The sequence below is a fragment of the Streptomyces sp. NPDC043427 genome (assembly GCF_056436655.1).
The window spans coordinates 363,399-419,349 of record NZ_JBWKCC010000002.1 but is presented as its reverse complement, the minus strand read 5'-3'; the positions used below and the strand labels follow the sequence as shown (position 1 = coordinate 419,349).

58 protein-coding genes (2 of these 58 only partly in view) are annotated in these 55,951 nt (G+C 69.1%); 46 read left to right on the top strand and 12 right to left on the bottom strand.

Features of this window, described 5'->3' with window-relative positions:
- The 4 genes from AC067M_RS05805 to AC067M_RS05790 form a co-directional block, all read left to right on the top strand.
- Positions 1–218, top strand: partial view of an IclR family transcriptional regulator gene (locus AC067M_RS05805; protein WP_478695708.1) — the 3' portion only. The gene continues 544 nt to the left of window position 1, outside the view; 218 of the gene's 762 nt are visible here — the last part of the coding sequence; its start codon lies off the left edge, out of view; it ends in the stop codon at positions 216–218.
- Between the two features lie 10 nt (positions 219–228).
- Positions 229–639, top strand: coding sequence for a RidA family protein (locus tag AC067M_RS05800; RefSeq protein ID WP_478695707.1), 411 nt, complete (start codon positions 229–231; stop codon positions 637–639).
- Positions 640–756: 117 nt separating this feature from the next.
- On the top strand, positions 757–2,235 hold the full coding sequence (locus AC067M_RS05795) for a GntP family permease (protein WP_478695706.1): 1,479 nt from the start codon (positions 757–759) through the stop codon (positions 2,233–2,235).
- A 65-nt stretch (positions 2,236–2,300) separates the two neighbouring features.
- The gene (locus AC067M_RS05790) at positions 2,301–2,783 is read left to right on the top strand and encodes a hypothetical protein (protein WP_478695705.1); all 483 of its coding nucleotides are present in this window, start codon (positions 2,301–2,303) and stop codon (positions 2,781–2,783) included.
- 24 nt (positions 2,784–2,807) lie between these two features.
- Here the strand turns inward: AC067M_RS05790 and AC067M_RS05785 are convergent, their stop codons facing one another.
- Positions 2,808–4,163 (bottom strand): M14 family metallopeptidase, encoded by a 1,356-nt coding sequence (locus tag AC067M_RS05785; RefSeq protein WP_478695704.1) that lies wholly within the window; start codon positions 4,161–4,163, stop codon positions 2,808–2,810.
- 405 nt (positions 4,164–4,568) lie between these two features.
- Here AC067M_RS05785 and AC067M_RS05780 point away from each other — a divergent pair, with 405 nt between their 5' ends.
- The 3 genes from AC067M_RS05780 (at position 4,569) to AC067M_RS05770 (ending at position 9,510) form a co-directional block, all read left to right on the top strand.
- A complete protein-coding gene (locus tag AC067M_RS05780) occupies positions 4,569–7,304 on the top strand; it encodes an ATP-binding protein (protein WP_478695703.1) in 2,736 nt (911 codons plus the stop codon).
- Positions 7,305–7,536: 232 nt separating this feature from the next.
- Positions 7,537–8,019, top strand: a complete 483-nt coding sequence (locus tag AC067M_RS05775; RefSeq protein WP_478695702.1) for an ATP-binding protein — start codon at positions 7,537–7,539, stop codon at positions 8,017–8,019.
- Between the two features lie 156 nt (positions 8,020–8,175).
- Positions 8,176–9,510: an Nramp family divalent metal transporter gene (locus tag AC067M_RS05770; protein ID WP_478695701.1), complete on the top strand. Its 1,335-nt coding sequence runs from the start codon at positions 8,176–8,178 to the stop codon at positions 9,508–9,510.
- Between the two features lie 6 nt (positions 9,511–9,516).
- On the opposite strand, the gene AC067M_RS05765 is transcribed toward AC067M_RS05770, so the two are convergent.
- A complete protein-coding gene (locus AC067M_RS05765; protein ID WP_478695700.1) occupies positions 9,517–10,794 on the bottom strand; it encodes a hypothetical protein in 1,278 nt (425 codons plus the stop codon).
- Between the two features lie 63 nt (positions 10,795–10,857).
- Positions 10,858–11,364, bottom strand: a complete 507-nt coding sequence (locus tag AC067M_RS05760) for a SigE family RNA polymerase sigma factor (protein WP_478695699.1) — start codon at positions 11,362–11,364, stop codon at positions 10,858–10,860.
- 194 nt (positions 11,365–11,558) lie between these two features.
- Here AC067M_RS05760 and AC067M_RS05755 point away from each other — a divergent pair, with 194 nt between their 5' ends.
- Complete coding sequence (locus AC067M_RS05755) at positions 11,559–11,939, top strand: hypothetical protein (RefSeq protein WP_478695698.1); 381 nt, start codon at positions 11,559–11,561, stop codon at positions 11,937–11,939.
- Positions 11,940–11,956: 17 nt separating this feature from the next.
- Here AC067M_RS05755 and AC067M_RS05750 read toward each other — a convergent pair whose 3' ends face one another.
- Entirely contained in the window at positions 11,957–12,310 is a 354-nt protein-coding gene (locus AC067M_RS05750; protein ID WP_478695697.1) for a hypothetical protein, read from the bottom strand.
- Between the two features lie 127 nt (positions 12,311–12,437).
- On the opposite strand from AC067M_RS05750, the gene AC067M_RS05745 reads away from it, so the two are divergent.
- From AC067M_RS05745 to AC067M_RS05705, 9 genes are all read left to right on the top strand, one after another.
- Positions 12,438–13,016: a hypothetical protein gene (locus AC067M_RS05745; RefSeq protein WP_478695696.1), complete on the top strand. Its 579-nt coding sequence runs from the start codon at positions 12,438–12,440 to the stop codon at positions 13,014–13,016.
- Positions 13,013–13,708 carry a hypothetical protein gene (locus tag AC067M_RS05740; protein WP_478695695.1) on the top strand — a complete coding sequence of 232 codons (696 nt, stop codon included), beginning with the start codon at positions 13,013–13,015 and terminating at the stop codon, positions 13,706–13,708. The genes AC067M_RS05745 and AC067M_RS05740 overlap by 4 nt, the downstream gene beginning before the upstream one ends.
- The gene (locus AC067M_RS05735) at positions 13,708–18,402 is read left to right on the top strand and encodes a putative T7SS-secreted protein (protein WP_478695694.1); all 4,695 of its coding nucleotides are present in this window, start codon (positions 13,708–13,710) and stop codon (positions 18,400–18,402) included. The genes AC067M_RS05740 and AC067M_RS05735 overlap by 1 nt, the downstream gene beginning before the upstream one ends.
- Positions 18,402–18,686 carry a hypothetical protein gene (locus tag AC067M_RS05730; protein ID WP_478695693.1) on the top strand — a complete coding sequence of 95 codons (285 nt, stop codon included), beginning with the start codon at positions 18,402–18,404 and terminating at the stop codon, positions 18,684–18,686. Before AC067M_RS05735 ends, AC067M_RS05730 begins: the two co-directional genes overlap by 1 nt.
- 88 nt (positions 18,687–18,774) lie before the next feature.
- Positions 18,775–19,062 (top strand): hypothetical protein, encoded by a 288-nt coding sequence (locus tag AC067M_RS05725; protein WP_478695692.1) that lies wholly within the window; start codon positions 18,775–18,777, stop codon positions 19,060–19,062.
- 108 nt (positions 19,063–19,170) lie between these two features.
- Positions 19,171–23,889 carry a putative T7SS-secreted protein gene (locus AC067M_RS05720; protein ID WP_478695691.1) on the top strand — a complete coding sequence of 1,573 codons (4,719 nt, stop codon included), beginning with the start codon at positions 19,171–19,173 and terminating at the stop codon, positions 23,887–23,889.
- A 20-nt stretch (positions 23,890–23,909) separates the two neighbouring features.
- Positions 23,910–24,416 (top strand): hypothetical protein, encoded by a 507-nt coding sequence (locus AC067M_RS05715; RefSeq protein ID WP_478695690.1) that lies wholly within the window; start codon positions 23,910–23,912, stop codon positions 24,414–24,416.
- Between the two features lie 134 nt (positions 24,417–24,550).
- Positions 24,551–25,099, top strand: a complete 549-nt coding sequence (locus AC067M_RS05710) for a hypothetical protein (RefSeq protein ID WP_478695689.1) — start codon at positions 24,551–24,553, stop codon at positions 25,097–25,099.
- Complete coding sequence (locus AC067M_RS05705) at positions 25,096–25,293, top strand: hypothetical protein (RefSeq protein ID WP_478695688.1); 198 nt, start codon at positions 25,096–25,098, stop codon at positions 25,291–25,293. The genes AC067M_RS05710 and AC067M_RS05705 overlap by 4 nt, the downstream gene beginning before the upstream one ends.
- A 227-nt stretch (positions 25,294–25,520) precedes the next feature.
- Here AC067M_RS05705 and AC067M_RS05700 read toward each other — a convergent pair whose 3' ends face one another.
- Positions 25,521–27,200 carry a chitinase gene (locus AC067M_RS05700; RefSeq protein WP_478695687.1) on the bottom strand — a complete coding sequence of 560 codons (1,680 nt, stop codon included), beginning with the start codon at positions 27,198–27,200 and terminating at the stop codon, positions 25,521–25,523.
- A gap of 314 nt (positions 27,201–27,514) precedes the next feature.
- On the opposite strand from AC067M_RS05700, the gene AC067M_RS05695 reads away from it, so the two are divergent.
- The 16 genes from AC067M_RS05695 to AC067M_RS05620 all read left to right on the top strand — a co-directional run bounded on the left by AC067M_RS05695 (position 27,515) and on the right by AC067M_RS05620 (position 39,679).
- A complete protein-coding gene (locus AC067M_RS05695) occupies positions 27,515–28,360 on the top strand; it encodes a hypothetical protein (RefSeq protein ID WP_478695996.1) in 846 nt (281 codons plus the stop codon).
- Positions 28,361–28,436: 76 nt separating this feature from the next.
- A complete protein-coding gene (gene cpaB / locus AC067M_RS05690; RefSeq protein ID WP_478695686.1) occupies positions 28,437–29,144 on the top strand; it encodes a Flp pilus assembly protein CpaB in 708 nt (235 codons plus the stop codon).
- Between the two features lie 9 nt (positions 29,145–29,153).
- Positions 29,154–30,395: a CpaE/TadZ family protein gene (locus AC067M_RS05685; RefSeq protein WP_478695685.1), complete on the top strand. Its 1,242-nt coding sequence runs from the start codon at positions 29,154–29,156 to the stop codon at positions 30,393–30,395.
- Between the two features lie 2 nt (positions 30,396–30,397).
- Positions 30,398–30,781, top strand: a complete 384-nt coding sequence (locus AC067M_RS05680; RefSeq protein ID WP_478695684.1) for a TadE family protein — start codon at positions 30,398–30,400, stop codon at positions 30,779–30,781.
- 1 nt (position 30,782) lies between these two features.
- A complete protein-coding gene (locus AC067M_RS05675; protein ID WP_478695683.1) occupies positions 30,783–31,157 on the top strand; it encodes a TadE/TadG family type IV pilus assembly protein in 375 nt (124 codons plus the stop codon).
- Between the two features lie 14 nt (positions 31,158–31,171).
- Positions 31,172–32,509 (top strand): CpaF family protein, encoded by a 1,338-nt coding sequence (locus tag AC067M_RS05670; protein WP_478695682.1) that lies wholly within the window; start codon positions 31,172–31,174, stop codon positions 32,507–32,509.
- Between the two features lie 12 nt (positions 32,510–32,521).
- Positions 32,522–33,466, top strand: a complete 945-nt coding sequence (locus tag AC067M_RS05665) for a type II secretion system F family protein (RefSeq protein WP_478695681.1) — start codon at positions 32,522–32,524, stop codon at positions 33,464–33,466.
- Positions 33,467–33,479: 13 nt separating this feature from the next.
- Positions 33,480–34,367, top strand: coding sequence for a DUF5936 domain-containing protein (locus tag AC067M_RS05660; protein ID WP_478695680.1), 888 nt, complete (start codon positions 33,480–33,482; stop codon positions 34,365–34,367).
- Between the two features lie 301 nt (positions 34,368–34,668).
- Positions 34,669–35,901: a sensor histidine kinase gene (locus tag AC067M_RS05655; protein WP_478695995.1), complete on the top strand. Its 1,233-nt coding sequence runs from the start codon at positions 34,669–34,671 to the stop codon at positions 35,899–35,901.
- Positions 35,902–35,951: 50 nt separating this feature from the next.
- A complete protein-coding gene (locus AC067M_RS05650) occupies positions 35,952–36,713 on the top strand; it encodes a response regulator (protein WP_478695679.1) in 762 nt (253 codons plus the stop codon).
- 99 nt (positions 36,714–36,812) lie between these two features.
- Positions 36,813–37,043 carry a hypothetical protein gene (locus AC067M_RS05645; protein ID WP_478695678.1) on the top strand — a complete coding sequence of 77 codons (231 nt, stop codon included), beginning with the start codon at positions 36,813–36,815 and terminating at the stop codon, positions 37,041–37,043.
- Entirely contained in the window at positions 37,043–37,642 is a 600-nt protein-coding gene (locus AC067M_RS05640; RefSeq protein WP_478695677.1) for a pilus assembly protein TadG-related protein, read from the top strand. Before AC067M_RS05645 ends, AC067M_RS05640 begins: the two co-directional genes overlap by 1 nt.
- A gap of 34 nt (positions 37,643–37,676) precedes the next feature.
- Positions 37,677–38,258 (top strand): hypothetical protein, encoded by a 582-nt coding sequence (locus AC067M_RS05635; protein WP_478695676.1) that lies wholly within the window; start codon positions 37,677–37,679, stop codon positions 38,256–38,258.
- Between the two features lie 8 nt (positions 38,259–38,266).
- Positions 38,267–38,890 carry an OmpA family protein gene (locus AC067M_RS05630; protein WP_478695675.1) on the top strand — a complete coding sequence of 208 codons (624 nt, stop codon included), beginning with the start codon at positions 38,267–38,269 and terminating at the stop codon, positions 38,888–38,890.
- A 118-nt stretch (positions 38,891–39,008) separates the two neighbouring features.
- Positions 39,009–39,290, top strand: coding sequence for an Arc family DNA-binding protein (locus tag AC067M_RS05625; protein ID WP_478695674.1), 282 nt, complete (start codon positions 39,009–39,011; stop codon positions 39,288–39,290).
- Positions 39,287–39,679 (top strand): PIN domain-containing protein, encoded by a 393-nt coding sequence (locus tag AC067M_RS05620; protein WP_478695673.1) that lies wholly within the window; start codon positions 39,287–39,289, stop codon positions 39,677–39,679. The genes AC067M_RS05625 and AC067M_RS05620 overlap by 4 nt, the downstream gene beginning before the upstream one ends.
- 106 nt (positions 39,680–39,785) lie before the next feature.
- Here AC067M_RS05620 and AC067M_RS05615 read toward each other — a convergent pair whose 3' ends face one another.
- Both AC067M_RS05615 and AC067M_RS05610 read right to left on the bottom strand, forming a co-directional pair.
- Positions 39,786–40,247 (bottom strand): Uma2 family endonuclease, encoded by a 462-nt coding sequence (locus tag AC067M_RS05615; protein ID WP_478695672.1) that lies wholly within the window; start codon positions 40,245–40,247, stop codon positions 39,786–39,788.
- A gap of 228 nt (positions 40,248–40,475) precedes the next feature.
- Positions 40,476–40,754 (bottom strand): GntR family transcriptional regulator, encoded by a 279-nt coding sequence (locus AC067M_RS05610; RefSeq protein WP_478695671.1) that lies wholly within the window; start codon positions 40,752–40,754, stop codon positions 40,476–40,478.
- Positions 40,755–40,916: 162 nt separating this feature from the next.
- Between AC067M_RS05610 and AC067M_RS05605 the strand changes: the two genes are divergently transcribed.
- From AC067M_RS05605 to AC067M_RS05595, 3 genes are read left to right on the top strand one after another with little or no spacing between them, the layout of a single operon-like run.
- Positions 40,917–41,099 (top strand): hypothetical protein, encoded by a 183-nt coding sequence (locus AC067M_RS05605; RefSeq protein ID WP_478695670.1) that lies wholly within the window; start codon positions 40,917–40,919, stop codon positions 41,097–41,099.
- Positions 41,099–41,314 carry a hypothetical protein gene (locus tag AC067M_RS05600; protein ID WP_478695669.1) on the top strand — a complete coding sequence of 72 codons (216 nt, stop codon included), beginning with the start codon at positions 41,099–41,101 and terminating at the stop codon, positions 41,312–41,314. The genes AC067M_RS05605 and AC067M_RS05600 overlap by 1 nt, the downstream gene beginning before the upstream one ends.
- Positions 41,311–41,514: a hypothetical protein gene (locus tag AC067M_RS05595; protein ID WP_478695668.1), complete on the top strand. Its 204-nt coding sequence runs from the start codon at positions 41,311–41,313 to the stop codon at positions 41,512–41,514. Before AC067M_RS05600 ends, AC067M_RS05595 begins: the two co-directional genes overlap by 4 nt.
- Before the next feature lie 322 nt (positions 41,515–41,836).
- Here the strand turns inward: AC067M_RS05595 and AC067M_RS05590 are convergent, their stop codons facing one another.
- Positions 41,837–42,271 carry a DUF192 domain-containing protein gene (locus tag AC067M_RS05590; protein WP_478695994.1) on the bottom strand — a complete coding sequence of 145 codons (435 nt, stop codon included), beginning with the start codon at positions 42,269–42,271 and terminating at the stop codon, positions 41,837–41,839.
- A gap of 130 nt (positions 42,272–42,401) precedes the next feature.
- On the opposite strand from AC067M_RS05590, the gene AC067M_RS05585 reads away from it, so the two are divergent.
- Both AC067M_RS05585 and AC067M_RS05580 read left to right on the top strand, forming a co-directional pair.
- A complete protein-coding gene (locus AC067M_RS05585; RefSeq protein ID WP_478695667.1) occupies positions 42,402–42,995 on the top strand; it encodes a dihydrofolate reductase family protein in 594 nt (197 codons plus the stop codon).
- 73 nt (positions 42,996–43,068) lie between these two features.
- Positions 43,069–43,941 carry an LLM class flavin-dependent oxidoreductase gene (locus AC067M_RS05580; protein WP_478695666.1) on the top strand — a complete coding sequence of 291 codons (873 nt, stop codon included), beginning with the start codon at positions 43,069–43,071 and terminating at the stop codon, positions 43,939–43,941.
- Positions 43,942–44,041: 100 nt separating this feature from the next.
- Here the strand turns inward: AC067M_RS05580 and AC067M_RS05575 are convergent, their stop codons facing one another.
- Positions 44,042–44,554 carry a DinB family protein gene (locus AC067M_RS05575; RefSeq protein ID WP_478695665.1) on the bottom strand — a complete coding sequence of 171 codons (513 nt, stop codon included), beginning with the start codon at positions 44,552–44,554 and terminating at the stop codon, positions 44,042–44,044.
- Between the two features lie 52 nt (positions 44,555–44,606).
- On the opposite strand from AC067M_RS05575, the gene AC067M_RS05570 reads away from it, so the two are divergent.
- The gene (locus tag AC067M_RS05570; protein WP_478695664.1) at positions 44,607–45,395 is read left to right on the top strand and encodes a class I SAM-dependent methyltransferase; all 789 of its coding nucleotides are present in this window, start codon (positions 44,607–44,609) and stop codon (positions 45,393–45,395) included.
- Between the two features lie 102 nt (positions 45,396–45,497).
- Here AC067M_RS05570 and AC067M_RS05565 read toward each other — a convergent pair whose 3' ends face one another.
- The gene (locus tag AC067M_RS05565) at positions 45,498–46,655 is read right to left on the bottom strand and encodes a winged helix DNA-binding domain-containing protein (protein WP_478695663.1); all 1,158 of its coding nucleotides are present in this window, start codon (positions 46,653–46,655) and stop codon (positions 45,498–45,500) included.
- 656 nt (positions 46,656–47,311) lie between these two features.
- Between AC067M_RS05565 and AC067M_RS05560 the strand changes: the two genes are divergently transcribed.
- From AC067M_RS05560 to AC067M_RS05540, 5 genes are all read left to right on the top strand, one after another.
- Complete coding sequence (locus AC067M_RS05560) at positions 47,312–48,085, top strand: isoprenyl transferase (protein ID WP_478695662.1); 774 nt, start codon at positions 47,312–47,314, stop codon at positions 48,083–48,085.
- A 312-nt stretch (positions 48,086–48,397) separates the two neighbouring features.
- Positions 48,398–49,723, top strand: coding sequence for a PhoH family protein (locus AC067M_RS05555; RefSeq protein ID WP_478695661.1), 1,326 nt, complete (start codon positions 48,398–48,400; stop codon positions 49,721–49,723).
- Between the two features lie 420 nt (positions 49,724–50,143).
- The gene (locus tag AC067M_RS05550) at positions 50,144–50,842 is read left to right on the top strand and encodes an aggregation-promoting factor C-terminal-like domain-containing protein (protein ID WP_478695660.1); all 699 of its coding nucleotides are present in this window, start codon (positions 50,144–50,146) and stop codon (positions 50,840–50,842) included.
- Between the two features lie 60 nt (positions 50,843–50,902).
- Positions 50,903–51,652 carry an aggregation-promoting factor C-terminal-like domain-containing protein gene (locus AC067M_RS05545; RefSeq protein ID WP_478695659.1) on the top strand — a complete coding sequence of 250 codons (750 nt, stop codon included), beginning with the start codon at positions 50,903–50,905 and terminating at the stop codon, positions 51,650–51,652.
- Positions 51,653–51,807: 155 nt separating this feature from the next.
- Positions 51,808–53,190, top strand: a complete 1,383-nt coding sequence (locus AC067M_RS05540) for an AI-2E family transporter (protein WP_478695658.1) — start codon at positions 51,808–51,810, stop codon at positions 53,188–53,190.
- A gap of 24 nt (positions 53,191–53,214) precedes the next feature.
- On the opposite strand, the gene AC067M_RS05535 is transcribed toward AC067M_RS05540, so the two are convergent.
- Entirely contained in the window at positions 53,215–53,748 is a 534-nt protein-coding gene (locus tag AC067M_RS05535) for an alkyl hydroperoxide reductase (RefSeq protein ID WP_478695657.1), read from the bottom strand.
- Positions 53,749–53,754: 6 nt separating this feature from the next.
- Positions 53,755–54,309, bottom strand: a complete 555-nt coding sequence (locus tag AC067M_RS05530) for a peroxiredoxin (RefSeq protein ID WP_133927327.1) — start codon at positions 54,307–54,309, stop codon at positions 53,755–53,757.
- Between the two features lie 135 nt (positions 54,310–54,444).
- On the opposite strand from AC067M_RS05530, the gene AC067M_RS05525 reads away from it, so the two are divergent.
- Complete coding sequence (locus AC067M_RS05525; protein ID WP_478695656.1) at positions 54,445–55,416, top strand: LysR substrate-binding domain-containing protein; 972 nt, start codon at positions 54,445–54,447, stop codon at positions 55,414–55,416.
- A gap of 207 nt (positions 55,417–55,623) precedes the next feature.
- A protein-coding gene (locus AC067M_RS05520) for a MarR family transcriptional regulator (protein ID WP_478695655.1) crosses the window boundary here: on the top strand, positions 55,624–55,951 show its beginning. The gene runs 575 nt beyond the window's last position; the window shows 328 of its 903 coding nt (coding positions 1–328); it begins with the start codon at positions 55,624–55,626; its stop codon lies beyond the right edge, outside the window.

Genomic DNA, 55,951 nt, shown 5'->3' with positions numbered 1-55,951 from the left:
GGGCCACCGACCTCGGCGGTCACGAGGAATCCATCAACTGCGTCGCGGCCCCCGTCCGCGGCGCCGACGGCCGAGTGGTCGCCGCGATGTCGGTCTCCGCTCCGAACGTCGTCGTCACCGCCGACGAACTCCTCACCCTGCTCCCGCTGGTCCGCCGTACCGCGGATGCCATCAGCGGGGAGTACTCCGGCAGGACACCAGCAAAGGACACCGTGTGAAGGACACCGAATGACGGACAAGACCGCACTGACCCCGAAGACCCACACCACTCCGCCGGCGAAGTTCTCGCACGGCGTGAAGAAGGGCAACATCCTCCAGGTCGCCGGCCAGGTCGGCTTCCTGCCCGCCGAGGAGGGCAAGCCCCCCACACCCGCCGGGCCCACGCTGCGCGAGCAGACCCTCCAGACCCTCGCCAACGTCAAGGCGATCCTCGAAGAGGGCGGCGCGAGCTGGGACGACGCGATGATGATCCGCGTCTACCTCACGGACGTGGACCACTTCGCCGAGATGAACGAGATCTACAACGCGTACTTCGAGGAGCAGGGCCTCACCCAGCCCCCCGCCGCCCGCACGACGGTCTACGTCGGCCTCCCCGCGGGCCTCCTCATCGAGATCGACGCGCTGGCCGTCCTCGGCTGACGAGCCGACGGCCCTTCCGCTCCCGCATGCCGTGGTCGGCACGGCGCCCTGCTGTTCCGGGGCGCCGAGCCGCGGTCCCCCCTGCCCGAAAGTATGCACTTACGTAGAGGACCCCCTATGTCCTTTCCGCTCGCCGCCCCCGCCCCCGCCGAGGCCCCGCCCCACACCGGAGGCCTGCTCCTCCTCGTCGACGGCACCGCCGGACTGCTCACCGTCGCCGCGATCGGCATCGCGCTCCTGCTCTTCCTGATCATCAAGGTGCGGCTCCAGCCCTTCGTCGCGCTGCTCGCCGTGTCCATAGCCGTCGGCCTGCTCGCCGGTCTGTCCGTCACCGAACTCTTCGGCACCGTGCAGCGGTCTGACGCCGTGTCGACCATCGAGTCCGGCATGGGCGGCATCCTCGGCCATGTCGCGATCATCATCGGCCTGGGCACCATGCTGGGCGCCGTCCTCGAAGTCAGCGGAGGCGCCGAGGTGTTGGCGTCCCGGCTGCTCGGGATGTTCGGCGAGAAACGGGCCCCGCTGGCGATGGGCCTCACCGGCCTGATCTTCGGCATCCCGGTCTTCTTCGACGTCGGCATCTTCGTCCTGGCCCCGATCGTCTACGCGGCCGCCAAAAGCTCCGGCAAGTCGATCCTGCTGTACTGCCTGCCCCTGCTCGCGGGCCTGTCCATGACCCACGCGTTCCTGCCCCCGCACCCCGGCCCCGTCGCGGCCGCCGGCCTCCTGCACGTGGACCTCGGCTGGGTCATCCTCATGGGCGTCGTCTGCGGCATTCCCGCGGTGCTGGCCGCCTGGGCGTACTCCGCGTGGATCGGCCGGCGCATCTTCGTCCCCGTACCGCAGGACATGGTCGAGGCGGCCGCGGAGGCGAAGCTCGCGGTCATCAACGAGCAGCGGGAGCAGGGTGTCGAGCCCCGCGAGGATCCGGTGCCGCTCGGGACGGTCCTCGGCATCATCGGTACGCCCCTGCTGCTGATCCTCGCCGCCACGTTCTCCTCGATCGCCCTGGACCCCTCCACCGGCCGCTCGGTGATCGAGTTCTTCGGTCACCCCTTCGTCGCCCTGACGATCGCGCTGCTCCTCGCGTACTACCTGCTCGGCATCCGCCGCGGCTGGTCCCGCAAGTCACTGGAGACCGTCTCGACGGCCTCCCTCAAGCCGATCGGCAACATCCTGCTGGTCGTGGGCGCGGGCGGGGTCTTCGGCGCGATCCTCAAGGCCAGCGGTGTCGCCCAGGCACTCTCCGACACCTTCAACGACGTCGGCCTGCCCGTGATCGCCCTGTCCTACCTGATCTCGGTGGTCCTGCGCGTGGCCCAGGGCTCGGCGACGGTCGCCATCGTGACGACCGCGGGCATCGTCGCCCCCTTGCTGACGGAGGGCCACCACTCCCAGGCCTTCGTCGCCCTCGTCATTATGGCGATCTCCGCCGGCTCCATCTTCGCCTCCCACGTCAACGACGGAGGCTTCTGGATGGTGGCCAAGTACTTCGGCATCACCGAGCGGGACACGCTGAAGACGTGGACCGTGCTGGAGTCGGTCCTGTCGGTCGCGGGGTTCCTGGTGGCCGCTGTGCTGAGCCTGTTCGTGTAGGCGTCTGATAACGATGCAGGGGGCTGGCTGTGTCCCGCACAGGATCTTCGACCATACTTCCCGCTGTGGAGCAGCGCATAGGTTCGAGCAGCCAGCCCCTGGAGGGCGCCGGATTCGACCCGGCTTTCATCCCCGGGCTCACGTCGCCGGCGACCGCGAAGCCGGAGGACGCCGTCGAGCACGACGACGCCGTGGAGCCGGAGGAGGTGTCCCCCGCCGAGGAAGCGGCGGACGAACCCTCCGAGGAGGTGGAGGCTCCCGAAGGTCCGGTCTTCGAGGCCTCCGACCGTCGGGCGAAGATCGTCGCCGACCACAAGGGCGTCCACCTCACCCTCGACGACCAGCAGTGCGAGTTCCGCTGGGACGAGGTCGGCGCCGTCGAGACCGAAACCGCCCGCTTCGGCAAGCGGTTCACCATCACCGTCCACACCCCTGACCGCCGCTGGTACCCGATCGAGATCGAGGCGACGGCCAGGAGCAGGTTCAAGGAGTGGGAGGAACAGCTGGACGCGGTTCTGGACGCGTACTTCGAAGAAGACGCCGACTGAACAGGCGCGCGACGAACCGCGCGCCTAACTGCAGTACTGAGCGGCCTTCCCGATGGACCTGTACATGCAGTCCGAGTTCTCCAGCAGCTGCAACACCGCATCCCGGTTCCGGGCAGTCTCCCGCTCGATCACCTCGTCGGGCGGGTAGAACCCGCCCTCGAAGCTGGACGACGGATACATCTCGAAGGTGTACGAGAAGATCTTCTGCGTGCCCCAGAGGTAGTCGTCGATCGACCCGTCCGTGATGTACAGGTCGCTGGACTGCTCCGGCGTGTACCCGTTGCTCGCCGCCATCTTCTGCCCGACGGCCTTGAACGCGGCAGCGTCGTCCGCCGTCATCCCGGTCGCCGTGTCGGAGTACGTGTACCCGAACGGCCACAACACCAGCTCGCTGTACGTGTGGAAGTCGATCCCCGCGGTGATCTGCTGCTTCCCGCCGACCACCCGGCTGCGTACGAAGTCGGCGACGACCTTCACCTCGGGCGCGGACTCGGCCAAGGCGCCCCGGTAGGTCTCGGAGGACGTGGATCCGGAAGAGCCGCCGCAGCAGCCCCACTTGTAGTTCCAGTTGCGGTTGAGGTCCGTACCGACGTACGAAGAACCGGAGTTGGGTTGCCGGTTCTTGCGCCAAGAGCGGTAGGAGCCGGAGGCGATGTCGTACTCGCCGCCGTCCGGGTTGAGGTCGGGCACGATCCAGATCTCGCGGCCGTTCACCATGTTGGTGATCCGGGAGTCGGAGCCGTAACCCGCGCCGAGTTCGCGGATGAGGTACAGCGCCATCTCGACCGTCAGGTGCTCACGGGCGTGCTGGTGGTGGGTGAACAGCACCTCCGGCTCGGCCTCGTCCGTCGCCACGTTGTCGCTGATCTTGACGGCGACGATGTCCCGGCCCTGGTAGGACTTGCCGATCACGCGCTTGCTCATGATGTTCGGGTAGGCGGCGAGCCGCTGGTTGATCTCCGCGTTCATCTCGGCGTAGTTGTGGTACTTGGAGTCCGCCGAGGGGAAGTCGAAGAGCCGCATCTCGTCCCCGGCGACCCGGTCCGGCGCGGCCACCAACGGGGCGACCTCGTAGCCCTGTTGACGCAGCTTGCGGATCTGGTCGGCGCGGCCGGAGACGACCACGGTCTCCTCGTCGGCCTCGTCGACGGACACGCCGGTGGCGGCGATGGCGGTGCGGGTGACCGGGGTGTTCTGGTGGACGTGGATCTCGTACTGCCGGATGTCGTCGGCGGACGCGGTCGGCTTCTTGGCGCCGTCGGCGGAGGCGTCGGTGGAGGTCGCCGTGATGGGGGCGGCGAGGGCCAGGGCCAGCAGGGTGGCGAGCGCGGCGGTGCGTCTGCCGCTTCGGGTGCCCGAGCCGCGGATGCGAAGTCGCATGAAATCTCCTCGTTTCTCCAGGGAGTCCGGGGTCTGCCGGACGGGGGGAGCGGAGCGTGGAGCGTGGGGTGGTTCAGCGACGTGCTGGTGCGGGTGTGCCGCTCATCGTCGACTTATGGCATGAGCAGGTCAAGAGTGCGCCAAGGGCCGGTGGCGCGAACCACGCCGAATCCGGCCGCGGGGCGATGAGTTGAGGCACCGCGCGGGTTGTTGCGGCACGCGGACTGTTGTTGAGGCACACGGACTGTTGCGGAAACGGTCGCGCAGTCTACGCGTGGCCGCAGCTCGTGGCACGGTCCCCGGCAAAGTGCACCCGCGGGTGTGACGGTGGGGTGCATATATGTAGGGCCGCGGGAAGAGTGGCAGTCCGCGCAGAGACCCACACTCCCAGAGGACTGGCTGATCATGGGCGGATCAGCGCCACGACGGGACTGCCACCTGCCGGTGGAGACGACCAGTTTCGTCGACCGGCGCAGCGAACTGGCCGCAGGCCGCGAGCTGTTGAGCAGGGCCCGACTGGTCACGCTCACCGGGCCCGGCGGCGTCGGCAAGACCCGTCTCGCGCTGCGCATGGCGGCCCGCCTGGAGCGGGCCTTCCCGGACGGCGTGCGCTTCGTACCGCTCGCCGGGCTGCACGACCCGGCGCTCGTCCCGCTCGCCGCCGCCGACGCGCTCGGCCTGCGCGACCACTCCGAGCAGCCTCCACTGAACGCGCTGGTGGAGCAGGTGCGGGACCGCCGGCTGCTGCTGGTCGTCGACAACTGTGAACATCTGCTGCCGGCCTGCGCCCAGCTCGCCGCGGCCCTGCTGCACGGCACCCCGGGCGTCCGCATCCTCGCCACCAGCCGGCACCGCCTCGGGCTCACCGAGGAACACCTCATGGAGGTACGGCCCCTGCAGGTCCCCGACCCGGACGGCGACCTCGCCGCCGCCGACGGCTACCCCGCGCTCGCCCTCTTCGCCGACCGCGCCGCCGCCGTCGACCCCGGCTTCCGCCTGACCTCCGCCAACCGGGCGGCCGTCGCCCGACTCTGCAGCCGCCTCGACGGTCTGCCGCTCGCCATCGAACTCGCCGCGGTCCGCATGCGCGTCCTCGACGTCGACCAGCTCCTCGAACGCCTCGACGACCGCTACCGCCTCCTCACCACCGGCAGCCCCGCCGCCCTCCCCCGTCACCAGACCCTCCGCGCGGCCGTCACCTGGAGCCACGAACTCTGCACCCCCGAGGAGCAGTTGGTCTGGGCCCGCCTGTCCGTCCTCGCAGGCACGTTCGACCTGGAGACGGCGGAGGCGGTGGCGGTGAGGCCGGAGGCGGTGACTGCGGAGGCGGTGAGAGCGGACCCGGACGAGGCCGCCCGGGACCGCAGGGGCGGGAGCTCGGGGGACGCCCGCGGCGCGGGGCAGCCCGGTCACCGAGGCGAGGGCGGATGCGGCGAGGGCAGCCACGCGGAGCGGGGGTGCGGTGAGGAAGGGTTCGGGGAGCGGGAGGGGTTCGGAGGGGAGCGGAGGTACGGCGAGGACGGTCACGGGAAGCGTGCGTGCGGCGGACCTGCCGCCGATGTCGGCGCGGGGCACGCCATGGAGGCCCCGCAGGGAACCCCCGCTGCCGGTGCCCTCATCCGTGCGCACGACGTGCTCGAAGCCGTCGCCGGGCTCGTCGACAAGTCCGTGTTGTGCCGGGAGGCGGGGCCGGACGGTGTGCGGTACCGGCTGTTGGACACCTTGCGGCACTACGGGCTGGAGCGGTTGCGGGAGCGCCCGGGGGAGGAGCAGGCCGCGCGGCGGCGACTGCGGGACTGGATGCAGGAGCGGGCCGCCGCCTGCGAACGCGCCTGGTTCGGCCCCGGCCAGCCGGCGATCGTCGCCCGGCTGCGGGCCGACCGCGACAACCTGCGTGCCGCCCTCGACTTCAGCCTCACCGCCCCGGGCGAGGCCCTCGCCGGACTGCGCCTGGCGGGCACCCTCTGGTTCCACTGGCACGCCTGCGGCGTCCCGCGCGAGGGCCGCTACTGGCTCGACCGCGCCCTCGACGCCAGCCCCGCCCCCACCCGCGAACGCGCCCGCGCCCTCTGGGTCTCCGGACTCCTCGCCGGTTGCCCGAAAGACCTCACCCGCGGCCTGCGCCGCGCCGAGCAGGCCCGCGACCTGGCCCGACGGCTCGGTGACGCCGCCGAGGCCGCCCACGCCGAGTACGTCGTCGGCGTCATCCGCCTGTTCAGCGACGACCTGCCGGCCGCCCTGGAGCACTTCCGCGCCAGCGTCGCCCGCGGCCGCGCCCCCGGCCAGCACCTCAGCATCGTCGGCCTCGACCACGTCGAACTCGCCTGCGCCCTCGCCTTCCTCGGCGAGGCCGACGAGGCGATCGAGGTCTGCGAGGAGACGCGCCGCCTGTGTACGGAGCACGGCGAGGAATGGGTGCTGTCGTACGTGCTGTGGATCCTCGCCCTCGCCCACACCGTGAAGGGCGACTGGTGGGAGGCCGAGCAGCACGCCCTGGAGGCGCTGCGCCTCAAACTCGCCGTGCACGACGTCCTCGGCATCGGCCTCACCCTCGATCTGCTCGCCACGATCGCGGCCCAGCGCGGCGACCACGACCGCGCCGCCGTCCTGCTCGGCGGAGCCGACCGGGCCTGGGCCGACGTCGACCGCAACCGTTTCGGCTCGGCCGCCCTCAACTCCACCCGCACGAGCAGCGAGGCACGCGTGCGCGAGGCGGTGGGCGGCGCGGCCTTCCACCGCGCCCACGAACGCGGCGCGGCCCTCGGCCTCCGCGACATCGTCGGCTACGCCCTGAGTGAGCACGGGAAGGGCCACGGGCACGAGCAGGACCAAGAACACGAGCACCGGCCGGGCCACGAGTACGTCCGGGCACAGCCCCCCTCTCAGCCGACCCGGGCCACTCACGCCCTGCCCGACCCCACCACCGGCGCCCCGACCCCCCGCCCGGCCGACGGCGTCCGCCTCACCCCGCGCGAGACAGAGGTCGCCGAACTCGTCGCCCAGGGCCTCGCCAACCAGCAGATCGCCGACCGCCTGGTCATCGCCCGCCGCACCGCCGAAGGCCACGTGGAACGCATCCTCAGCAAGCTCGGCTTCAGCAACCGCAGCCAGATCGCCGCCTGGGTGACCGCCCAGCGCTGACCCCCCGCCCCGCCCTGCACCCCCGCTCCCCAGGGACTGTGGTTCGCCCGGCAGGTGCGCGTACGTCGACGTCCGCGACGACGGCGCGGGAGCGACCGTACGGCTGCAGTACGCCCAGCCCGTAGCCGGACGCCCTACGTGCAGCCGTGGCCCCCGGACGGGCTACGGCGCAGGTATGGAATCGGGTAGTCCTCCCCGTGTGCCGTACGCCCCCGCCGGACACCCTGGAAGCATGCTGCGACTCTCCGGGGGGCGCCTCCCGGACCCCGACACCCAGTACGGCGCGTACCCCCAGCCGCCCATGGGGGCAGGGCACCTGAGCGTCGAGTACGACCCCCGTCCCGCCGCCGTCCGCGAGGCCCGCGCCGAGGTCCGCAAACAGTTGGAGGGATGGGGCCTCGCGGAACACGAGGACCTGGTGGACACGGCGGAACTCCTCGTGAGCGAGCTCGCCACCAACGCCCTGCTGCACTCCGCGAGCCGCTTCCGGCTCACGCTGTCCGCCGCGCACGGCGTCCTGCGCTGCGAGGTGGCAGACACCGGCCGCCGCACCCCGCAGGTGCTCCAGGCGGGCGGCGCGGAGAGCGGCCGGGGGATGTTCCTGGTGGACGCGCTCGCCCGGCGCTGGGGCTGCCACCAGGACGGGCCGGGCAAGACCGTCTGGTTCGAGCTCGGCACATGCGGAGGCGACGGCTGCGGTCGGCGACAGCCGTAACGCTCCGCTGGGTGGGCCCCGACGGTACGCCCAGCCGCCGGGGCCTGTACTCGGTCCCCGGACCGTGGGGGCTGATCGCGCAGTTCCCCGCGCTCCTGGGGCGCTCCACACAGAGCCCTCTTGCCAGTTCAGGTACTTTGCGGTTTCTTGACCACCATGGCGGACACCACGGGAAACCCCACGGACACCGAGGCACCATCCGGCATCGACTCTCCCCCACGTAAAGCGAGTTGGCGGCACATCGGCCCCGGGATCGTCGTCGCGGCGACCGGCGTCGGCGCCGGTGACCTCGTCGCCACCCTCATCGCGGGCAGCAACTTCGGCTACACCCTCCTGTGGGCGGCGGTCGTCGGCTGCCTGGTCAAGATCTCCCTCGCCGAGGCGGCCGGCCGCTGGCACCTGTCCACCGGCCGCACCCTCTTCGACGGCTGGGCGAGCCTGGGCCGCTGGACGACGTACTTCTTCGCCGTCTACGTCGTGGTCTGGGGCTTCGTCTACGGCGCGGCGGCGATGTCGTCCAGCGCGCTGCCGCTCCAGGCCCTGTTTCCCGACGTGATGGACCTCAAGTGGTGGGCCGTCGCCTGCGGCGTGGTGGGTCTGGTCTTCGTCTGGTTCAACAAGTACGCCGTCTTCGAGAAGGTCATGACGGTCCTGGTCGGCGTCATGTTCGTGGTGACGGTGTACCTGGCGATCCGGGTCACCCCCCACCTCCCCGACGCCTTCGCCGGCCTGCTCCCCGTCCTGCCCGACGAGAAGGACTCCGTCCTCAACACGCTGGGCCTGATCGGCGGCGTCGGCGGCACCATCACGCTCGCCGCGTACGGCTACTGGGTCAACGCCAAGGGCTGGACGAACACCGGCTGGATGAAGGTGATGCGCCTCGACAACCGCGTCGCCTACATCACCACCGGCATCTTCGTCATCGCGATGCTCTTCGTCGGCGCCGAGCTGCTGCACTCGGCGAACGTCGCCATCGCGAGCGGCGACAAGGGCCTGATCCAACTCAGCGACATCCTGGAGGCGGAGTACGGCACGGCCACCGCCAAGTTCTTCCTGATCGGCTTCTTCGCCACCTCCTACACCTCCCTGATCGGCGTCTGGCACGGCGTGAGCCTGATGTTCGCGGACTTCGTGGCGCGCTACCAGAAGCGCACCGGGACCACGAGCGAGGCGGGGGGCGAGGAGGTCGCGTCGGGCGAGCGCGAGCGGTCGTGGCCGTTCCGCGCGTACCTGCTGTGGCTGACCTTCCCGCCCATCGTCCTCCTCTTCCAGGGCCAGCCCTTCCGCCTGATCATCCTCTACGGCGTCCTGGGCGCCGCCTTCCTCCCCTTCCTCGCCGGCACCCTGATCTGGCTCCTCAACTCTTCCCGCACGCCCACCCAGTGGCGCAACGGCCTGCTGAGCAACATGATGCTGGCACTGGCCGGGCTGCTGTTCCTGGTGCTGTGCGTGAAGCAGATCTGGGACCAGCCGTGGTCGGAGTTCTTCTGATGTCCCCTACAGGGTCAGCCACTTCGGGCTGAGGGCGATCTCCCGGAGCTGCTTCATGGAGAGGGCCGGGGTCGGGCGGGTCGCGTCCGTGTTCTGCGTACGGGCGTTGAAGGCGCTGATCACCACACGCCGACCGTCCGGCCGCATGGTGTCGACGGTCCACATCACGACACCCGACCCGCCCTTCTCACCCGGCCCCTGCCGCTCCATGACCTTGTTGCCATCGGGCAGCGTCTCGGACCCCTCCCCGTAGAGCTGGTCGGCGACGTCCCGCATGTCGGCCTGCACGTTGATCTGGACGAAGCTCTGCCCCTTGCCGTCCTCGACGACGACATAGGCGTACTCGCCATCGTCACCGCTGTGCTCGACCAGCGTGAGCCCCTTGGGGAGCAGCCCGAGGAGCGTCTTCGACACCGCCTTGCCGCTCGGCTCTCCGGCGGGAGGGCTCGGCTCCGCGCTCGGCTTGCGAGGGTCCTCCGGAAGGGCGTCCACGACCTCGCGCCATACCTTGGCACTCGCGATGCCCTTCAACTGGGCTGCCGAAAGCGGCGGTTCCGCCCGAGTGATCGCGGCGTCCTTCTCGGCCGAGGCGTTCCACTCACTGACGTACACCAACTGCCCGGTCTTCGTCAGCAGTTGTGCCGTCCACAGCTTCGTGTCGACGCGCCGGTCCGGATACTCGTACCGCTTGACGATCTTGAGTACGGACCCGTCGGAGAGCCGCGACACATCACAACTGTCGTATCCCGACAGGAGCTTGTCCTGGCAGCGGGCCACCTCCCGGGCCTGGGTGCCGCCCGGCTCCACCTGGTTGAAGCTCACGGAGACGGCCGCGGCGCCCTTGCCGTCGTCGTAGACGACCTGCGCGTACGGCGGCAGCGGGGCCTCCTCGTGCGTGCCGCGCGCCTGCGGACTGCTGAACTTCCCCTTCGGCAGCAGCTTCTCGAGCATCTGGACGAGCTCGTCGCCGGAGACGGGCCCTCGGGCGGACGTGGCCGCGTGCTTGCCCGTGGGCGGGGCGGCGACGCTGCCGGTCTGGAGGCCGGGCGTACCGTCCCACGGCACGAGCAGCGCCCCGCCGACGACGACGAGCGTGAAGCCGGCCGCCCCACCCGCGACGGCGGCGGCCCGCCGCCGCATCCGCAGCCGCCGCCCACGGGCCTGACCGGCGTCGGCGAGCGAGATCCGGTCGGCGTCGAAGGTGCCGCCGGTGTCGTGCAGGGCGGCGGAGAGCTGGTCCTCGAAGGGGCTGTTGTCGGGGTCGCTGTGCTGGTTTACGGACATGGCGGAACCACCGTTTCCGGAAGATGGGTGTGAGAAAAGTGGATGCGACAGAAGACGGGGTGGTCAGGGTCTGGCGTACTCGCCGATGTCCTCGCCGAGCAGCTCCCGCAGCCGGCCGAGGGCCCGCACGCACCGCGTCCGCACGGCCGCAGAGCTGGCGTTCATCGCGTCGGCCGTCTCCTCTATGGAACGGTCCTCCCAGTACCGCAGCACGACCACGGCCCGGTCCTTGGCGGGCAGCCGCGCGAGGGCCTGGAGCAGCGTCAGCCGCAGCGAGGCGTCACGGTCGACCCCGGCCCGCTCCGGCAGCACGTCGGTGGCCCGCTCTTTGCTGCTACGGCGCCGCTGGTGGGCGAGGAAGGTCCGGGTGAGGACGGTCTGCGCGTACCCCGCCGGATTCCCGACGCGACTCACCCGCCCCCACCGCACGTACAGCCGCCCCAGCGTCTCCTGCACCAGGTCCTCGGCGAGGTACGTGTCGCCGGCCGTCAACAGGCAAGCGGACCGGTACAGATGCCCGGCCCGCGCCGCCGCGAACTCCGCGTACTCGTCCGCGCGGGCCTGCCTCATACGTGTTCCCCCTGTCGAAGTGGTCGTCCGGACCGTCGTCCTCACCTCATTGATGCGGTGGGGGAGGAGAAATGTTTCACAGGGGGTGCAAGGTTTTTTGAGAGGGGGAGGGGGAGGGGCAGGTCGGGTCCGGCTGACGCCCGGCGGGTAAGTTCCCGTACACACGCACGCGAGCGACCGGGGGCCGATCACCAATGACTCATCCGCCATACGGCCACCAGCCCCCACCCCCTCCGGGCTTCGGCCCCCCGCCCCCGCAGTACGCCTACCCGGCACCCCAGCCGACGGCCCCCTCCGGCCCGGAGTTCCTGGCAGTCGACCGCCACAACTCCATCGTCGTCGACCCTTCCGGCGTCGCCTTCGAAGACCACGACATCACCGCCGAGTTCCCCTGGCACGAGATCCGCAGCGTCCACTTCAAGGCCGGCCCCAACGGCAAGGCCCTTATGATGGCCGTCGTCCACGTGGACGGCAGGTTCTACGAATGCGTGGTCACCGCGAAGCCCAGGGAGCAACTCGGGCAGTGGTTCGCTCAGCTGGCGGCGGTGCTGGGGTATTACCGGCCGATGGGGTAGGCGCGGGTACGGAAGGCCTACCGAAAGGGGATGTTGAGCCAGGGACTGCCGGGGTCGGTCATTCTCAGGGTCCTGCAGTCGAAGACCCGGTCCGGTTCCGGAGCCGGCAGCATTCCCGCGGTGAACACCGCCCATACCGCACTGCCGGTCCGCAGATCGCGCTCGAAGACGGGGAATGTCTTGTCCGGCTCGTTGTCGGTCCTGTCCCGCCGGATCTGGAAGTACAGCCTGTTCTGCGCGAGCGTCTGGAAGTAAGCCCCCCAGTCGTCCCGGGATCTGGCCTCGAACAGCGCCTGCTCGATCTCCGTGGGAGGCGTCCAGACAGGCGGGTTGGCCGGCCCGGGACTGGCCGGTGGCGGACCGAATGACATGCGGATTTCTATCCTTCACATAGGCACGTGTCTGCAGTTGTGGCTCCCCCGACAACGTTACGCGTCGACCTTCGGGGATCACCTTCCGCGTTGCGTTCCGCAACGCGCCGATGTGATGATTCCGGACATGGCTGATCAGGGGGGCGGCGGCCCGGAGGAGCGCGGGCGCAGGTCGCGGCTGGACGACTACGCGGAGATGACCGAGCCGGTTGTCGCGGACGGCAACTCCGCACCCGCCGGCAGCACATCGCCCGCGCCCGCCCCCGCACCGGAGCCCCCCGAGCAGCCCTCGGTCACCACCGCCCAATCCCCGGCCGCCGCGGAAGACATCGCCCGCGCCCGCCGCGAGTTCGCCGCACTCCTCGGCGAGTTCCGCCGTACGCCCGTACTCGTACCGGTCGACGAGGACGAGGCCCCTCTGGTCGGGGACTACGGAGGCATCCGCTGGATCTACGCCTTCTCCGACGAGTCGGCGCTGGCCCGGTTCGCGATCGCGAGGGGCGAAGGCGAGAGGGAGTGGGAGTACCGGCGGGTGCTGGGGGCGCGGCTGCTGGACGCCGGTGTCCCCGCGACAGGGGTTCCGACCGGCGTGGCGTTGGATGTGGGCAGCGACGGGGACGGCGTGCTGTTCCCACCCGTTACGGGGATCGTGCCGGACGCGGCGGCAGTGGACGCGGAGGCGGCTGATGGGGAGGAGTCACGGTGAGCGGTGAAAAGGGCAGCGGCGGCAAGGACCTCCAGGCGGTCGGCCTGGAATCCATCGCCCAGGGCATCACGATGACCCTCTCCGAGCTGAAGGAGCTGGGCATCGACAGCATGGCCGGTTCCGGCCGTGGCTTCGAGCAGTTGGCCCTCTCCGGCCTGGAGTTGGGGCACGAAGGCCTGACCTCCACGTTCAAGTCCTTCTGCGAGCGCTGGGAGTGGGGTGTGCGCGACCTCGTGATCGAGGGCAACCTCTTCGCGCAGAACGTCGGGCTGTCGGCGGGCACGATGTACGAGACGGACCAGTACGTCGAGGGCGCCCTGAAGATCGGCGCCAACTCCCTGGTGGGCAACCCGTATGCCACCGAGGACGAGGTCACGCAGATGGGCTGGCGCCAGATCGCCGGCACCGGCATGGACTCCATGAGGAACCCGGACTACAGCGAGGAGTCCTTCGAGCAGGCGTGGGAGAACAGCAAGCAGGGCTGGAAGGACGCGGGCCGCGATGTGATGACCTCGCAGGCGATGACCGGCCCCATCCCCAGCCCGCTGAACGTCCAGCAGGCCACGGGCGTGAGTGACGAGCAGTACGAGACGTTCCTGGACGCGACCTTCGGTCCCTCCGCCGAAGAGCGGGCCCAGCAGCCGCCGCCGCAGCAGCACTTCCAGGAGCGGCAAGGCGAGGAAACGGGCTGATGGGCTTCGGCGATCTCGTCAACGGCGGTCTGGACAAGCTTGAGGATGGTTGGGACGCCGGCAAGAAGCTTGTCGGTGAGGGCATCGACAAGGGCACCGACCTCATCGGCGCGGGTCTGGAGAAGGTCGGGGCGGATGACTGGGCCGACAAGGTCGAGGACTTCGGCGACGAGCTGGCCTCGGACCTCGGTGCGACTCCGGGTGAGCAGCAGCTCGGCCAGAGTGACCAGGCGAACGAGCTGATCCACGGCAACCCCGGCACCATCCGCGCCTCGGCGTCGCATCTGAAGGATTTCCGCAAGGCGTTCGACAAGGTCGGCGACGGGATGCGGACGCTGGATTCCTCGCACTGGAAGGGTGAGGCCGCCGACACCTTCCGCGAGAAGTTCACGATGCATCCCACGAAGTGGCTGCACGCCGCGGACGCCTGTGACAAGGCGGCCAAGGCGCTGGAGGACTTCGCGGACACGGTGAAGTGGGCGCAGGGTCAGGCGCAGGACGCCATCGACCTGTACAAGAAGGGCAGGAAGGCCTCGGACGACGCGGTGTCGTCGTACAACAAGCGGGTCGATGCCTACAACGCCAAGGTGAAGGCGAACGAGGACCCGGGTCCGCGCCCGGAGCCGTTCAAGGATCCCGGCACCGCGGACATCAAGCGGGCTCACGAGATCCTGGCCGAGGCCCGCCGTCAGCGCAACGACGCCGGCCGCACCGCCGCCACGTCCGTGCAGGCCGCTCTCGCCCACGCGCCGGCCGAACCGCCGGCGCTGGACCGCCTCCGTGCGAACGCCGAGGACGGCTACGTGGCGGTCAACACGGAGATCCTGCATGTCGCCGGTGGTGTGGTGAAGGGCGGCGCGGGCCTGATCAACTTCGCCCGCGGCCTGAACCCCCTGGACGGCTACAACATCACCCACCCGGCCCAGTACCTGCAGAACGTGAGCATGACGCTCTCGGGCCTGGTCTCCACCGCCGCTCACCCCGAGCGTGCGGTGAAGTCGATGTGGGAGGGCTTCAAGAAGGACCCGTCCGAGGGCATCGGCCGTCTCATCCCGGAACTGATCGGCACCAAGGGGCTCGGGCTGGCCCGGGGCGGGCTGCGGACCGCGGTCAAGGAAGGGATGGAGGAGGCCGCCGAGCAGGGGGCCCGCAAGAGCGCGAAGGACGCCGCGCAGCACTCCCGGACCGGTGAAGCCGTGGAGAGCAAGGGCACCGACCCGATCGACCTCGCCACGGGCAAGATGTACCTGCCGCAGACGGACGTCACCCTCCCCGGCGTACTGCCCCTGCAGTTGACCCGGCGGGTGGAGTCCGGCTACCACCTGGGCAGATGGTTCGGCCCGTCCTGGTCCTCCACGCTCGACCAGCGCCTGGAGATCGACGCGGAGGGTGTCGTCCTCGTAACCGAGGACGGCCTGCTCCTTTCCTACCCGCACCCGGCGCCGGGCCTGCCCACTCTTCCCTCCCACGGCCCGCGCTGGCCGCTGGACCGCGAGGATGGCGGCTACACGGTCACCGACCCGCAAACGCACCGTGTCTGGCACTTCGCCGACCGCGGCGACGACCTTGCGGTCCTGGAACAGATCGACGACCGCAACGGCAACTGGATCACCTTCGAGTACGACGCCGAGGGCACCCCGCTCGCCGTGACCTCCAGCGGCGGCTACCACGTCCGCGTGACCACGGAGTCGGGCCGCGTCACGGCCCTCCACCTCGCGGCCACGGGCGAGGAACTGAAGCGCTACGCCTACACGGACGGCAACCTGACCGAGGTCATCAACTCCTCCGGCCTCCCACTCCGCTTCACCTACGACGAGTCCGGCCGCGTCACCTCCTGGACGGACACCAACGAGCACGCGTACACGTACGCGTACGACGACCAGGACCGTTGCATCGCCCAGGGCGGCACGGACGGGCACATGAGCCTCCGGCTGTCCTACGGCGAGAGAGACCCGGAAACCGGGCTGCGGACCACGACGGCGGTCAACGGCGAGGGCGCCGTACGCCAGTACCACGTCAACGATCTCCACCAGATCGTCGCCATCGTGGATCCGGCAGGCCACACCCGGCGCTTCACCCGTGACCGGTTCAACCGCCTGCTGTCCGAGACGGACGCCGTCGGTCGTACTACTTCCCTCCGGTACGACCCTCAGGGGAACGTGACAGAGGTCATCCGTCCGGACGGACGGCGAACGACGTTCTCCTACGACGACCGTGGGCTGCTCACACGCATGGTGCGCCCGGACGGAGGCTCGCTCCGCCAGGAGTTCGACGCCATCGGCAACCGGACATCGGTCACCGACTCAGCCGGCGGCAGGCAGACCTTCACATACGACGAGCGCGGGCATCTCCGCGCAGTGCGCGACCAGTACGACAGGTTGACCGAAATCCGCTGCGACGCGGCCGGTCTGCCCGTCGAGGTCCGCGATCACGCCGGCAACACCATGCGGTACGGGCGGGACGCCCTCGGTCGTGTCACGGCCATCACGGACCCCTTCGGTGCGACCGGTGAGGTGGAATGGTCCGTCGAGGGCCATGTCACCCGCCGACGGAACCCGGACGGGACCGAGGAATCGTGGACGTACGACGGTGAGGGAAACTGCCTCACACACACGGACAGGGTCGGCGGAGTCACCCGTTTCGAGTACGCCCAGTTCGACCTGCTGACGGCGCGCGTTGAACCAGACGGCTCTCGTTACGAGTTCGCGTACGACAACGAACTGCGCCTGACCCGGGTGACCAATCCCCTCGGGCAGACGTGGACCTACGAGTACGACGCGGTCGGCCGGCTCATCACCGAAACCGACTTCGGCGGACGCGTCATCCGGTGCTCGTACAACGCGGCCGGTGAGTTGATCTCCCGCACGAACGCCCTCGGTCAGGTCGTCTCCTTCGAGCACAACGACCTCGGTCAGGTTGTTCGCAAGAGCGTCGACGGTGAGGTGATGACGTACACCTACGACTTCACCGACCAGATCGCCCAGGCCGCCAATGCCCATACGAACCTGACTCTCCTCCGCGACCGGCATGGGCGCCTGGTCTCCGAGCGGATCGACGACAGGGAAGTGGCTTACCGCTACGACGAGTTCGGCAGGCTGACGGGACGCAGGACGCCGGCGGGCGCCGAGAGCGTCTGGGAATTCGATTCCGTGGGACAGCCTCGCCGGCTTACGGCGGACGGTCATGACATCACGCTGGAGTACGACCGGATCGGCCGCGAAGTCGGTCGCCGCTTCGGTGAGTCCCTGAGTGTGTCCCGGTCGTTCGATGCCATGAATCAACTGATCTCCCAAGCAGTGGATCACACCCGCGGGCGTATTCAGTCGAGGACGTACGAATATCGCGCGGACGGCAGCCTGACCAAGGTCCATGACCAACTGGACGGCGTTCGGCAGTACGAACTGGACCTGGCGGGAAGGACGACGAGGGTCAGCGGAGAGGGATGGGAGGAGTCCTACTCCTACGACCCGCTCGGCAACCAGGTGGCGGCCGGTTGGCCGGCCCGTCCGTTCGGAGACGACGGTTGCGGCGAACGCGCCTACCAGGGCGCCGACCTCGTGCGTGCCGGCCGGATCCGCTACGAGCACGACGCGGCCGGACGTGTCGTACTCCGCCAGAAGACCCGGCTGTCCCGCAAGCCGGACACCTGGCGGTACAGCTGGGACGCGGAGGACCGGCTCACCCAGGTCGTCACTCCCGACGGCACGGTGTGGCGGTACCAGTACGACGCCCTCGGCAGACGCACCGGCAAGCAGCGCATCGCCGAGAACGGCGTCGACGTACTGGAGCAGGTGGACTTCACCTGGGACGGTGTCTCGCTGTGCGAGCAGACGACCAGGTGGGGCGAGTCGAGCGACTCGGTGACCCTGACGTGGCATCTCCACGGCGCCGAAGCGGTCGCCCAGAGCGAGCGCCGGACCATGGCCGCGGCCTCGCAGGAAGAGATCGACGCCCGCTTCTTCGCCATCGTCTCCGACCTGTCGGGATCTCCCTGCGAACTGATCGACGAGTCGGGAGAAATCGCCTGGCGCTCCCGCGCCACAAACTGGGGAAAACTGTCCTGGCCGGTCCGAAGCCACGCCTACACACCGCTCCGTTTCCCGGGCCAGTATTTCGACACCGAGACGGGCCTGAACTACAACTACCTCAGGTACTACGACCCCGAAGTCGCCCAGTACATCAGCCAGGACCCCCTCGGCCTGGCACCGGAGGCCAACCCTGTCGGGTATGTGGACCGGCCTTCTGTTTCCTGCGACCCGCTCGGGCTTGCTCCACAGAAGTCACCGGTCCCGCCGAAGCCGTACGAGACACCGAATCTTGCCGACTGGGCAAAGCACTTCAATCCCGAGGGAGGGATGAGCAACTGTACCTACGTCGGTGAAGCGCTTGATCGGTACCTTGGCGGCGAGGGACTGAAACCGGTGCCAGGAGACATGGGGGGATACCAGTCCCTTGATCGACTGCAGCATGCGTATGGAAGAACCTTCAACGATACCAGTTTCTGGAACATGGTTGACCACATCCGAAACTCCGGAGACGGCGCTCGCGGCCTGGTTGCCGCACTGCCTAAGGAAGGAGCAGGCCATGTTTTCAACATCGTGAACCAGCAGGGTCGGGTACTCTTCCTCGACGCGCAGACAGGTTTTGTCGATCCTATGGCCTTCAATTCATTCAAACTTATGAGGACGAACTGATGTACACGCTGGAGCAAGCAGAGCGACTGGCAGCGGATTTCCTCCGTCGGGAGTCTGCCGGATCGGATCTCGAGGCTGTCCTGGTTGACAAGGACGGCTGCAAGGCAGAAAAGGGCGACTTCTTCTACTTCATCTATAACTCTGCCAAATATCTCGCTACCGGAGACAGCAAGTATGCCCTTTATGGTGCGCCTGCCCTCGCGGTGCACAAGGCAACCGGCGAGTGTCGATGGGTCGGTAATCAGGAATTCTCGGAAGTAGACCCTTTCGATCGCCGGAAGTGACAGCTGGCCATGCGCGGTAGCGCTGCCCCTTTCGCGGCGAGGCCATCCTGTGCTCCACGAGGTAACCAATTTGATGAGGGGGGGACTGATGTACACGCAGGAGCAAGCAGAGCAGTTGGCTGCAGATTTCCTCCGGCGGGAATCTGCTGGTTGGGACAACGAGGTCGCTCTGTTCGAAGAGGACCGTCATAGGGCGGCGAAAGGCGATTTCTTCTACTTCGGCTTCCAGTCTGTCAAGTACTTGTCGACCAGGGATGACAAGTACATGCTTTATGGGCCTACCTGTATCGAGGTGCACAACGTCACCGGCGAGTGCCGATATGCCAGTGCGCAGGACCTGCAGGCGGCTGGTGACCCGTACAACTGGTGGCACTGACCTCCAGGCGGTCGGCTCTGAGACCATCGCAGGGCATCACACTCGTGCCCAACAGCCGCCGCAGCAGCAGTATCTGCAAGAGCGACAGCAGGGTGGGGAGAGCGGCTGATGGGCTTCGGTGACTTCGTCAACGGGGGTCTGGACAAGCTCGAGGACGGCTGGGACGCCGGGAAGAAACTTGTCGGTGAGGGCATCGACAAGGGCACCGACCTCATCGGCGCGGGTCTGGAGAAGGTCGGGGCGGATGACTGGGCCGACAAGGTCGAGGACTTCGGCGACGAGCTGGCCTCGGACCTGGGCGCGACGCCGGGTGAGCAGCAGCTCGGTCAGAGCGACCAGGCGAATGAGCTGATCCATGGCAATCCGGGCACGATCCGTGCGTCGGCGTCGCATCTGAAGGATTTCCGCAAGGCGTTCGACAAGGTCGGCGAGGGGATGCGGACGCTGGATTCCTCGCATTGGAAGGGTGAGGCTGCCGACACCTTCCGTGAGAAGTTCACGATGCATCCCACGAAGTGGCTGCACGCTGCGGACGCTTGTGACAAGGCGGCGAAGGCGTTGGAGGACTTCGCGGACACGGTGAAGTGGGCGCAGGGTCAGGCGCAGGACGCCATCGACCTGTACAAGAAGGGGAAGAAGGCGTCGGACGACGCGGTGTCGTCGTACAACAAGCGGGTCGATGCCTACAACGCGAAGGTGAAGGCGAACGAGGATCCGGGTCCGCGTCCGGAGCCGTTCAAGGACCCCGGCACCGCGGACATCAAGCGGGCTCACGAGATCCTGGCCGAGGCGCGCCGTCAGCGCAACGACGCCGGCCGCACCGCCGCGACTTCCGTGCAGGCCGCCCTGGCGCACGCCCCCGCCGAACCGCCCGCCCTGGACCGCCTCCGTGCAAACGCGGAGGACGGCTACGTGGCGGTCAACACCGAGATCCTGCATGTCGCGGGTGGTGTGGTGAAGGGCGGCGCGGGTCTGATCAACTTCGCCCGCGGTTTGAACCCGCTCGACGGCTACAACATCACCCACCCCGCCCAGTACCTGCAGAACGTCAGCATGACGCTCTCGGGCCTCGTCTCCACGGCGGCACATCCGGAGCGCGCGCTGAAGTCTGCGTGGGAGGGCTTCAAGAAGGACCCGTCCGAGGGCATCGGCCGCCTGATCCCTGAGCTGATCGGCACCAAGGGGCTGGGCCTTGCGCGGGGCGGGCTGCGGACCGCCGTCAAGGAAGGGATGGAGGAGGCCGCGGAGTCGGGCGCCCGCCGGACCGCGAAGGAAGGCGTCGAGGACTCGGCCTCGGCCCGGGACAAGGTTTCGGACGGGCCCGAGAAGGTGTCCCGAGAGGGCAAAGCCGTGGAGAGCAAGGGCTCGGACCCGATCGATTTCGCCACCGGCAAGATGTACCTGCCGCAGACCGACGTCATCCTCTCCGGCACTCTGCCCCTCGTCATCAAACGACGCGTGGAGTCGGGCTACCACTTGGGCAGATGGTTCGGCCCGTCCTGGTCCTCCACCCTCGACCAGCGCCTCGAGATCGATTCCGAGGGAGTCGTCTTCGTCACGGAAGACGGCCTCCTCCTTGCCTACCCGCATCCGGCCCCCGGCCTCCCCACCCTCCCCTCCCACGGCCCCCGTCGCCCCCTGGCCCGCGAGGACGGTGGCTACACGATCACCGATCCGGTCACCCACCGCGTCTGGCATTTCGCCGAGCGCTCCGACCGCCTTGCGGTCCTGGAGCAGATCGACGACCGCAACGGCAACTGGATCACCTTCGAGTACAACGCCGACGGCACCCCACTCGCCGTGACCTCCAGCGGCGGCTACCACGTCCGCGTGACCACGAAGACGGGCCGCGTCACGGCCCTGCACCTGGCCGCCTCGGGTGAGGAGCTGAAGCGCTACGCCTACACGGACGGCAACCTGACCGAGGTCATCAACTCTTCCGGCCTCCCCCTGCGCTTCACGTACGACGAATCGGGTCGCGTCACCTCTTGGACCGACACCAACGACCGCAGTTATGTCTACGAATACGACGACGAGGACCGCTGCATCGCCGAGTCCGGCTCGGCCGGCCACATGAGCCTTCGCGTCTCGTACGACGACACCGACCCGGACACCGGCCTCAAGGTCACCACGACCACGACCGGCGAGGGCCACACACGCCGCTTCCTGATCAACGACGCCTGTCAGGTCGTGGCCGACGTGGACCCGCTGGGGGCGGTGACGCACTACACCCGCGATCGCTACAACCGCCTGCTGTCCCGGACGGACCCCCTGGGCCACACCACCACGTTCCGGTACGACGACGCAGGCAACCCCCTGGCCCTCGTCCGCCCTGACGGCCGAGAGACGAGAGCCGAGTACAACGAACTCGGCCTGCCGGTGAAGGTGGTGAACCTGGACGGCACGGTCGTCCGCCAGACGTACGACGACCGCGGCAACCGCACGTCGGTAACCGCCCCGTCAGGCCGGACCACGCACTTCACCCACAACGAGGCGGGCCATGTCACGTCGGTGACCGACCCGCTGGGTCACACGACCACGATCGTCTCCGACCGTGCGGGCCTCCCCCTGGAAATCACGGACCCCGTCGGAGCGACCACCCGCTACGAACGCGACGCCTTCGGCCGCCCGGTCTCCATCACGGACCCGACAGGTGCGACAACCCGCCTGGAGTGGACGGTGGAGGGCCACCTCGCCCGCCGTACCGCCCCCGACGGCACAACCGAGACATGGACGTACGACGGCGAGGGCAACTGCACCACCCACACCGACCCGATGGGCGGCATCTCCCGCTTCGAGTACACCCACTTCGACCTGCTGACCGCCCGCACGGGCCCGGACGGCGTCCGCTACGAGTTCGACCACGACCTGGAACTGCGGCTGACGAAGGTCACCAACCCGCAGGGACTGACCTGGACATACGAGTACGACGCGGCCGGACGCCTCGTCACGGAGACGGACTTCGACGACCGCAGGCTCATGTATGCGTATGACCGGGCCGACCGCCTGACCGCACGGACGAACGGCCTCGGCGAGGTGACACGGTTCGAGCGCAACGAGCTGGGCCAGGTGATCCGCAAGGACGTGGCGGGTCGGGTCACGACCTTCACGTACGACATGACGGACCAGCTGGCGGAGGCGATCGGCCCTGACGACACACGTCTGAGGCTCCTACGCGACCGCCTCGGCCGCCTGCGCTCGGAGACGGTCGACGGCCGTACGCTGACGTACGCCTACGACGAACTGGGCCGCCGCACGGGCCGTACGACCCCGACCGGCGCGACGACGACATGGTCGTACGACGCCGCGGGCCGCCGCACCGGCATGGTGGTGTCCGGCCGCCCCATCGACATCACGTACGACCCGGCAGGCCGCGAACTGACCCGCCGCATCGGCGAAACGGTCACCCTGGAGCACAGCTTCGACCAACTGGGCCGCCTGAAGACTCAGTCGGTGACGGGCGTCAACGACCGTGCGGTGCAACACCGCGCCTACACCTACCGCGCCGACGGCAACCTGATCGGCATCGACGACCACCTCTCCGGCTCCCGCCGCTTCGACCTGGATGCCACGGGCCGCGTGACCGCGGTGCACGCGGCGAACTGGTCGGAGACGTACGCGTACGACGAGGCCGGTAACCAGGCGACCGCACACTGGCCGTCCTCACACCCGGGCGCGGACGCCACCGGCCCCCGCGAGTACGTCGGCACGCGCATCACCCGAGCCGGCAACGTCCGCTACGCACACGACGAGCTGGGCCGCATCACCCTTCGCCAGAAGGCCCGCCTGTCTCGCAAGCCGGACACCTGGCGCTACGAGTGGGACGCGGAGGACCGCCTCACCTCGGTGACGACCCCGGACGGGACCCGCTGGCGCTACACCTACGATCCGCTGGGCCGCCGTACGGCGAAACTCCGGCTGGCGGAGGACGGCGAAACGGTCGTCGAACGAGTCAACTTCACTTGGGATGGCACGACCCTGTGCGAACAGACGACAACGTCCCCTGCGCTGCCCCGTCCTGTCACGCTCACCTGGGACCATAACGGCCTGCGCCCTGTAGCTCAGACGGAGCGCATCACCGCCGCCGACGCGCCGCAGAAGGAGATCGACTCTCGCTTCTTCTCCATCGTCACCGATCTTGTCGGCACCCCGACCGAACTGCTGGACGAGCGGGGAGATCTGGCCTGGCGGACCCGAAGCACCCTATGGGGCACCACCACCTGGGCCACGAACAGCACCACCTACACACCCCTCCGTTTCCCGGGCCAGTACTACGACCCGGAAACCGGCCTCCACTACAACTACTTCCGCCACTACGACCCCGAAACCGCTCGGTACCTCACTTCTGACCCTCTTGGGCTCGAACCAGCACCCAACCCCACCGCATATGTCCACAACCCGCACACCTGGTTCGATCCGCTTGGGTTGAAATGTACAGCTCCGGAAGGATACAGCTCACAACCTGCTTTCACGAACGATCACTATCATCCTGAAGAAGTCAGGCGGCGCATCGAGGACATGCGCGATCTTTACGGCATAAAGGATCCTCCTGTGGGAGGGATGATCGGGGCGAATGGAACGCAGGTAACGAGTAAGACTATGTGGAATCACGGGCCTTACCGGATCGATGTCGAGAACCCGAACCCCGGGCAGCGTCCCGGGCAGCTGCACTTCCAGGACCAGAGTAACCCCACTGCAAAATATCAATACAATTTCGACAATGGGAACTTCGATGGGCTGCCGCGCTCCGTCGAAAAAGAGGTCAGTAAGATTCCCGGTTTTCAAGCGGGGATTCAAAAGGGTCTAAAGGTGCTAGGGGAAGGCTGACCATGAGAATGAATGCAAAGATGAGGGAACTGACCGGGGGTGTCCTGCCGCAGGTCCGGGGCGATGATGTCCCAGCGTCATATCGTGCGATTGTCAAGGATGGCTGGGTTGTGGGTGAAGGTGGAGCCCTCCTGCTCGTGGCGCTACACGCCGGGTATGACGGTTCTTCTTTCGATAGCTTCGAGGACGTCACGCATTACGAAGCAACGGTTAATGGTCGGGGGATGATGGATTACGACCTTCCGCCTCAAGGGTCGGACAGAGTAGATCGCCTCCTTCGGCGTTCGCTGGCTTACGCCTGTCTGGCGCTTCGCGCCGCGCCTACAGGCGAGGGGAAGATCATGGGGTATGTTTCCATGTCGAAGGGAGGGGTGTCTGATGACATTATGACGGGGCACGTGACATTCTGTATGAGTCATCCAGGCCTTCCGCCGTATCTGGGGGATATTCAAAAGTATACCCAAGAGGCTCTTCTTGAGATTAGTCAGGAGGATGCATTGCAGGTGTTGCCTCAAGATACCCCCTAAAACACATCGGCCGTACGAGAAAGGCATTTCGGCGCCTAGGTGGCCGGTCAGGTGCCCTCACTGCAACCCACGCACATACGCCCCTACCACGTTGGAGCAGATCCGGTGAGGCGGCATCCCCAGTGAAATTCTCGATGGGCGAAACCATGGACGTCGAGACCACGGGGCGTCCGCTGACGTTCACGCCCCGCTTCGACATCGCCGGACCTCAGGTGATCGTCGCGGGTTACGCGGACCCGGCCGGGCGAGAGCAGCTGATCGGGGCGTCCTTCGGGAGCATGCAATGGCTGTGGTCGGAAATCGATGAGGTCAGGTTCGCCGCCGACGCTCGGGAACTGATCGGTGTCACGTTCCACGTACCCCCGAAGTCCGCTCCCGAGCGGACTTGTCACATGCAGCCGAACAGACTGCCGACTCAGCCGGGCGGCTTGCGCGCGCACACCGCGGAAGAGTTCGCACTGCTCCAGACGACCGTTTTCTGCTGCACGTCCAACGCTGCTGAGCTGACGTGCCTGAACGACCTCGATGTCCTGGAGGGTCCGGCACCCGCACGGATCGGCATCGCCTCGGATGTGTGCCTCCTCGTCCAGGAAGGGACCATGGTCGGCTGGAGCCTCAGCGATCCCGCGCGGTATCTGACAGACGGTTCACAGGCCCCGACACCGATCCCCCCGCCGCCGTGACCCGGCTCCGGCTCGCCGAGTGCCTCGCGCTGGTGTCCGAGCCGCTCGTCGACGGGGTGATGGATGGGGAAAAGGACGCGTGGCGCAGTCTTCGTGCTGTCGAGCGTGCGTTGCGCGAACAGCGGGAGGACCGCAGGCGGGCGGACGTCCTGCACCGGCTTGTCAGCCGTTTGATCGAGGACTACGGGTCCTGATCCACCGGTGGACTGGACGCAGTTCATACGTGATTCAGCGGCACTAGACGCCGCCCCCCTTGCCTGTCATATCGCCGTCCAGCAGTTCGCCGAGTGGACCGGCCTCCCGCAAGACTCCGACCCCGCCCTGGCCCTCGCGCTCGTCCCGGCCGACCTGGCGTCGAACGCGGTCCTGGGTGGCAGCCTCCCGGGCTACGACTTCGGCCTGCGCGGCTTCCCCCCCTTGTCTAGGGCAACCCCCGCACATGCGCCCCCACCGCACTCGACCAGGCATTCCCCGCCGCCGCATCCCAGTTCGTCGACCACGTCATGGCGCCCCGCAGGTCCGGATACGTCCGCGCCGGCTTGAACGACCCGCACCCCGTCCCCTTCGTCAGGCAGTCCAGCGCCGCGTTCACCACCGAAGGCGAGACGTAGCCGCTGCCCGCACCCCGCGTCGACGCCGGCAGGCCCAACCCCACCTGGGACGCGGACAACCCGCCCTCCAGCTGGATGCAGGCCAGCGCCGTCAGGAAGTCCACCGACCCCTGCGAGTACACCTTGCCGTCGCACCCCAACATGGAGCCGCTGTTGTAGTACTGCATGTTGACGACCGTGAGGATGTCCTTCACCTGCAAAGCCGTCTGGAAGTAGGCGTTCGACGTCGACTGCATGTCTATCGTCTGGGGCGCCATCGTCAGGATCAGCGACGGGCCCGCCTTTGCCGACAACGACCTCAGCGCCTGGGTCATGTACGTCGCGTTCAGCCCGTTCTCCAGGTCGATGTCGACGCCGTCGAAGCCGTACGTCTGCATCAGCGCGTACACGGAGTTCGCGAAGTTCGTCGCGGACGTCGGGTCGCTCACCGACACCGTGCCCCGCTCGCCGCCCACGGACACGATGACCTTCTTGCCCGCCGCCTGCTTCGCCCGCACATCCGCCTTGAACTGGTCGACCGTGTAGCCGCCCAGGCCCGCCGAGTCGAGGTTGAACGTCACCGCGCCCGGCACCCCCGTCGCGTCCGCGAAGGCCACCGCGATGATGTCGTACGCCGAGGGGACGTCGGAGATCCGCTGGACCGTCGCGCCGTTGTTGAAGTTCTGCCAGTAGCCGGTGACCGCGTGCTTGGGCAGGCCCGTACCGCCGCCCGAAGAGGAAGTCGTACGACCGGTCACCGTCGCCGACTTCACCGACTCGCCCGCCGCGTTCGTCGCCGTGACCTGGAAGGAGTACGACGTCGACGCGGCCAGACCGGTCACGGTCGCCGCCGTGCCGGTCACCGCCGTCACCTTCGTGCCGCCGCGGTAGACGTTGTAGCCCGTCGCCCCCGACACCGCGTTCCACGCCAGCGACACCGACGAGGACGTCGTACCGGAGACCGTCACACCACCGGGTGCGCCGGGGACAGTCGGCTCCGGATCGCCGCCGCCACCCCCGCCGTCCGGGCCGTACACCGACACGTCGTCCGCGTAGTACGCCGCCTGCCCGTACCAGCCGTGCGTGTAGATCGTCACGGACGCCGTTGACGCACCCGTCGTGAACGTCGTGGACAACTGCTTCCAGGACGACGAGTCTGGCGTCCACGTCGACACGTCCGTCGTGCCCGTGCCGGTCGCGCCCAGGTAGGCGTAGCCGCCCCGCACCCACGCGCTCAGGGTGTACGTGGAGTTCGGTCTCACCGCCACTGCCTGGGTGCAGCGGGCGTTGTCCTGCCCGGCCGGGGTCGCGCGCAGGGCCCCGGTGCCCGCATGCGTCGGCGACGACACGGCCGTACCGCTGCCCGCCGAGCAGGCCCAGTTGGTCAGGCCGGACTCGAAGCCGGCGTTCTTCGCGTTGTTGGTGTCGTCGGCGGTGGCGGCTGCCCGGCCGGGGATTAACAGACAGAGGGCCGCGGCAACGGCGGCGCTGACGAGTCGTGCGCGGTTCACGGTGCCTCCGTAGGGAGTGGGAGGTCCAGAATGATTGGTCCAGACCAGAATTTGGTCCAGACCAATCCAAGTGTCAAGGGGAGGCGATGTGGAGAATCCGTGTGCGCAACCTGCCCCGTTTTGCCGCCACTTGTGTGGTGACAGTTGCCTACCGGCTGCGCAAACGCTGTTCTCCGGTCACAGGCGCGTGGATACAGTGCTGAGGTAGTCACGCAATGAAGTCACCTCGGTGCAGCGGAGTAACACCGGCGCGCCGACGGGCGGGGATAGGGGAGCTGCGCGTGCCAACTGCCATTGCCGTGACCAGTGCCGACATGGCGCTGCCGCCGCAGGACGAGCGGACCCTGCCCGCCGTCGTCCTCAATGACTTCGCAAGCGTGCCGCTGGAGCGGGCGGTCGGCGTGCTGCAGGCCGTCATCGAGCAGCACGGGCACGTGGTCGTCGCGTACTCGGGGGCCGTTCCGGACGCGCTGGAGCGGCGGCTGTACACCGTGCGGTCGCTGCTCGAGAGCGACCGGATCGCTCTCTTCCGGCCCGACCTGCCTCCCCTCGGACTCGCCGTTCTCGTACGGCAACTGCGCCAGCTCGCCTCCTGCGACCTCAGCCCGGGCGTGCTCGCCTCGGCCGGGCGCCTGCTGACCCACTACATCCACGCCGGCGCGCTGCTCGGTTCCGTCGCCCGTCTCGACCGCGTCCCGGTGAACCTGAAGTCGCATGCCAGGTCGTGGGTTCCGGGCAGCCAGTTCGGCGTCGTCGCCCATCCACAGCCGCAGTTGGTGAGGATGGGACCCGAAGCACGCCTCACCGGACCCGACTTCGACACCTCGCTGCTGGTCGCCAAGGGGCAGCTCCAGTCCGACTGGGTCACCACCGCCCTCGCTCCCGCCTGGCACGCGCAGGGGTTGCGCGAGGTGCCGCTGCCCGCCGAGTCCGCCGACTGGTGGGGGACCGGCAAGCTGGTCGAGTTCTGCGCCTACCTGCCCGACCTTTCGGTGCTCTACCAACTCGTGACGTCCGTGCGGCAGACCGTCTGCCACTGGTGCGGTGTCGACGTGATAGGGGACCGCTGCGTGTTCTGTTCCGCGACCCCGCCCGTGTACGAGAGCGCCTCACCCGGGCACGAAATCCAGCTGTACGAGGGTCAGGCCCGCGTCGGATAACTCCTGGCCCGGCCTGGCCCACCCCCCTGATTTCCGCCCGCTCGACCCGACCCCCCCCAACGAGGTTGCACGGTTTATGAACTCCCGTCAGCGCCGCGGCGTGATTCTTCTGATCCTGTCGGTGTTGTGCGCCATCGGCGCGTTCGCCGGCGTGCTCTCCGTCATCAGCGACGTGAAGTCCAAGGTCGGCCCCGAGGTCACCGCGTATCAGCTGAAGACCGATGTGCCGCCGTACACCGCCCTCACCACGGGTCAGTTCAAGAAGGTCGAGATGCCCGAGCGCTGGCTGTCCGCCAACGCGGTCACGGATCTGGCCCAGATACGGGGGAAGATCGCCGTGACGACGCTGAAAGAGGGCTCCCTGCTGCAGAGCGACATGATGGTGGACCAACCCGCCCTGCAGCCCGGGCAGCAGGAGGTCGCCATCATGATCGATGCGGCGACCGGTGTCGCCGGCAAGATCACGCCGGGATCCACGGTCAACGTGTACGCCACCTTCGACGGAGAGCGGGAGGGTGATCCCGCTCAGTCCAAGATCATCGTAACAAACGCCAAAGTGCTGGACGTGGGCGATCTGAAGGCCCTCGAACCGGATCCGGAGGACCGCACCCGGGAACCCACGGACGCCGTCCCGATCACCTTCGCGCTGTCCACCCTCGACGCACAGCGCATCACGTACGCCGAGTCGTTCGCCAAGCGGGTCCGGCTCGCGCTGGTGGCGCCCGGCGGCGACAGCACGGTGCCGGACAAGGACCGTACGTACGAACTCACGAAGGACAAGTGAGAGGCCGCCATGCCCACGAGGATCCTCCCGGCAGTCGGCGACCCGGACGCCGTCCGCTCCATCACGAACCTGCTCAGCCAGCTCCCGGACGCCGAACCGGTCGCCCCGGTCGGCGACTCCACCCAGCTCGTCGACACCCTCGCCCGCCTCGCCGCCGAATCGGTCGACGAACTGCCCGAGGTCGTCGTCGTCCATGAGCGGATCGGGCCCGTACCGGCCCTGGAGCTCATCCGCGAGGTCGCCCTGCGCTTCCCGGCCGTCGGCGTCATCCTCATCACCACCGACGCCAGCCCCGGCCTCTTCGCCGCCGCCATGGACTCCGGCGCCCGCGGTCTGGTCGCGCTGCCCCTCAGCTACGAGGAACTCGCCCACCGCGTCCAGGCCGTCGCCCAGTGGTCGGTGGGCGTCAGGCGCCATCTCGGGCACGGCGGCGACGTGTTCACCGGCGTCGGCGGCACGGTCGTCACGGTCAGCGGAGCCAAGGGAGGCGTCGGCACCACCCTCACCGCCATCCAGCTCGCCCTCGCCGCCCAGGCGTCGGGGCGCAGCGCGGCCCTCCTCGACATGGATCTCCAGACCGGGGACATCGCCTCCTACCTGGACGTCCAGTTCCGCCGCTCCGTCGTCGACCTGGCCACCATCACCGACATCTCGCCGCGCGTCCTCGCCGACGCCGTCTTCCGCCACGACACCGGGCTCGCCCTGTTGCTCGCCCCGGGCGAGGGCGAACGCGGCGAGGAGGTCACCGACCGCGCCGCCCGCCAGATCGTCAGCGCCCTGCGCTCCCGCTACGAGGTCGTCGTCGTCGACTGCGGCGCCCAGCTCGGCGGCGCCGGCGCGGCCGCCGTCGAGATGGCCGACACGGCCCTGCTCGTCACCACCCCGGACGTGCTCGCCGTCCGCGGTGCCAAACGCACCGTCCGCATGTGGGACCGCCTCCAGATCCGCAAGGCGGAGGAGACCACGATCGTCGTCAACCGCCACACCCGCGGTACGGAGATCCAGCCCGCCCTCATCGAGAAGATCACCGGCACCGGAATCGCCTCGACCACCGTCCCCGCCAACTTCAAGGAACTCCAGGGTGCCGTGGATGCCGGCCGTATCCACGCCCTCGACAACAAGAGCACGGTGAAACAGGCCCTGTGGAGCCTCGCCGGCGAACTCGGCCTGGTCAAGGCCAACGAGGGCGCCGGCCACCGCGGCAGCCGAGGGTCGGTCGGCTTCCGGCGGCGCCGGGACGGAGGGGGATGAGCATGGTTTTAGGAAGGCGGCGACCAGACCGGGACCGTGGCCAGGTCACCATCGAGTTCCTCGGCATGACCCCGGTGATCATCGTGACGTTGGTTCTGGTGTGGCAGTGCGTACTCGTGGGGTACGCCTACACGCTCGCCGGGAATGCTGCGGACGAGGCGGTACGGGCGGGGACGGCGGCGCCACCGGGCGGGCGTGACGGGGCGTGCAAGGAAGCGGGGCTCAAGCACCTGTCGGGATCGTGGAAAGGGGAGGTGACCTGCGACGGGACCGGCTATGTCCAGGCCGACGTCTGGATCGAGGTCCCGGTCCTCTTCCCGGGCAGCATCTCCTTCCCGTTCAAGGCGAAGGGCCACGCCGGGGCCGTCGAGGAGGCGAAGCGCTGAGATGTCGTACGACGGTGAGGGGCGCCGGTGGCGAGACCGCGGCCAGGTCGCCATCGAGTACCTCGGGTTCGTCCCGATCCTCCTCCTCGTCGCCCTGGCCGGTATCCAGCTGGGCATCATCGCGTACGCGGCCCAGCAGGCCGGTACGGCGGCGAGGGCGGGGGCGCGGGCCGCCTCGCTCGCCGGCAGCGCACAGCAGGGCTGCCAGGCTGCAGTCAGCGACTGGATTTCCGTCAGCTGCTCGGAGTCCGCCGGGGGTGACGAGGTGACCGTCACCGCCACGGTCGAGATCCCCTCGGTCGTGCTCATCTGGGACTTCGACCCCGCCGTGAAGACCGCCACGATGCCGATCGACCACCGAGCGACGAGCGACTGAGGAGCACCGGACCCATGAGCCTGCGGGCACGTATCAACTCCCCCGAGGAGCACGGCAGCCGGAGTGAGGACGGCCACCTGGTCGCCTCCTACCGGGCCAAGCTCCTGGAGGAGATCGACCTCGCGGAGATGAGCTCGCTGGCCGCCGCCGAGCGCAGGGCGCGCCTGGAGCGGGTGCTGGGGCACATCATCAGCCGTGAGGGTCCGGTCCTCTCGACCGTCGAGCGCTCCCAGCTGATCCGCCGGGTGGTCGACGAGGCACTGGGGCTCGGCATCCTGGAGCCGCTCCTCGAGGACGCGTCGATCACCGAGATCATGGTGAACGGGCCGGACGCGATCTTCGTGGAACGGGCGGGCCGCGTCGAGCAGTTGCCGCTCCGCTTCGCCTCCAACGACCAGTTGATGCAGACCATCGAACGCATCGTCTCCACGGTCAACCGCCGCGTCGACGAGTCGAACCCGATGGTCGACGCCCGGCTGCCCTCCGGCGAGCGCGTCAACGTCATCATCCCGCCGCTGTCGCTGACCGGCCCGATCCTCACCATCCGCCGCTTCCCGCGCTCCTTCACCCTGCGCGAGCTGATCGACTTCGGCTCGCTCGACGAGCACATGCTGTTGCTGCTGGCGGGACTGGTGCAGGCGAAGTTCAACGTGATCGTCTCGGGCGCGACCGGCACCGGTAAGACGACCCTCCTCAACGCCCTCTCCGGCCTGATCCCCGGCGGGGAACGCATCATCACCATCGAGGACTCGGCGGAACTCCAGCTCCAGCAGACGCATGTGATCCGCCTGGAGTCACGGCCGCCGAACGTCGAGGGCCAGGGGCAGGTCACCATCCGCGACCTGGTCCGCAACTCGCTGCGCATGCGGCCCGACCGCATCGTCGTCGGTGAGGTCCGCGGCGGCGAGTCCCTCGACATGCTCCAGGCGATGTCCACCGGCCACGACGGCTCCCTCGCCACCGTGCACGCCAACAGCGCCGAGGACGCGCTGACGCGCTTGCAGACGCTGGCGTCGATGTCCGACGTGGAGGTGCCGTTCGTGGCGTTGCACGACCAGATCAACAGTGCTGTGGACGTCATCGTGCAGCTCACCCGGTTCGCCGACGGCGCCCGCCGCATCACCGAGATCGCGGTGCTCGACAGCCACGGCGGAGAGCCGTACCGGCTGGCCACCGTGGCCCGCTTCGACGCCCGGCCCATGACCTCCGACGGCCGTGTCTACGGCGCCTTCCAGTACTTCCCCCTTCCGCGCCGTACCGCCGACCGCCTCTACATGGCGAGCCAGCCCATCCCCCAGGCCTTCGGCGTCGCCCACACGGTGGACCAGCTGGCCACCCGAGTTGCCAGGTAGGCAGGACAGCCCATGGACCTCCAGACCCTCGTCACCCTCACCACCGGCGTCACACTGCTGACCTGCACCCTCGCCGTCGTGGGCCTGCACCTCTACGCCAAGGGCAGGGCCCAGCAGGCAGCCCTCGTGGACCGCCTCTCCGCCGCCGGAGAGCTCCCGCTCACCGGCCGCCGACGCCACTTCCCCAACCTGGACCGTCGCCTGCGCGGTACGCGCCCAGGACGGTCGCTGGAGCTGAGGCTGGCGGCGACGGGCCTCGACATCACCCCCGGCGAGTTCTTCGCCTGCATGCTGGCGGCGGTGGCCGGCCTGTGGCTGGTCGGCCAGGCCGCCCTGGCGCCGTTCTTCGGCCCCATCGCCGGGCTGCTCGGGATCTGGGCCGCGATGCAGTTCCTCAACTGGCAGCGCCAGAAACGCATCGAGCGGTTCATCAACCAACTCCCCGAACTGGCCCGCATCCTGGCCAACGCCACCCAGGCGGGCCTGGCCCTGCGCACCGCGATCGGCATGGCGGCGGAGGAGCTGGAGGCGCCGGCGGGTGAGGAACTCGCCCGGGTTGCAAGCCAGTTGACCATCGGGCACTCCATGGACGACGCGCTGGGCGAGCTCGCCGACCGCCTCCCCTCCCGCGAACTCGTCGTCCTCGTCACCACCCTGGTCCTCTCCAACCGCGCGGGCGGACAAGTGGTCGGTGCCCTGCGCAACCTCACCGAGACACTGGAGGAGCGCAAGGAGACGCGACGCGAGATCCGCACCCAGCTCTCCCAGGTCAACATGACGTCGTACGCCGTTCCGGTGATGGGTGTGGGCTCGTTGTTCCTCATGAACGGCGTCAAGGACGGCGCCCTGGAACGCATGACCGGCTCACCGCTCGGGCAGGGCGCGGTGATCATCGCGTTCGCGCTGTACGCGGTCGGCTTCATCCTGATCCGCCGTATGTCGCGGATCGACGTCTGAGGGGCGGGCGAACATGGGACTTCTGCTGGCGCTGCTCATGGGGCTGAGCGTCTGGGGCGCCTTCGCCGGGATCCGCATGTACCGAGCGGACGCCAAACTGCCCTCCGACCTGGCCCTCGCCCTGGAGGTCGGCGCCACCCGCACCGGCGCCGTCGACTCCCTCGTCGACCGCATGGGCATGCGCTACGCCCCCGCCGTACTGCGCCTCATGGGCCCCAAGCAGGTCGCCAAGTACCGCCGCAGGATCGACCTGGCCGGCAACCCCGGCGGCCTGACCATCGACCGCTACGCCGCCCGCCGCGCGGTGTACGGCGCACTGGGCGGGACGGGCTTCCTGGTGTTCCTCCTGCGGGGCAACTTCTTCGTGGCCCTGCTCCTGCTGGCCTTCGGCGCGTTCTGGACGGAGGTCGGCATCTGGTCGGCGATCCGCATCCGCAAGGACGTCATCGAACGCACCCTCCCCGACTTCCTCGACGTCCTCGCGGTGGTCGTCAGCGCGGGCCTCGGCTTCCGCCAGGCACTCGACCGGGTGGCGTCGCGCTACGAGGGCCCGTGGGCGGACGAGCTCCGCATCACGCTCCGTCAGATGGACCTCGGCGTGAGCCGCCGCGAGGCCTTCGCGGAACTGCGCCGCCGCAATGACTCCGAGCAGGTCGCCATGTTCGTCACGGCACTCCAGCAGGGCGAGGAACTGGGCGCGCCGATCGTCGACACGCTCGTCTCCATCGCCAAGGACATGCGCCGCACGGACGCGCAGAACGCCCGCCGCAAGGCCGCCCGCGCGGTTCCCAAGGCCACCATGATGATCACCACTTTCATGGTCCCGGCCACGATGCTCCTGCTCGGCGCGGGCCTGCTCCTGGGCTCCGGTACGGACTTCGGCACGCTCACGGGTGAGTAGGGGAGGGCGAGGGATGACGACGACGAGGGATCGGGCGGGGTCGCCGGAGGCACCGGGGTTGCCGGGGTCGCCGGAGCTGTCGGGCCTTGCGGGGCTGCGGAAGCTGCCGGAGCTGTCGGCGGGGTGGGTGCTGGAGGGGCGGTCGGCGTCGGCCAAGGGCACCCTGGCGGTTGCCGCTGCCACTGGCACGACTGCCGCCGCCACTGGCACCGCCGCCACTGGCACCGCCGCCACTGCCAGTGGCACTGCCGCTCCCGCCGACGACGGTGCTCCACAGGACCAGGTACCACCTCCACCCGCCATGCCCCTCCAGGTCAACGCCCTTCAGGCCATGTGCCGCCAGGTCTTCGGTTTCCGCCTGGCCATGATCGCCCTGGCCGCCCCCGCCGCCCTCCTCAACGCGGCGCCGGGCGTCCCCACCCGCCTCGTGGCCACCGCCGTGGTCCTCACCTTCATGGGCTCCTACGTCCTCTTCCGCGACTGGGAACGCTTCGGCCCCCTCCTCCTGCGCCACCCCGCCCTCCTCGCCGCGGACACCCTCTTCGGCTCGCTCCTGCTCATCTCCGCGGGCCCGGACACCACCCTCGCCTACGTCAGCGTGTGCACCCCCCTCCTCGCAGGCATCGTCTACAGCTGGCGCGGAGCGGCCTGCTTCGCCTCCCTCCAGTCGTTGATACTCCTGCTCGTCTGCACGACCACGAAGGGCCTGGACTCCACCCCCGCCGAAACCCTCCTCCTGCCCGGCTTCTGCGTCATCACCGGCGCGGTGGGCTCCAGCCTGCGCGGCCTGATGCTCCGCTTCGGCACCGCCACCCAGGCCCTGACCGAGGTCCGCGCCCGCCTCGCGGCGACGGAGGCGGTCGACGCCGAACGCGCCCGCCTCGCCCGCGAGATGCATGACTCGGTCGCCAAGACCCTGCACGGCGTGGCCCTGGCCGCGGACGGCCTCGCCGGCTCGGCGGGCGCCGACCGCCCGGACCCTGCCCTGATCAGGCAACAGGCCGAACTCGTCGCCCGCTGCGCCCGCCGCGCGGCCGCCGAGTCCCGCGAACTCCTGGCGGACCTGCGCAGCGAGCCCGATACGAGTCCGGGTACGGACTTACTGACGGAACTGTCCGCGCGTACGGCGGACTTCAGCACACGCACGGGTGTTCCTGCGACGTACCGTCCCACGGGCTCGGGGCCCGTCCCGCGCGTTCCGTCGGCGGTGGCCCGCCACCTGCTCACCATCACCGCGGAGGCCCTGGACAACGCCCACCGCCACGCGTCCCCGTCCCGGGTCGAGGTGGAGGCGGGCGTCCACGACGACTGCCTGCGGGTGACGGTGTACGACGACGGCCGCGGTCTGCCCCCCGACACCAGCCTCGAACAACTCCGCCGCACCGGCCACTTCGGCCTGGTGGGCATGGTCGAACGGGCCGCCTCGGTGGGCGCCGGCCTCCGCATCGGACGCGGTACGCACCCCACGGGCACGGAGGTCCGCCTGGAACTCCCGCTGGCGACACTGACGTCCGGGGCCGCCGCCCACGTATGAACTGACAGGAACGACCGACGGGAACGGACGAGACGAGAGGAGGCCGCGCGATGCCTCAGCCACCCCCACCGAGCCCCTTCGAGGACTTCCCGCCGCCCGCACTGCTGCGGGTGGTCGTCGCCGACGACAACCCCGTGGTCCGCGCGGGCCTGACGGCGCTCCTCTCCGGCCGCGAGGACATCACGGTCGTGGCGGAGGCCGCGGACGGCCGCGAGGCGTACGAGGCGGCGCGCCTCCACGCCCCCGACGTGATCCTCCTGGACGTCCGCATGCCCGGCGTCGACGGCATCGAGGCGCTTCCCCACCTGGTCCGTCTCGCCCCGGCCATGATGCTCACGTACAGCCGCGAGTCGGAGATCGTCCAGGAGGCGTTGCGAAGGGGCGCGGGTGGCTATCTGGTCCACGGCGAGTTCACCGTGGACGAGCTGGTCGCCGCGGTACGGGACATCAGGCGGGGCCGGCCGCACTTCACACCGACGGCGGCGGCGGCGCTACTGGCGCACCTACAGAGCAGTGCGAGTGCACACGATGATGATGTCTCTACTCCCGCTCTATCACCGACTTTCGCGAAAGAGCTTTCGCAACTGCAATCATCTGTGGGACAGTCGTCATCGGCACGGTCGACGTTCCGACTCAGCGCGAGGGAGGCGGAGATCATGGACCTCATCGCATCCGGCATGACCAACCAACAGATCGCCGCCACCTGCTTCATCAGCGAGAAGACCGTCAAGAACCACATCAACCGCATCTTCGCCAAGCTCCACAGCACGAACCGCACGGAGGCGACGGCGAAGTGGCGGGGGGAGCGGTGATGGGCCCCGCCTGGGCCCGGGATTGGGTCCTGGGGCCCTGGGGCAAGCGGGGATCTTCGGCTTACGGTCCCGGTAAGGCGACCCCCGGAAGGGAACACCATGAGCGACCTGATGCTGAAGACGGCCGTCGCGGCCAAGGTGCGCGTGAACGGTTGGAAGAACACGACGGTCGAGGCGGTTCGGCGGCGGGCCGACGACTCGGGGCAGACGGCGGTCGAGTATCTGGGCATCATCGCGGTGGTCGTGGCGATCGTTCTGGCGATCACGGGTACGGACATCGGTCAGACGATCCTCGACAAGATCAAGGCGAAGATCGCCGAAATCACCTGATGCGTCCGCGCTCGAGCGGCGACTCCGGGCAGGCCTTCCCCATCTACATCGCGGTGGTGGCGGGCCTGCTCTTTCTTGCGTTCGCTTATCTCGCGGTCGGCCAGGGTGCGGTGACTCGGAACGGGGCCCAGACAGCAGCCGATGCGGCAGCTCTCGCGGCGGCCCAGGACACCCGCGACCAACTCGCGAGGCAGTGGGTGAAGGACCTGCTCGACCCGGCCAAGTGGCAGGAGATCTTCGACGGCAAGCTGGACTCCTATACGGATTCCTGCCCCCGCGCTTATCAGTTGGCGGAGCTGAATGGTGCCCATGCGACATGCGATCCCGAGGGGCTGCTCGGCTACAAGGTCACAGTCAAGACCAACAAGCCCGTCGGTGACACCATCGTGCCCGGCACGGAGGGCATGTACGCGGAGGCGAAGGCCACGGCCGTGATCGAGCGTCTCTGTGATCCCAAGCCCCCAGGCGAGGATGCCGGAGACGACGTATTGCCCCGGCTCACCTGCGAGGGCGGCGTGGAATGGAACCCGGACCCGCACGACAGTAAAAGTCTGCCGAAGCCCGAGGACCTCTTCGACGTCCATCTGGCTGACGACTGACAAGCGAACGACGAGTGGAGAAGGAAGCAGAGCGATGAGCATTCGGTTCACTGCGAAGGCCCGCAGGGGGATGGTCGTGCTGACCGTCGCGGCCGGACTGGCCCTCGGGGTGGCCGGCTGCAGCGGGGGCGGTGAAGACGACAAGAAGCCGGAGAAGTCCGCGTCCGCCTCGAAGGACGGTGGATCGAAACCGAGTGCTCAGGAGGGTCAGGACGAACAGCCGTTGGCCGAGTTGAAGGGTCCCAGCGGCTTGCTCCTACAAATCACCTCCGCTCAGCGGGACTCGGGCGGATTCGTCACAGTGAACGGGACGCTGAAGAACGACGGCGCCAAAACGACCGTCATTCCGTCCAACCTGAGCGGCAATGAGACCGAGATCATCAGAAACGGCAGCTCACTTGGCGGCGCCACGCTCGTGGACTCCAAGGGGAAGAAGCGCTACTACGTCCTGCGTGACACAGACGGCCGCCCGCTCACCACTACCGGCCTGCCGGCGCTGAAGGCGGGGGAGTCCATTCAGGTGTTCATGCAGTTCCCGTCACCGCCGGACGGCACCTCAGAGGTCGGCTTCCAGCTGCCCGGCTTCGCCACCACCCCCATCACGATCTCCGGGTGAGGCCAACCATGAAGCTCACCCGCAAAACAGGGATCCCACTCCTTGTCGCAGCCACCCTCATCCTCACCACCCAAACCCCCACAGCCCAAGCCGACGACTCCCCCAGCGTCCCCCCAGGCACCGAGCCCACCGCCTCAGCCCCCGTCCAGGTCGACCCCAACGACCCCGACCTCAAACTCCCCGAAGGCGCCACCCTCGCCTCCGCCAAGGTGCTGGACATTAAGTCCGTCGTGGAGGACCAGAGCGGTGACGAGCGCAGGGAGGACACCAACGCCGACGTCAAGTTCGCGCTCCAGGCAGAGGTCCTCTTCAGCAAGGACAGCGCGAAACTGAGCGCCGACTCCAAGGCGCGGATCGTCGCCATCGCGCAGGAGATCAAGACCCAGAACGCCACCAAGATCCGCGTCTTCGGCTTCACCGACAACCTCGGATCCTCCGCCCACGGCGACGTGCTCTCCCGCCAGCGCGCCAACGCCGTACAGGCCGTCCTGGACGGCGAGCTGAACGACCCGAACGTCACGTTCGACGTGCGCGGCTACGGCGAGCAATATCCGATCTCCTCGAACGCCACGGAGGAGGGACGGAAGAAGAACCGACGGGTCGAGGTCACCTTCCCGCGCTCGGCGAGCTGAGCGGTCCGCACAGGACCAGCCGGCCTCGGCGGGCGAGGGGCTCGGCGGTCGTGATGCCTTCCCCGGGCGGGCCTCTCGGCCTAGGGAGATCGGCGTATACGTCACGTATACTCGCGTCATGTCTGACGTCATGATCCGCGTGCCCGCCGAAGTCCGTGACCAGCTTGCCGCCGTGGCGGAGGCACGTGGGATCAGTGTCCGGTCCCTGATGCGGGAGATAGCCGCTCAGACGCTGACTCCCGAGCAGATCAAGGAGCGGGCCGCTCGCACCCGCGCGCTGCTCGCCGAGAGGTTCGGCCACTATGTGACGGACGAGGAGTCGGCAGAGATGCGGCGCAAGATGCGCGAGGCCACCGCGGCTCACCGGGCCGCGCTCGCAGACGTGGAGTCGTCGCGTTGAACCTGACCGAACACTACGTCCTCGACACGCCCACGCTCCTGGCCATGGGCGGCAACAAGCAGGTCTCCGGTCTGATCCATGCCGCGGCGGCCAGCGACGACGTCCGTTTGTGGGCGCCCGTCCTGTGCCTCCTGGAGACCGAGCGCGAGCGCCCAGGTGTCGTCGCGCATGCGGGTGTGCTGCTGGACGTTCTCCGTCTGCTCGATGACGACTACGCCATGGCCGTGACCGTGGCCGAACTGTCCCGCGACAACGTCCCCTTCGGGGTTGCGGCAGCCGTACACGCGGCGCGACCGAACGCGATGCTGCCCGAAGGTGCACTGGTGGCGACTGTCGCACCCGATGCCTACGACAGGCTCGGAGTCGGGGTCATGGACCTGAATCGCTGACGCGCTGTCCTGACACCGCTGCCCTGCCGGATTCACCACACACTCCGCCCCGAGCTCGTCTCCTCGGGTACGGTGCAGGCTGCGCCCGGCTGGTAGCACTGCGCCGCTACCGCTGCTGGGGCTCCTGAGACCCGGAATCAAGACCCATGTCCTTCGCGCTGTAGCGGGGCAGGCCGGTCGTGTCGATCGTCCAGGTGCCGAGGTCGGTGGCGACGGTGACCGGCTTGGCGTACGGGAGGTGCAGCCGGTTCTCGTACGCGGGCCGGCCCTCGGCCAGGCCGATCCCCCACTGGTAGGTCCATGTTCCGTCGCGGGGGTCGACGATCAGGTAGTGGGGGATGCCCATGGCGGGGTAGTCGCGGGTCTTGTGCTCGTAGTCGTTCTCGGGGTTCGAGGGCGAGACGATCTCGATCGCGAGGATGATCTCGTGAGGGTCGAGCGGGTCGTCGGTCTGCATCGCGTCGCTGGAACAGACAAGGATGTCCGGGACGCGCAGCTTGCCCAGATTCTCGTCATCCGTGTCGGTGGCCTCGAACGCGAGGAAGCCCTCCGGAAGCTGTGCGTCCAACTGACGGGAAACCGGCGAGGGCGCGGGCTCGTCATCATCACGAGCTGTCCGTCACTGATCTCGGGCCAGGCGAACCCCGGCGGCGGAGTGATGCGATCGCGGCGGTCCCGCAGCCGCCGGTACAGGGTCTGCCGAGTCATGGGTCCTCCCGGTGTCCAGTATGAGGGCATGACGGCCGGTGCGGGCGGGGAGGTGGATCACCGGCATCGTGAGACAGCGACCTGCTCGTCAGTCGTTGGCCTCGTCGCCCTCGGATGTGTCGGCGGGCATGGCGATGACGAACACGCCCTTGCCCTGGACTCCTTGAACGATTCCCTCGGCTTGCAGCGCCTCGATGGCTGACTTGATGGTTCGGCGGCTGACCGCCCCGCCCGTCTCCTGCTCCAGCTCGTGGTGAGAAGGGATGCGTCGGCCAACCGGGATCTCGCCGCGTCGGATGCGCTCGCGCAGGGCGGACGCGAGCTGCACGTACATCGGGGTGATGCTCTCCCGGTCGATCTCTATCATGCCCCGGAGCGTAAAAGGTCAGCTCAGGTCAGCATAGGACGACCTATCACGTGAAAGGACGTACCAAGACGTACCAAGTGTCGCGACCTTCGCGCACGAGCCGGAGACACCCCGTCCGGTTGCCGTACGGCTGCCCGCACACGTTCCCCGTACGGGCTGCCCGTGCTGCTCGACGGCCGGGCGACGGCGTCAGTCCGCCCCTACGTACTCGCGGCGGAGCGGGCCCACCGGGAACGGGAACAGGAGTGGACTCGGCAGACGCGGCGCCGTGTGGCCCTGGTCCTCGCGGCGGACTTCGGCGTGGACCTCGACCGGCATGTGATCGGCGCGGAGAGGGTCGCGTGATGGGCAAGGAGGACAAGGCGCCTCGCCCGCCGGTGCGGATGTGCGTGCCCTGCCAGGTGACCACCGAGACTCCGGTTGTGGTCAGCGTGGTGCACGAGAACTCCGGGCCGGGGTTCGTCGTGTACGCGTGCCGGGCGTGCGCCGTGCACTACCCGCCGCTGCCGGACGTGCTCACCGTCCTGCCGCAGTCCCGCCGAGCCAGGGACGAGCGGTGAGCGCGCGGCCCGGCACGGCGGCGGACACGCGGGAGCTGTCGCCGGAGTGCACGCTGGCCCGTCAACCCGGGTACGAGGACGTACACGGGGCGTGCCGCAGGCTGAGGGACATTCCGCTGCCGTACGGCGGTGGACTGTTGCTGGTGCGCCGCTGCGGCTGCGCCTGCCACCGCCCGTCAGCAGGGGAGGAGGCACGATGAACGCCGACACTCCACCCGAGCCAGGCCCGTAGGCTCCGGACGTCCGCTGCGCGGGAACTGCGGGTCAACCCGCGCGCCGGGCGTCTTGGCGTGAGCCGGCCGAAGCAACGCACGGAAGCCGCCCAGGCCGAATCGCCGATGACCTGAACGACCCGAGCAGCGTGAAACCACGGCCACCGACACTCCGGAGCGGTCCCCTCACGGGGTGTGGCAGAAGCCGACCGAAGGCGACGGGGCGGCGGCACTGAACTCCGTTCGATGTGGCCGCGCATGAGTACGCATACCTCAAGTGGACGAGCTGACACACCGCACTGAAAGCCCGTCAGCAGCCGGGAGCGACGGTGACCGCCACCCGCACCCCGACCCGCACCCCCCACCCCGCCATCACCCCGGCCTCCGCCTCCAGCACATGCCGGGCCCGGGGGCGGGGCAGGCCGAGGCGGCCGGGGCGCATGGTGCGGACGGCGATGACCTTGAGGTCGCGGTCGAGGTAGGCGACGTCGATGGGGACGCGCATGCGGAAGGTGTGGACGCTGTTGGCGGGGGAGAGCAGCATCGCCCCGTCGACGGAGTCCCGGCCCAACAGACCGCGTGTGCGGGCACGGTAGGACGCCGCGATCTCCAGTGGGATCGACGGGCGCTCTCCGACACCGGACCCGGAGGACCCGCCCCCGTCTCCGTCAACGCCCCCGTCTCCGCCCCCGTCCTCGCTCAGGACCACCAGCGTTCCCCGTCCGTCCCGCCACCGGCGCCTCACACCGGTCACCCCCAACCCCCGCCGCAGTCGACCGTCCACCGTCCACCGTCCCCAGCCGGAACCGAACCTATCCCCGCGACCAGGCGTGGCAACAGCACTCCTCGCACCCGCCACGGCTACCTTGCACGGCATGGCGAACATCATCCTGATGATGTCGGTCTCCCTGGACGGCTTCATCGAAGGCCCCGGCCGCGACATCAGCTGGCACCGCGTCGACAACGAACTGCACCAGCACATGAACGACACCCTCCGCCCGTTCGGTGCGTTTCTCAGCGGCCGTGTCACCCATCAGCTGATGGCCGACTACTGGCCCACCGCCGACCAGGCCCCCGACGTCTCCGCCATCGAGGCGGAATTCGCCGGGATCTGGCGGGAGAAGCCGAAGTTCGTGTACTCGCGGACGCTCCAGCACGCCGACTGGAACACCACGATCGTGCGGGACGTCGTCCCGGAGGAGGTCATGCGGCTGAAGGAGCAGGCGGGCGGCGACCTGGCGCTCGGCGGGGCGGAGCTGGCCGCCACGTTCCTGCGTCACGACCTGGTCGACCAGTTCCGGGTGTACGTGCACCCCGTCCTCGTCGGCGACGGCACACGCCTCTTCCCCCACGCGTCGACCTACACGGCGCTGCGGCTCGCGGAGAGCCGGATCTTCGGCAACGGTGTCGTCCTCCTGCGCTACGAGCGGCCGCCGGGTGCGGTCGGCGCGGGCGATCAATCCGGCTGATCAATCCAGCTGATCAAACCGGCTGACGTACAAAACAGTTGTGGATCGGGTGCGCCGTGGATAGGAAGTGACCATGACCGAACTCGGCGCTGTGTTCCGTCCCCAACTGCCCCCCGAGCGACTGCGGGCCGTCGCCCGTCTCGCCGACGAGAGCGGACTCGAACAGCTCTGGCTGTGGGAGGACTGCTTCCTGGAGGGCGGGATCTCCACCGCTGCGGCCGCGCTCGCCTGGACCGAGCGGCTGCACGTCGGTGTCGGCCTGCTGCCCGTGCCGCTGCGCAACGTCGCCGTCACCGCGATGGAGACCGCCGCCCTGCACCGCATGTTCCCCGGCCGCGCGACCCTCACCGTCGGCCACGGCGTCCAGGACTGGATGGGCCAGGTCGGCGCGCGGGCCGCCTCCCCGCTGACCCTCCTGCGCGAGCACCTGACCTCGCTGCGGGCCCTGCTGAGCGGGGAGCGGGTCACCACCGAGGGGCGGTACGTGAAGCTGGACGACGTCGCCCTCGACTGGCCGCCGGCCGGACCCGTGCCCGTCCTCGCCGGTGCGACCGGCCCGCGCACGCTGCGGCTGTCCGGCGAGGCGGCCGACGGCACGCTCCTGACCGCAGGCACCTCACCGGAGCGGCTGCGCACGGCGCGCGGGCTCATCGAGGAGGGGCGGAAGGCGGCGGGGCGTACCGACCCGCACCAGGTCGTCGTCTATCTCCTGGCCGTGACCGGGCCGCACGCGTCGGCCCGCATGGCCGCCGAACTCGCCGCCGAGGGCCTCACCGACGTCCCCGAAGCGGCCGTCGCCGGAGACGCCGGCGCCGTGGCGAAAGCCGTCCAGCGTCTCGCCGACGCGGGTGCGGACTCCGTCATCCTCCAGCCGACGGCGGACGAGCCCGACCCCGAGGCCTTCGTCCGGTTCGTCGCGGAAGAGGTACGCCCGCTGGTGCCCTGACCTCGGCACAGGCACCGTCGTCGGCCGCCATGCGGCCGACGCGGCCCCCTGACGGCCCGTACCAGGCACCGTCACGCCGTCATGCGGCGGGCGGTGCCCTTCAGTCCCGCCGGTGGTCCCCCGTGGCCCCGTCCATCAGCTCCCGCACCACATCCATGTGCCCCGCGTGTCTCGCCGTCTCCTCGATCAGGTCGACGAGGACCCAGCGCAGCGTGACGGAGTGGTCCCGCCACGACGGGTGGCCGACCGCGTCCAGGGGCAGCTCGGTGATGGTGCGGTCGGCGGCGGCGCGGGCGCGGCCGTAGAAGGCGACGATCTGCTCCGTCGTCTCGCCCTCGCCCGCGCTCATGTCCTCGCCCTTGTACGGGTCGAACCAGAACGGTTCGACCTCGCGGCCGAAGCTTTCCACGAACCAGCCGTACTCCACGGACGCCAGGTGCTTCACCAGGCCGAGCAGGCTCGTGCCGGACGGTGTCATCGGCCGGCGGAGCTGTTCGTCGTCGAGCCCCTCCAGCTTCCACAGCACCGCGTCGCGCAACCGGTCGAGGCTCGCGTGCAGGGTTTCCTTCTCGCCGCCCGCGTAGGGCATGCCTGAAAGCTCGCTCTCCGTCATGCCGCGAAAAATTAGCAGCGGCCACTGACAACGGTCTGCGACGATCACCTCGATGACCACCCGACACCGCCGTACGTTCGAGGACCTCGTCGCCGAGGGCGCCGCCGTGCCCACCGAGGGCTGGGACTTCTCCTGGTTCGAGGGGCGGGCCACCGAAGCGCGGCCCTCCTGGGGGTACGCGGTGTCGCTGGCCGAGCGGCTGGCCGCCGCGACCGCCGCGCTGGACGTGCAGACCGGGGGAGGGGAGGTCCTGGACTTCGCCCTCGGCCGGGTCGCGCAGGCGCCCGCACTCACCGTCGCGACGGAGAGCTGGCCGCCGAACGTCGCCAAGGCCACGGCGCTGCTGCGACCGCGCGGTATCGCGGTCGTCGCCGTGCCCGAGGACGCGCCCCTGCCCTTCGCGGACGGCGCCTTCGACCTGGTCTCCAGCCGCCATCCCGTGAGCGCCCACTGGGACGAGATCGCCCGGGTCCTGCGGCCCGGCGGCAGCTACTTCGCCCAGCACGTGGGGCCGAGGAGCGTCTTCGAACTCGTCGAACACTTCCTCGGTCCGCAACCGGAGGCGACGAGCTCCGCCCGCCACCCCGACCACGAACGCGCCGGTGCCGAGGCCGCGGGCCTCGAGGTGGTCGACCTGCGTGCCGAGCGCCTGCGGGTGGAGTTCCACGACATCGGCGCAGTCGTCCACTTCCTGCGCAAGGTGATCTGGATGGTCCCCGGCTTCACCGTCGAGTCCTACGAGCCCCAGCTGCGCGCCCTGCACGAGCGCATCGAGTCCGAGGGCCCCTTCGTCGCCCACAGCACCCGCCACCTCTTCGATGCCCGCAAGTCGAAGGACTGACCGCGACGACGACGCCCCGGTGCTCACCCGTGCCGCTGGGGCGGCACCATTGAGCCCCGGTGCTCACCCGTGCCGCCCCAGCGCCACCACTGCCCACGCCCCTCAGGCATGCGCCCCCACCCTCACCTGCCCCACCACCAGCTCCGCCCGAGCCTCCAGCACCTGGCCCACCCGCATGACCCATTCGCCCAGCTCCCGTTCCTGCCGCGCCGTCAGCCGCCCCAGCGGCTCCACCGTGACGGTCGTGCGACGGCCCTGGCGGCGGTGGTGCCAGACACCAGCCACCACGCCGTCGACGAGGAGGACGGGGAAGTTCCCGGCCTGACCGCGGGCCAGCGCACGCTGGTACGCGGCGCCGGGGAACAGCAGTTCGCGGGGCTGGGCGGCGATGACGTACGCGTCGAAGTAGGGGAGCAGCCGGACTCCTCGTACGGGACCGCCGGGGAAGTCCGTGTCGCCCGCCGTCACCCAGGCCGGCGTGCCCTCGAACAGGACCTCCTCGATCTCGCCGGCCTCCGCGAGCCCGGTGAACAGCCGGGCGGCCCAACCACCGGGAGCCGCGAGCCACTTGGCGAAGTGCCGGGGCGTCGCGGGGCCGTAGGCGTGCAGATAGCGGCGTACGAGCAGACGCAGTGCTTCCTCCTGGGGCACCGGGGTGAAGCGGGGCGGGCGGGTGTACGTCACCTTGCGGCCGCGGTTCGGGCCGAAGCACAGCGCTCCCGCCTGCCCGGCCCGGTGCATGACCTGGCGCCAGCGGGGCCACAGGTCCTGGAAGGCCGGCATCACCCGGTCGCCCGCCCAGGGCCCGGTGCGGGTGACGACCTCCTCGCCCAACTCGTCCAGCGTCAGACAGCGGCCCTCCAGCGCGTCACCGATCGCCGCCACCACCTGCGCGGACTGCTCCTCGGTGAGCCGCACATCGGGCGCCAAGGGACCCGCCCCGGTCGGCACGGCGGTCAACGCGCCGCTGAAGAGCCCCAGTTCCCGGGAGGCGAGCAGATGCAGGGTTCCGCGCGGTCCGTACGTCTTCACCAGCGTGCCGTCGTCCGCCAGCGCCGCCCGTACGTCCGCTCGGGTCACCCCCTCCGCCCGCACGCCCACCGACACCTCGGCCGCCGACAACACCTGCGCGTGCGCCCCCAGCATCGCGGCCACGACGTCGGCCACTGCCGTCGGCGTACCGGCGCTCACAGGACTGGCCAGGAACTGTCGCTCGATACGCCGAGTGCTCGCCTCGGCCCACGTGATGCTCACCGTCATGGGGGCGACGCTAGGACCGAACTAGGTCAGAACATGTCCTACACGCGGTGTCCACATCGTTATCGCCCATGGCTCGCTTCTGCGACCCCTTCTCGCGTAAGTTCAGACCAAGGTAATTCGCGCCAGCAAAGCTGCGCGGGCGGTACCGCGCAGAGGAGGGGGCTGCGCGGTGCTGTGGCCGTCAAGCGGCCGTTCACGCCGCGTTCCCCCGTCGGGGGGACGGGGGACGGATCCGGCGCCGACACGCAAGGTTCGCCGAACCTGCGAAACTTCTCCACATCCCGCCGGAATGCCCCGAGAATCCGCTTTCTTTCGGCCATGAACAGCCCTCAAAGCGGTCCGGAACCCCCCGATCCGCCCCCTTCACGCGTCGCGGCCCGACTCCGGAGAGTAGTTGCGGCATGCCGATGCACGCGGCATCCCTCACGAAGGGTTATGGTGGAGTCCCCCCCTCGGGCCGGTCCGTCTCCCCCCCACGGACCGGCCCGTTTTTTGTCCCAGGGGGCATTACGGGAGGGGTTCGGGGAACACGCCGCAAAGGGACGCGGGGCGCCACGCCCACCGAGAGCGCCGCACCCCAAAAGGCACGCCCACCGCAACCCCCGGTACCCTTCCCCACGCGGGGACCGCCACCGTACGGAGGGGCTGACAATCACGTGAACCTGCGCGACAAGCTGCGCGGCCTGCTGGTCAGGCTGTACGCACGCCGGGTGGAAGGCCACCTGGACCACGCTCAGGTGCCCAAGCACATCGGCGTCATCATGGACGGCAACCGCCGCTGGGCGAAGGCCGCGGGTTCGACCACCGTCCACGGCCACCGGGCCGGCGCCGAGAAGATCGAGGAGTTCCTCGGCTGGTGCAGCGAGACGGACGTCGAGGTCGTCACCCTGTGGCTGCTGTCGACGGACAACTTCGACCGCGCCAAGGAAGAGCTGGTCCCGCTCCTCGGCATCATCGAGGACGTCGTCCGCACCCTCGCCGCCGACGGCCGCTGGCGCGTCCACCACGTCGGCACGCCCGACCTGTTGCCCTCGCAGATGCAGACGGCGCTGAAGGAGGCCGAGGAGGCCACCGCCCACATCGACGGGATACTGGTCAACGTCGCCATCGGCTACGGCGGCCGCCAGGAGATCGCCGACGCCGTCCGCTCGATGCTCCTCGACGCCCGGGAGAAGGGCGTCTCCATGGAGGACCTCGCCGACTCCGTCGACATCGACATGATCGGCCGTCACCTCTACACCGGCGACCAGCCCGACCCCGACCTGGTGATCCGCACCAGCGGCGAGCAGCGGCTGTCCGGTTTCATGCTCTGGCAGACGGCCCACTCCGAGTACTACTTCTGTGACGTGTTCTGGCCGGCCTTCCGCAAGGTCGACTTCCTGCGCGCGATGCGCGACTACGCGGCGCGCCACCGCCGGTACGGCGGCTGACGGACACCCTTTCACCCGGATGGCGTACCCCCCTTAACGCGGAGTTCACCGGCTCGCCGTCATATGCCGTGGCATGGCGGCGCATTTTCGAGGGCATAAGGCAAGCAGGTCGACACCCGAACCACGGGTGTCGGATCTCAGCGGACGGCACGGGGCCGTCCGCCCGGGAGGTCCTTTGCACCAGCCCGATCGTGCGGTCACCGCACGGACGACAAGGCGGAGGGCCGGTTCTCGGCCCGTGCATCGGTGCCGTCGACCGGTCCAGCTCCACTCCGTCGCTCCCCGACCTCATCCGAGGGGGTACGTCCTTCCGTGGTGACCAGCGCAAAGCGCCACAAGTCAGACCGGCGCACCTATGTTCTCGACACCAGCGTCCTGCTGGCCGACCCGAACGCCCTGACCCGCTTCGAGGAGCACGAGGTCGTGCTCCCCATCGTCGTGGTCACGGAATTGGAGGCCAAGCGGCACCATCCCGAACTCGGCTACTTCGCCCGGCAGGCCCTGCGCCTGCTCGACGACTACCGGGTCAGGTACGGCCGTCTCGACGCCCCCATCCCGATCGGGGACCTCGGCGGAACGATCCGTGTCGAGCTCAACCACTCGGACCCCAGCGTGCTGCCCAGCGGCTACCGCCTGGGGGACAACGACTCCCGCATCCTGGCGGTCGCCCGCAATCTGCAGGCCGAGGGGTACGACGTCACTGTCGTGTCGAAGGACCTGCCGCTCAGGATCAAGGCGTCGTCCGTGGGTCTCCTCGCCGAGGAGTACCGCGCCGAGCTCGCCATCACGGACTCCTCCGGCTGGACCGGAATGTCCGAACTGACCCTGCCCGGCGAGCAGGTGGACGTCCTCTTCGAGGAAGGCCATGTGTATGTGCCCGAGGTCTCCGACCTCCCCGTGCACACGGGTCTGACCATCCAGTCGGAGCGCGGCAAGGCGCTCGGCCGGGTCACGCCCGAGGGCAACGTCCGTCTGGTGCGCGGTGACCGGGAGGCGTTCGGCATCAAGGGCAGGAGCGCGGAGCAGCGCATCGCGCTCGATCTGCTGCTCGACCCGGACGTCGGGATCGTGTCCATGGGTGGCCGGGCCGGCACCGGCAAGTCGGCGCTGGCGCTGTGCGCGGGTCTGGAGGCGGTCCTGGAGCGCCGCCAGCACCAGAAGGTGATGGTCTTCCGTCCGCTGTACGCGGTCGGCGGGCAGGAACTGGGCTATCTGCCCGGCAGTGAGGCCGAGAAGATGAGCCCCTGGGCCCAGGCGGTCTTCGACACGCTGTCGGCGGTCACCAGCCGCGAGGTCATCGAGGAGGTCACCTCGCGAGGGATGCTGGAGGTGCTTCCGCTCACTCACATCCGCGGCCGGTCCCTCCATGACGCGTTCGTGATCGTGGACGAGGCGCAGTCGCTGGAGCGGAACGTCCTGTTGACCGTTCTGTCCCGAATCGGCGCCAATTCGCGGGTCGTTCTGACCCATGATGTGGCGCAAAGGGACAATCTGCGGGTCGGTCGATATGACGGTGTCGTCGCCGTCGTGGAGAAGCTGAAGGGGCATCCGCTCTTCGCCCACGTCACCCTGACGCGGTCCGAGAGGTCCCAGATCGCCGCCCTTGTGACGGAAATGCTGGAGGATGGGCAGATCTGACCCCATCGGGTCAACGCGGTGCAGCCACCAGTCAGTTGGCGCCGCCCGGCAAAAGGCCAAGAGCCTAGCCGGGCGGCGCTTCTGTGTCCGGCGGATCCCAGGAATCCCCCGGGTCAAACAGGATGTGAGCTTTCACACGCAACTTGGAATTGCCACCCGGCGTCGGGTTACGGCAGAGTCTCATTCCTGTCAGGCCCCGCATACGGCACACCTGTACCCCCAGCGGTACGGCAGCACAGAAGCACCACCTTCAACTCCATACGTCCGTCGTATGCCGCCCGAGTCACCACGCGGCGCTCCCTCGCGGGAGTTGCCCACCGGGTCCGAGCCTCCCGTGACCCCGCAGTTGGGAGGCCAGCGCCAGGGGCACGATTGCGTCCGCCAGGGTCACCGAAGCGGGCGATGCTGGAAGGAAACCGTGTGAGCCGGATCTCGGTCCGGGGATTCGCAGTGGCCTCGGCCACGGCGGTCACCGCTGTCGGAAGTGTCGTCGGCGTTGCCTCGGGCAGCACCGCAGTGCAGAACAACGACGCCGAAACGACGGCAAGCGACTCGACGCTCCTCGCTGACATACCTGCGGGCCAGCAGGCCCAGGTACAGACCGCCTCCCTGACGCAGCAGGCCGACTTCCAGGCCATCGCGGCCGACGAGGGCGCCAAGAAGGATGCCGAGGAGGCGGCCCGCAAGGCGGCCGCCGAGACCGCCATCGCGAAGAAGGAGGCCGCCGAGAAGGCGGCCGAGGCAGCCGAGAAGGCGGCCAAGGAGCGCGCCGAGGCGAAGGCCGCGGCCAGCCGCAGCTCCTCGAGCTTCCCCATCCAGGGCTCGTACAGCATCGCGCAGATCCAGGCGATGGCACGGCAGATGGTCCCCAGCGGCCAGTTCCAGTGCTTCAGCAACATCGTGGACCACGAGTCCAGCTGGAACTACAAGGCGGTCAACGCCTCCTCCGGCGCCTACGGCCTCTTCCAGGCCCTGCCCGCCGGCAAGTACGCCTCCGCGGGAGCCGACTGGCAGACCAACCCGGCCACCCAGATCAAGTGGGGCCTGAACTACATGAACGACCGGTACGGCAGCCCGTGCGACGCCTGGTCGTTCTGGCAGGCCAACAGCTGGTACTGAGCCCTCCCGGGCCCCGATCGGTCATCTTTTCACCTGACGACGTAGCAGTTAGGAATCCGAGTGAGCCGAATATCGGCCCGGGGATTCGCCGTGGCTTCGGCCACGGCGGTCACCACTGTGGGCGCTGTCGTGGGAGTTGCCCAGGGCGGCGCCGCCCAGCCCGGCAACGACGCCGAGGCGACGGCGAGCGACTCGACGCTTCTCGCTGATTTACCCGTAGGCCAGCAGGCGGAGGTGCAGACCGCCTCCCTGACGCAGCAGGCCGACGTCCAGGCCATCGCCGCGGACACCACCGCCAAGAAGTCGGCGGAGGAGGCGGCCCGTAAGCAGGCTGCCAAGGACGCGGTGGCCAAGCAGAAGGCCGCGAAGGCAGCGAAGGCAGCGAAGGCAGCCGCCCAGGAGGCCGCCGAGGCCCAGGCGAAGGCTGCTGAGGAGGCCAAGGAGCGCGCAGAGACGAAGACCACGGCCGCCCGCGACTCGAACCGGGACGTCGGCAGCTTCCCGCAGCAGTCGTCGTACAGCGTCGCCGAGGTCCAGGCCATCGCACGACAGATCGTGCCCGCCGGCCAGTTCCAGTGCTTCAGCAACATCGTGAACCACGAGTCCACGTGGAACTACCAGGCCGTCAACCCCACCTCCGGCGCCTACGGTCTCGTGCAGGCCTACCCCGCCGGGAAGATGGCGTCCGCCGGTGCCGACTGGCGCACCAACCCGGCCACCCAGATCAAGTGGGGCCTGAACTACATGAACGAGCGGTACGGCAGCCCCTGCGACGCCTGGGGCTACTGGCAGGCCAACGGCTCCTACTGAGCCGGGCCGCCACGGCCGCTCAACCCCGCCGAGCCCCTCCCCGTCCTCAGGGGAGGGGCTTTCGCCCTGTACGGTCGCCTGTGCGGCCGTCCGTACGGCCGTGACCGACGACTCCAGGGGGAGTGGTGGGGAGAGACGGGGGAAGAGGACGGATCATGTCGCGAGTGCCAGGGTGGCTCGGCCGGCTGGGCGCCGGTCTGACCGAAGTGGGGGAGCGGCTCGACGAGCTCCGCGCCGAGGTCGAGCGGGAGGACACCGCAGAGCCGGCACGGGTACCGCCTGAGGCCGTCGTCGCGCCCGCCGAGCAGGTGCCGCCCCCCGGTCCGCGCCCCGATCCCGCGCAGGCCGTCCCCTGGGGCGTCCGGGTCGCCGCCGAGGCGGGCTGGCGACTGCTGGTGCTCGCCGGGACCGTCTGGGTCCTGATGAAGGTCATCAGTGCCGTGCAGTTGGTCGTCCTGGCCTTCGTCGTCGCGCTGTTGCTCACCGCGCTGCTGGAACCCACCGTCGCCCGGCTGAAGCGCGTCGGCGTCCCCCAGGGGCCCGCGACCGCGCTGACGGCGATCCTCGGGTTCGTCGTCATCGGCCTGATGGGCTGGTTCGTGACCTGGCAGGTCATGGAGAACATCGACAACCTCTCCGACCAGGTCCAGGACGGCATCGACGACCTGCGCCGGTGGTTGCTCAACAGCCCCTTCCACGTCACCGACAAGCAGATCAACGGCATCGCCAAGAACCTGCGCGAGGCGATCGGCGCCAACACCGACTCGATCACCTCGGCGGGCCTGGAGGGTGTCACGGTCGTGGTCGAGGCCCTCACCGGCATCCTGCTGTCCTTCTTCTCCACGCTCTTCCTGCTCTACGACGGCAAGCGCATCTGGGAGTGGACGCTGAAGCTGGTTCCCGCCGCGGCCCGGCCGGGCGTGGCGGGTGCGGGGCCGCGGGCCTGGGCGACGCTCACGGCGTATGTGCGCGGCACGGTCGTAGTGGCGTTGATCGACGCCATCTTCATCGGCCTCGGCATCTACTTCCTCGACGTGCCCATGGCCGTCCCGCTCGCCGTCTTCATCTTCCTGTTCTCCTTCATCCCGCTGGTCGGCGCGGTGGCCTCCGGCGCGCTGGCCGTCGTCGTCGCGCTGGTCACGCAGGGCGTCTTCACCGCGGTGATGACGCTGCTGGTCGTGCTGGCGGTGCAGCAGATCGAGGGCCACATCCTCCAGCCGTTCATCCTCGGCCGCGCGGTGCGGGTCCATCCGCTCGCGGTGGTCCTCTCGGTCGCGGCGGGGGGCATGGTGGCCGGCATCGGCGGCGCGATCGTCGCCGTACCCCTGGTGGCCGTGAGCAACACGGTCGTGGCTTATCTGCACGCCTACTCGCGGGAGCCGGCGCTGCGTCAGACACCGCAGCCGACGGGCGACACGGCGGCGGACGCGGCACCGGTGGCGGTGCCGGCGGGGCGTACCGAGGACGCCTCCGCGGAAGAGGACGCCTCCGCGGAAGAGGACGCCGCCAACGCGGAAGGCCCCGCCCACCAAGGGTGAGCGGGGCCCTGAGCCGAACCGGCGTCACTCGGAGAGGACAGCCTCCGCGTCCAGGGTCACACCGACCGCCTGGATCACCGAGGCGATCTTGAACGCCTCCTGGACGACCTCGCGGTCGAGGCCCGCCTTGCGCAGCACCTGCTCGTGCGAGTCGAGGCACATGCCGCAGCCGTTGATGGCGGACACGGCGAACGACCACAACTCGAAGTCGACCTTGTCGACCCCGGGGTTGCCGATGACGTTCATCCGCAGGCCCGCGCGCAGGTTGCCGTACTCGTGGTCCGACAGCAGGTGACGGGTGCGGTAGAAGACGTTGTTCATCGCCATGACGGCGGCCGCGGACTTCGCCGCGGTGTACGCCTCCGGCGTGAGGTTCGCCTTCGCCTCCGGCTCCAGCTCGCGCAGCACGATCGGCGAGCGCGACGCGATGGCGGTCGCCAGCACCGTGCCCCACAGCTGCTGCGCCGGCAGGTCCGAATTGCCGATGACCGAGCCCAGGTTGAGCTTCAGGTCCTTGGCGTAGTCCGGTATCGCGGACTTCAGCGCATCCAGCGACATGTCAGATCACTCCCCGGCCAGGAGCTTGACGGGGTCGAGGGTGTCCTCGCCCTTGCTCCAGTTGCACGGGCACAGCTCGTCGGTCTGCAGGGCGTCCAGGACCCGCAGGACCTCCTTGGGGTTACGGCCGACGGAGCCGGCGGTCACCATGGAGAACTGGATCTCGTTGTTCTGGTCCACGATGAACACCGCGCGCTTGGCGAAGCCGTCCTCGTCCTCGATGCCCAGGTCGCGCATCAGCTCGTGCTTGGAGTCCGCCATCATCGGGAACGGCAGGTCACGCAGGTCGTCGTGGTCCTTGCGCCAGGCGTGGTGGACGAACTCGGAGTCACCGGAGAAGCCGAGGACCTGGGCGTCGCGGTCGGCGAACTCCTCGTTCAGCTTGCCGAAGGCGGCGATCTCGGTCGGGCACACGAAGGTGAAGTCCTTGGGCCAGGCGAAGATCACCTTCCACTTGCCTTCGTAGGTCTTGTGGTCGATCTTCTCGAACTCCGCGCCCTTCTCCAGCGAGACGCAGGCGGTCAGTTCGAACTCGGGGAACTTGTCACCGACAGTGAGCACACGCTCTCCTTGCAGCGAAGGAAACGCCCCTAAATAAGGGTGTTTCCCATGGGTTGGACGTTGTCGATGTTGGCACAGGGTGCATTGATTAGTGAAATAGCTACACTCGGTCGAGTTGATCGGATGGAGCTATCAGTGAGTGTCGGCCCTGTGGCCAAGAGCGCTGTGGGCAAGAGGCGTCAGCCCAGTCTCGCGCAACTGCGCGCCTTCGCCGCCGTCGCCGAACACCTGCACTTCCGGGACGCGGCGGCCGCGATCGGCATGAGCCAGCCCGCCCTGTCCGGTGCCGTCTCCGCGCTGGAGGAGGTGCTAGGGGTCACCCTGTTGGAGCGTACGACGCGCAAGGTGCTGCTCTCTCCGGCGGGTGAGCGGCTCGCCGTCCGGGCGAAGGCGGTCCTGGCCGAGGTCGGCGCCCTGCTGGAGGAGGCCGAGGCGGTCCGGGCGCCCTTCACCGGAGCCCTGCGGCTCGGCGTCATCCCCACGGTGGCGCCCTATCTCCTGCCCACCGTCCTGCGCCTGGTCCACGAGCGCTATCCGCAGCTCGACCTCCAGGTGCACGAGGAGCAGACCGCCAGCCTGATCGACGGCCTGACCACCGGGCGGCTGGACCTGCTGTTGCTCGCCGTGCCCCTCGGTGTGCCCGGAGTCCTCGAACTGCCCCTCTTCGACGAGGACTTCGTGCTCGTCACCCCCCTCGACCACTGGCTCGGCGGCCGGGAGGACATCCCGCGCGAGGCGCTCAAGGAGTTCAACCTGCTGCTCCTCGACGAGGGGCACTGCCTGCGTGACCAGGCCCTCGACATCTGCCGGGAGGCGGGCCGCGAGGACGCTCCCGTGACCACCACCGCGGCCGGCCTGTCCACGCTGGTCCAGCTCGTCGCCGGCGGCCTCGGCTGCACACTGCTGCCGCGCACCGCCCTCAAGCTGGAGACGACCCGCAGCGACCAGCTCCTCACCGGCTACTTCGCCGACCCCGCCCCGACCCGCCGTATCGCCCTCGCCATGCGCTCGGGGGCCGCCCGCGGCGCCGAGTACGGGGAACTGGCTGCCGCCCTGCGCGAGGCACTGCGGCCGTTGCCGGTGCGGGTGGTGGACGGCGACGACTGATCCCGCAGCCCTTCTTCCGCTCGGTCAAATCAGCGCCGAACACAACGAATTGAGGCGCGCGGGAAGGCAACTTCCGTCAGACGGGGGCAGGTAGGGGCAGGTAGGAAAGGCTCCGAAAATCCCCCGCTGGAATATGCGCCCGGACTGATACACCTTCCCCCCTCAGCGCTACGCATCAGGCGTGTGTGCGAGCCGGCAAGGGGAGTGATGTCGGGCTACGAGCTGCTGGCACGCGACCTCGCCGCGTGCGGGCGTGACGGCTTCACCGGCGAACTGCGGGTGTCCGGGACACCCGGCGGCAGCTTCCACCTGCGCGACGGACTGGTCGTCTCGGTCGCCTCCCCCGGGGCACCCCGCCCGGAGGCGCTGCTGCTGCGTTCCGGCCGGGTCGATGGCGAGCAGTGGGGCGCGTTGGTCCGCGAGTCCGGCGGGTCGCCCTGGCCGGCCGCCGCGCTGATCGCCCACGGGTACGCCGGAGCCGCCCAGTTGCGGGTGGTGTGCGTGATGGCCCTGCGGGACGCGGCGTTCGCCGTCG

Excerpts from the sequence above, each read along its gene's own strand:
- AC067M_RS05630 (WP_478695675.1), top strand. The coding sequence starts at position 38,267 with ATGAAGCTCACCCGCAAAACAGGGATCCCACTCCTTGTCGCAGCCACC.
- AC067M_RS05600 (WP_478695669.1), top strand. The coding sequence starts at position 41,099 with ATGGGCAAGGAGGACAAGGCGCCTCGCCCGCCGGTGCGGATGTGCGTG.
- AC067M_RS05745 (WP_478695696.1), top strand. The coding sequence starts at position 12,438 with ATGGCTGATCAGGGGGGCGGCGGCCCGGAGGAGCGCGGGCGCAGGTCG.
- AC067M_RS05645 (WP_478695678.1), top strand. The coding sequence starts at position 36,813 with ATGAGCGACCTGATGCTGAAGACGGCCGTCGCGGCCAAGGTGCGCGTG.
- AC067M_RS05765 (WP_478695700.1), bottom strand. The coding sequence starts at position 10,794 with ATGTCCGTAAACCAGCACAGCGACCCCGACAACAGCCCCTTCGAGGAC.
- AC067M_RS05780 (WP_478695703.1), top strand. The coding sequence starts at position 4,569 with ATGGGCGGATCAGCGCCACGACGGGACTGCCACCTGCCGGTGGAGACG.
- AC067M_RS05710 (WP_478695689.1), top strand. The coding sequence starts at position 24,551 with ATGGGCGAAACCATGGACGTCGAGACCACGGGGCGTCCGCTGACGTTC.
- AC067M_RS05725 (WP_478695692.1), top strand. The coding sequence starts at position 18,775 with ATGTACACGCAGGAGCAAGCAGAGCAGTTGGCTGCAGATTTCCTCCGG.
- AC067M_RS05755 (WP_478695698.1), top strand. The coding sequence starts at position 11,559 with ATGACTCATCCGCCATACGGCCACCAGCCCCCACCCCCTCCGGGCTTC.
- AC067M_RS05650 (WP_478695679.1), top strand. The coding sequence starts at position 35,952 with ATGCCTCAGCCACCCCCACCGAGCCCCTTCGAGGACTTCCCGCCGCCC.
- AC067M_RS05635 (WP_478695676.1), top strand. The coding sequence starts at position 37,677 with ATGAGCATTCGGTTCACTGCGAAGGCCCGCAGGGGGATGGTCGTGCTG.
- AC067M_RS05735 (WP_478695694.1), top strand. The coding sequence starts at position 13,708 with ATGGGCTTCGGCGATCTCGTCAACGGCGGTCTGGACAAGCTTGAGGAT.
- AC067M_RS05670 (WP_478695682.1), top strand. The coding sequence starts at position 31,172 with ATGAGCCTGCGGGCACGTATCAACTCCCCCGAGGAGCACGGCAGCCGG.
- AC067M_RS05610 (WP_478695671.1), bottom strand. The coding sequence starts at position 40,754 with ATGATAGAGATCGACCGGGAGAGCATCACCCCGATGTACGTGCAGCTC.
- AC067M_RS05695 (WP_478695996.1), top strand. The coding sequence starts at position 27,515 with ATGGCGCTGCCGCCGCAGGACGAGCGGACCCTGCCCGCCGTCGTCCTC.
- AC067M_RS05535 (WP_478695657.1), bottom strand. The coding sequence starts at position 53,748 with ATGTCGCTGGATGCGCTGAAGTCCGCGATACCGGACTACGCCAAGGAC.
- AC067M_RS05675 (WP_478695683.1), top strand. The coding sequence starts at position 30,783 with ATGTCGTACGACGGTGAGGGGCGCCGGTGGCGAGACCGCGGCCAGGTC.
- AC067M_RS05625 (WP_478695674.1), top strand. The coding sequence starts at position 39,009 with ATGTCTGACGTCATGATCCGCGTGCCCGCCGAAGTCCGTGACCAGCTT.
- AC067M_RS05640 (WP_478695677.1), top strand. The coding sequence starts at position 37,043 with ATGCGTCCGCGCTCGAGCGGCGACTCCGGGCAGGCCTTCCCCATCTAC.
- AC067M_RS05760 (WP_478695699.1), bottom strand. The coding sequence starts at position 11,364 with ATGAGGCAGGCCCGCGCGGACGAGTACGCGGAGTTCGCGGCGGCGCGG.
- AC067M_RS05665 (WP_478695681.1), top strand. The coding sequence starts at position 32,522 with ATGGACCTCCAGACCCTCGTCACCCTCACCACCGGCGTCACACTGCTG.
- AC067M_RS05715 (WP_478695690.1), top strand. The coding sequence starts at position 23,910 with ATGAGGGAACTGACCGGGGGTGTCCTGCCGCAGGTCCGGGGCGATGAT.
- AC067M_RS05770 (WP_478695701.1), top strand. The coding sequence starts at position 8,176 with ATGGCGGACACCACGGGAAACCCCACGGACACCGAGGCACCATCCGGC.
- AC067M_RS05750 (WP_478695697.1), bottom strand. The coding sequence starts at position 12,310 with ATGTCATTCGGTCCGCCACCGGCCAGTCCCGGGCCGGCCAACCCGCCT.
- AC067M_RS05570 (WP_478695664.1), top strand. The coding sequence starts at position 44,607 with ATGACCACCCGACACCGCCGTACGTTCGAGGACCTCGTCGCCGAGGGC.
- AC067M_RS05785 (WP_478695704.1), bottom strand. The coding sequence starts at position 4,163 with ATGCGACTTCGCATCCGCGGCTCGGGCACCCGAAGCGGCAGACGCACC.
- AC067M_RS05585 (WP_478695667.1), top strand. The coding sequence starts at position 42,402 with ATGGCGAACATCATCCTGATGATGTCGGTCTCCCTGGACGGCTTCATC.
- AC067M_RS05685 (WP_478695685.1), top strand. The coding sequence starts at position 29,154 with ATGCCCACGAGGATCCTCCCGGCAGTCGGCGACCCGGACGCCGTCCGC.
- AC067M_RS05655 (WP_478695995.1), top strand. The coding sequence starts at position 34,669 with ATGCCCCTCCAGGTCAACGCCCTTCAGGCCATGTGCCGCCAGGTCTTC.
- AC067M_RS05730 (WP_478695693.1), top strand. The coding sequence starts at position 18,402 with ATGTACACGCTGGAGCAAGCAGAGCGACTGGCAGCGGATTTCCTCCGT.
- AC067M_RS05775 (WP_478695702.1), top strand. The coding sequence starts at position 7,537 with ATGCTGCGACTCTCCGGGGGGCGCCTCCCGGACCCCGACACCCAGTAC.
- AC067M_RS05575 (WP_478695665.1), bottom strand. The coding sequence starts at position 44,554 with ATGACGGAGAGCGAGCTTTCAGGCATGCCCTACGCGGGCGGCGAGAAG.
- AC067M_RS05540 (WP_478695658.1), top strand. The coding sequence starts at position 51,808 with ATGTCGCGAGTGCCAGGGTGGCTCGGCCGGCTGGGCGCCGGTCTGACC.
- cpaB (WP_478695686.1), top strand. The coding sequence starts at position 28,437 with ATGAACTCCCGTCAGCGCCGCGGCGTGATTCTTCTGATCCTGTCGGTG.
- AC067M_RS05580 (WP_478695666.1), top strand. The coding sequence starts at position 43,069 with ATGACCGAACTCGGCGCTGTGTTCCGTCCCCAACTGCCCCCCGAGCGA.
- AC067M_RS05720 (WP_478695691.1), top strand. The coding sequence starts at position 19,171 with ATGGGCTTCGGTGACTTCGTCAACGGGGGTCTGGACAAGCTCGAGGAC.
- AC067M_RS05800 (WP_478695707.1), top strand. The coding sequence starts at position 229 with ATGACGGACAAGACCGCACTGACCCCGAAGACCCACACCACTCCGCCG.
- AC067M_RS05565 (WP_478695663.1), bottom strand. The coding sequence starts at position 46,655 with ATGACGGTGAGCATCACGTGGGCCGAGGCGAGCACTCGGCGTATCGAG.
- AC067M_RS05660 (WP_478695680.1), top strand. The coding sequence starts at position 33,480 with ATGGGACTTCTGCTGGCGCTGCTCATGGGGCTGAGCGTCTGGGGCGCC.
- AC067M_RS05680 (WP_478695684.1), top strand. The coding sequence starts at position 30,398 with ATGGTTTTAGGAAGGCGGCGACCAGACCGGGACCGTGGCCAGGTCACC.
- AC067M_RS05795 (WP_478695706.1), top strand. The coding sequence starts at position 757 with ATGTCCTTTCCGCTCGCCGCCCCCGCCCCCGCCGAGGCCCCGCCCCAC.